At 62.6% G+C, this 47,500-nt stretch carries 47 protein-coding genes and 2 rRNA genes (2 of these 49 cut by a window edge); 29 read left to right on the plus strand and 20 right to left on the minus strand.

The window, feature by feature from the left end; translation table 11 throughout:
• Positions 1-2,118: ribosomal RNA gene (locus tag C2U40_RS23300) — 23S ribosomal RNA — on the plus strand (it extends 771 nt beyond the left edge of the window).
• 78 nt (positions 2,119-2,196) lie between these two features.
• A 5S ribosomal RNA gene (rrf, locus tag C2U40_RS23305) occupies positions 2,197-2,311 on the plus strand.
• Between the two features lie 90 nt (positions 2,312-2,401).
• On the opposite strand, the gene C2U40_RS23310 is transcribed toward rrf, so the two are convergent.
• Positions 2,402-4,978: a bifunctional acetate--CoA ligase family protein/GNAT family N-acetyltransferase gene (locus C2U40_RS23310; protein ID WP_103828633.1), complete on the minus strand. Its 2,577-nt coding sequence runs from the start codon at positions 4,976-4,978 to the stop codon at positions 2,402-2,404.
• Positions 4,979-5,050: 72 nt separating this feature from the next.
• Positions 5,051-5,242 (minus strand): hypothetical protein, encoded by a 192-nt coding sequence (locus tag C2U40_RS23315; protein WP_011704172.1) that lies wholly within the window; start codon positions 5,240-5,242, stop codon positions 5,051-5,053.
• A 169-nt stretch (positions 5,243-5,411) separates the two neighbouring features.
• Here C2U40_RS23315 and C2U40_RS23320 point away from each other — a divergent pair, with 169 nt between their 5' ends.
• Entirely contained in the window at positions 5,412-6,284 is an 873-nt protein-coding gene (locus tag C2U40_RS23320; RefSeq protein WP_103828634.1) for a substrate-binding periplasmic protein, read from the plus strand.
• On the opposite strand, the gene ilvY is transcribed toward C2U40_RS23320, so the two are convergent.
• A complete protein-coding gene (gene ilvY, locus C2U40_RS23325; protein ID WP_016349000.1) occupies positions 6,273-7,166 on the minus strand; it encodes an HTH-type transcriptional activator IlvY in 894 nt (297 codons plus the stop codon). The two genes, C2U40_RS23320 and ilvY, sit on opposite strands and share 12 nt — an antisense overlap.
• A 223-nt stretch (positions 7,167-7,389) precedes the next feature.
• Between ilvY and ilvC the strand changes: the two genes are divergently transcribed.
• Complete coding sequence (gene ilvC, locus C2U40_RS23330; RefSeq protein ID WP_029305272.1) at positions 7,390-8,871, plus strand: ketol-acid reductoisomerase; 1,482 nt, start codon at positions 7,390-7,392, stop codon at positions 8,869-8,871.
• 148 nt (positions 8,872-9,019) lie between these two features.
• On the opposite strand, the gene pgi is transcribed toward ilvC, so the two are convergent.
• On the minus strand, positions 9,020-10,669 hold the full coding sequence (gene pgi / locus C2U40_RS23335; RefSeq protein ID WP_103828635.1) for a glucose-6-phosphate isomerase: 1,650 nt from the start codon (positions 10,667-10,669) through the stop codon (positions 9,020-9,022).
• Between the two features lie 416 nt (positions 10,670-11,085).
• Between pgi and C2U40_RS23345 the strand changes: the two genes are divergently transcribed.
• Positions 11,086-11,274 carry a holin gene (locus tag C2U40_RS23345; protein WP_005323764.1) on the plus strand — a complete coding sequence of 63 codons (189 nt, stop codon included), beginning with the start codon at positions 11,086-11,088 and terminating at the stop codon, positions 11,272-11,274.
• A 124-nt stretch (positions 11,275-11,398) separates the two neighbouring features.
• Here C2U40_RS23345 and C2U40_RS23350 read toward each other — a convergent pair whose 3' ends face one another.
• The 4 genes from C2U40_RS23350 to coaBC form a co-directional block, all read right to left on the minus strand.
• Positions 11,399-12,235, minus strand: coding sequence for a mechanosensitive ion channel domain-containing protein (locus tag C2U40_RS23350; RefSeq protein WP_017411127.1), 837 nt, complete (start codon positions 12,233-12,235; stop codon positions 11,399-11,401).
• Positions 12,236-12,421: 186 nt separating this feature from the next.
• A complete protein-coding gene (gene slmA / locus C2U40_RS23355) occupies positions 12,422-13,018 on the minus strand; it encodes a nucleoid occlusion factor SlmA (RefSeq protein WP_011704178.1) in 597 nt (198 codons plus the stop codon).
• Between the two features lie 68 nt (positions 13,019-13,086).
• Positions 13,087-13,545, minus strand: coding sequence for a dUTP diphosphatase (dut, locus tag C2U40_RS23360; protein ID WP_016349004.1), 459 nt, complete (start codon positions 13,543-13,545; stop codon positions 13,087-13,089).
• A 40-nt stretch (positions 13,546-13,585) separates the two neighbouring features.
• Entirely contained in the window at positions 13,586-14,788 is a 1,203-nt protein-coding gene (coaBC, locus tag C2U40_RS23365) for a bifunctional phosphopantothenoylcysteine decarboxylase/phosphopantothenate--cysteine ligase CoaBC (protein ID WP_103828637.1), read from the minus strand.
• 147 nt (positions 14,789-14,935) lie between these two features.
• Between coaBC and radC the strand changes: the two genes are divergently transcribed.
• The 6 genes from radC to C2U40_RS23395 all read left to right on the plus strand — a co-directional run bounded on the left by radC (position 14,936) and on the right by C2U40_RS23395 (position 18,614).
• Entirely contained in the window at positions 14,936-15,610 is a 675-nt protein-coding gene (radC, locus tag C2U40_RS23370; RefSeq protein WP_011704181.1) for a RadC family protein, read from the plus strand.
• Between the two features lie 136 nt (positions 15,611-15,746).
• A complete protein-coding gene (gene rpmB, locus C2U40_RS23375; protein WP_005307492.1) occupies positions 15,747-15,983 on the plus strand; it encodes a 50S ribosomal protein L28 in 237 nt (78 codons plus the stop codon).
• Positions 15,984-15,994: 11 nt separating this feature from the next.
• Positions 15,995-16,162, plus strand: coding sequence for a 50S ribosomal protein L33 (gene rpmG, locus C2U40_RS23380; RefSeq protein WP_005307500.1), 168 nt, complete (start codon positions 15,995-15,997; stop codon positions 16,160-16,162).
• 93 nt (positions 16,163-16,255) lie between these two features.
• Entirely contained in the window at positions 16,256-16,711 is a 456-nt protein-coding gene (locus tag C2U40_RS23385; RefSeq protein WP_103828638.1) for a hypothetical protein, read from the plus strand.
• Between the two features lie 30 nt (positions 16,712-16,741).
• Positions 16,742-17,554, plus strand: coding sequence for a bifunctional DNA-formamidopyrimidine glycosylase/DNA-(apurinic or apyrimidinic site) lyase (gene mutM / locus C2U40_RS23390; RefSeq protein ID WP_011704183.1), 813 nt, complete (start codon positions 16,742-16,744; stop codon positions 17,552-17,554).
• Between the two features lie 178 nt (positions 17,555-17,732).
• On the plus strand, positions 17,733-18,614 hold the full coding sequence (locus C2U40_RS23395; protein ID WP_017411133.1) for a VirK/YbjX family protein: 882 nt from the start codon (positions 17,733-17,735) through the stop codon (positions 18,612-18,614).
• 54 nt (positions 18,615-18,668) lie between these two features.
• On the opposite strand, the gene coaD is transcribed toward C2U40_RS23395, so the two are convergent.
• Positions 18,669-19,151 carry a pantetheine-phosphate adenylyltransferase gene (gene coaD / locus C2U40_RS23400; RefSeq protein WP_011704185.1) on the minus strand — a complete coding sequence of 161 codons (483 nt, stop codon included), beginning with the start codon at positions 19,149-19,151 and terminating at the stop codon, positions 18,669-18,671.
• A gap of 223 nt (positions 19,152-19,374) precedes the next feature.
• Between coaD and C2U40_RS23405 the strand changes: the two genes are divergently transcribed.
• Positions 19,375-20,418, plus strand: coding sequence for a glycosyltransferase family 9 protein (locus C2U40_RS23405; RefSeq protein ID WP_029302645.1), 1,044 nt, complete (start codon positions 19,375-19,377; stop codon positions 20,416-20,418).
• A 69-nt stretch (positions 20,419-20,487) separates the two neighbouring features.
• Here the strand turns inward: C2U40_RS23405 and C2U40_RS23410 are convergent, their stop codons facing one another.
• Positions 20,488-21,276, minus strand: a complete 789-nt coding sequence (locus C2U40_RS23410) for a glycosyltransferase family 2 protein (protein ID WP_024946143.1) — start codon at positions 21,274-21,276, stop codon at positions 20,488-20,490.
• A 241-nt stretch (positions 21,277-21,517) separates the two neighbouring features.
• Between C2U40_RS23410 and waaF the strand changes: the two genes are divergently transcribed.
• Both waaF and waaA read left to right on the plus strand, forming a co-directional pair.
• Positions 21,518-22,633, plus strand: a complete 1,116-nt coding sequence (gene waaF, locus C2U40_RS23415) for a lipopolysaccharide heptosyltransferase II (RefSeq protein ID WP_103828639.1) — start codon at positions 21,518-21,520, stop codon at positions 22,631-22,633.
• 1 nt (position 22,634) lies between these two features.
• On the plus strand, positions 22,635-23,900 hold the full coding sequence (waaA, locus tag C2U40_RS23420) for a lipid IV(A) 3-deoxy-D-manno-octulosonic acid transferase (protein ID WP_103828640.1): 1,266 nt from the start codon (positions 22,635-22,637) through the stop codon (positions 23,898-23,900).
• Between the two features lie 68 nt (positions 23,901-23,968).
• Here the strand turns inward: waaA and C2U40_RS23425 are convergent, their stop codons facing one another.
• The 3 genes from C2U40_RS23425 to C2U40_RS23435 are packed head-to-tail and all read right to left on the minus strand — an operon-like array spanning position 23,969 to position 26,049.
• A complete protein-coding gene (locus tag C2U40_RS23425) occupies positions 23,969-25,225 on the minus strand; it encodes a PTS ascorbate transporter subunit IIC (RefSeq protein WP_011704190.1) in 1,257 nt (418 codons plus the stop codon).
• A 60-nt stretch (positions 25,226-25,285) separates the two neighbouring features.
• Positions 25,286-25,573, minus strand: coding sequence for a PTS sugar transporter subunit IIB (locus C2U40_RS23430; RefSeq protein WP_016349013.1), 288 nt, complete (start codon positions 25,571-25,573; stop codon positions 25,286-25,288).
• Positions 25,574-25,605: 32 nt separating this feature from the next.
• The gene (locus C2U40_RS23435; RefSeq protein ID WP_005307534.1) at positions 25,606-26,049 is read right to left on the minus strand and encodes a PTS sugar transporter subunit IIA; all 444 of its coding nucleotides are present in this window, start codon (positions 26,047-26,049) and stop codon (positions 25,606-25,608) included.
• 252 nt (positions 26,050-26,301) lie between these two features.
• On the opposite strand from C2U40_RS23435, the gene C2U40_RS23440 reads away from it, so the two are divergent.
• The 4 genes from C2U40_RS23440 (at position 26,302) to C2U40_RS23455 (ending at position 29,002) form a co-directional block, all read left to right on the plus strand.
• Positions 26,302-27,324, plus strand: coding sequence for a LacI family DNA-binding transcriptional regulator (locus tag C2U40_RS23440; RefSeq protein WP_024946139.1), 1,023 nt, complete (start codon positions 26,302-26,304; stop codon positions 27,322-27,324).
• 29 nt (positions 27,325-27,353) lie between these two features.
• A complete protein-coding gene (gene acuI, locus C2U40_RS23445) occupies positions 27,354-28,334 on the plus strand; it encodes an acrylyl-CoA reductase (NADPH) (RefSeq protein ID WP_103850993.1) in 981 nt (326 codons plus the stop codon).
• 74 nt (positions 28,335-28,408) lie between these two features.
• Positions 28,409-28,531 carry a hypothetical protein gene (locus C2U40_RS26860; RefSeq protein WP_016349017.1) on the plus strand — a complete coding sequence of 41 codons (123 nt, stop codon included), beginning with the start codon at positions 28,409-28,411 and terminating at the stop codon, positions 28,529-28,531.
• 129 nt (positions 28,532-28,660) lie between these two features.
• Positions 28,661-29,002 (plus strand): DUF2799 domain-containing protein, encoded by a 342-nt coding sequence (locus tag C2U40_RS23455; RefSeq protein ID WP_103828642.1) that lies wholly within the window; start codon positions 28,661-28,663, stop codon positions 29,000-29,002.
• Positions 29,003-29,015: 13 nt separating this feature from the next.
• Here the strand turns inward: C2U40_RS23455 and C2U40_RS23460 are convergent, their stop codons facing one another.
• Both C2U40_RS23460 and C2U40_RS23465 read right to left on the minus strand, forming a co-directional pair.
• Positions 29,016-29,186, minus strand: coding sequence for a hypothetical protein (locus C2U40_RS23460; RefSeq protein ID WP_005307551.1), 171 nt, complete (start codon positions 29,184-29,186; stop codon positions 29,016-29,018).
• A 105-nt stretch (positions 29,187-29,291) separates the two neighbouring features.
• Positions 29,292-29,726: a flagellar basal body-associated FliL family protein gene (locus tag C2U40_RS23465; RefSeq protein ID WP_011704197.1), complete on the minus strand. Its 435-nt coding sequence runs from the start codon at positions 29,724-29,726 to the stop codon at positions 29,292-29,294.
• A 145-nt stretch (positions 29,727-29,871) separates the two neighbouring features.
• On the opposite strand from C2U40_RS23465, the gene C2U40_RS23470 reads away from it, so the two are divergent.
• Positions 29,872-30,408 carry a chorismate--pyruvate lyase family protein gene (locus tag C2U40_RS23470; RefSeq protein WP_103828643.1) on the plus strand — a complete coding sequence of 179 codons (537 nt, stop codon included), beginning with the start codon at positions 29,872-29,874 and terminating at the stop codon, positions 30,406-30,408.
• Entirely contained in the window at positions 30,405-31,268 is an 864-nt protein-coding gene (gene ubiA / locus C2U40_RS23475; RefSeq protein ID WP_011704199.1) for a 4-hydroxybenzoate octaprenyltransferase, read from the plus strand. Before C2U40_RS23470 ends, ubiA begins: the two co-directional genes overlap by 4 nt.
• A 65-nt stretch (positions 31,269-31,333) precedes the next feature.
• Here the strand turns inward: ubiA and plsB are convergent, their stop codons facing one another.
• Positions 31,334-33,757, minus strand: coding sequence for a glycerol-3-phosphate 1-O-acyltransferase PlsB (gene plsB / locus C2U40_RS23480; RefSeq protein WP_011704200.1), 2,424 nt, complete (start codon positions 33,755-33,757; stop codon positions 31,334-31,336).
• A gap of 204 nt (positions 33,758-33,961) precedes the next feature.
• On the opposite strand from plsB, the gene lexA reads away from it, so the two are divergent.
• The 4 genes from lexA to dinF all read left to right on the plus strand — a co-directional run bounded on the left by lexA (position 33,962) and on the right by dinF (position 37,567).
• Positions 33,962-34,585 (plus strand): transcriptional repressor LexA, encoded by a 624-nt coding sequence (gene lexA / locus C2U40_RS23485; protein ID WP_011704201.1) that lies wholly within the window; start codon positions 33,962-33,964, stop codon positions 34,583-34,585.
• A 438-nt stretch (positions 34,586-35,023) separates the two neighbouring features.
• A complete protein-coding gene (locus tag C2U40_RS23495; RefSeq protein WP_011704202.1) occupies positions 35,024-35,311 on the plus strand; it encodes a hypothetical protein in 288 nt (95 codons plus the stop codon).
• A 221-nt stretch (positions 35,312-35,532) separates the two neighbouring features.
• Positions 35,533-36,159: an SCO family protein gene (locus C2U40_RS23505; protein WP_181014908.1), complete on the plus strand. Its 627-nt coding sequence runs from the start codon at positions 35,533-35,535 to the stop codon at positions 36,157-36,159.
• 22 nt (positions 36,160-36,181) lie between these two features.
• Positions 36,182-37,567, plus strand: coding sequence for an MATE family efflux transporter DinF (gene dinF / locus C2U40_RS23510; RefSeq protein ID WP_103828647.1), 1,386 nt, complete (start codon positions 36,182-36,184; stop codon positions 37,565-37,567).
• Between the two features lie 28 nt (positions 37,568-37,595).
• Here the strand turns inward: dinF and trmL are convergent, their stop codons facing one another.
• The 3 genes from trmL to C2U40_RS23525 all read right to left on the minus strand — a co-directional run bounded on the left by trmL (position 37,596) and on the right by C2U40_RS23525 (position 40,182).
• Positions 37,596-38,066 carry a tRNA (uridine(34)/cytosine(34)/5-carboxymethylaminomethyluridine(34)-2'-O)-methyltransferase TrmL gene (gene trmL, locus C2U40_RS23515; protein ID WP_181014909.1) on the minus strand — a complete coding sequence of 157 codons (471 nt, stop codon included), beginning with the start codon at positions 38,064-38,066 and terminating at the stop codon, positions 37,596-37,598.
• A gap of 68 nt (positions 38,067-38,134) precedes the next feature.
• Positions 38,135-39,490 carry an ATP-binding protein gene (locus C2U40_RS23520; RefSeq protein ID WP_060389796.1) on the minus strand — a complete coding sequence of 452 codons (1,356 nt, stop codon included), beginning with the start codon at positions 39,488-39,490 and terminating at the stop codon, positions 38,135-38,137.
• The gene (locus C2U40_RS23525; protein ID WP_016349025.1) at positions 39,487-40,182 is read right to left on the minus strand and encodes a response regulator; all 696 of its coding nucleotides are present in this window, start codon (positions 40,180-40,182) and stop codon (positions 39,487-39,489) included. Before C2U40_RS23525 ends, C2U40_RS23520 begins: the two co-directional genes overlap by 4 nt.
• Positions 40,183-40,268: 86 nt before the next feature.
• On the opposite strand from C2U40_RS23525, the gene fieF reads away from it, so the two are divergent.
• The 4 genes from fieF (at position 40,269) to C2U40_RS26610 (ending at position 43,726) form a co-directional block, all read left to right on the plus strand.
• Positions 40,269-41,180 (plus strand): cation efflux pump FieF, encoded by a 912-nt coding sequence (gene fieF / locus C2U40_RS23530; protein WP_016349026.1) that lies wholly within the window; start codon positions 40,269-40,271, stop codon positions 41,178-41,180.
• A gap of 8 nt (positions 41,181-41,188) precedes the next feature.
• Entirely contained in the window at positions 41,189-41,968 is a 780-nt protein-coding gene (gene cysE, locus C2U40_RS23535; RefSeq protein WP_011704210.1) for a serine O-acetyltransferase, read from the plus strand.
• A 21-nt stretch (positions 41,969-41,989) separates the two neighbouring features.
• Positions 41,990-43,270: a hypothetical protein gene (locus C2U40_RS23540; protein WP_103828649.1), complete on the plus strand. Its 1,281-nt coding sequence runs from the start codon at positions 41,990-41,992 to the stop codon at positions 43,268-43,270.
• A 246-nt stretch (positions 43,271-43,516) separates the two neighbouring features.
• Positions 43,517-43,726 (plus strand): cell division protein ZapB, encoded by a 210-nt coding sequence (locus C2U40_RS26610; protein ID WP_016349028.1) that lies wholly within the window; start codon positions 43,517-43,519, stop codon positions 43,724-43,726.
• Between the two features lie 72 nt (positions 43,727-43,798).
• On the opposite strand, the gene elbB is transcribed toward C2U40_RS26610, so the two are convergent.
• Entirely contained in the window at positions 43,799-44,449 is a 651-nt protein-coding gene (gene elbB / locus C2U40_RS23550; protein WP_024946128.1) for an isoprenoid biosynthesis glyoxalase ElbB, read from the minus strand.
• Positions 44,450-44,849: 400 nt separating this feature from the next.
• Here elbB and polA point away from each other — a divergent pair, with 400 nt between their 5' ends.
• Positions 44,850-47,500, plus strand: partial view of a DNA polymerase I gene (gene polA / locus C2U40_RS23560; protein ID WP_103828650.1) — the 5' portion only. 103 nt of this gene lie beyond the right edge of the window; only the first 2,651 of its 2,754 coding nucleotides appear in the window; the start codon lies at positions 44,850-44,852; its stop codon lies off the right edge, out of view.

Raw genomic sequence — 47,500 nt, forward strand, 5'->3', positions numbered from 1 at the left:
AGGCCAATCAAACTCGGAGATAGCTGGTTCTCCCCGAAAGCTATTTAGGTAGCGCCTCGGACGAATACTACTGGGGGTAGAGCACTGTTTGGGCTAGGGGGTCATCCCGACTTACCAACCCCATGCAAACTCCGAATACCAGTAAGTAATATCCGGGAGACACACGGCGGGTGCTAACGTCCGTCGTGAAGAGGGAAACAACCCAGACCGCCGGCTAAGGTCCCAAAGTTCTGGTTAAGTGGGAAACGATGTGGGAAGGCTCAGACAGCTAGGATGTTGGCTTAGAAGCAGCCATCATTTAAAGAAAGCGTAATAGCTCACTAGTCGAGTCGGCCTGCGCGGAAGATGTAACGGGGCTCAAACCAGGCACCGAAGCCGCGGATTTGCACTTAGTGCAAGTGGTAGGGGAGCGTTCTGTAAGTCTGCGAAGGTGTGTCGAGAGGCATGCTGGAGATATCAGAAGTGCGAATGCTGACGTAAGTAACGATAAAGGGGGTGAAAAGCCTCCTCGCCGGAAGACCAAGGGTTCCTGTCCAACGTTAATCGGGGCAGGGTGAGTCGACCCCTAAGGCGAGGCCGAAAGGCGTAGTCGATGGGAAGCAGGTTAATATTCCTGCACGACTTGTAATTGCGATGGGGGGACGGAGAAGGCTAGGTGGGCCAGGCGACGGTTGTCCTGGTGAAAGTGCGTAGGTGGTGTTTCTAGGCAAATCCGGAGACACAACACTGAGACACGAGACGAACGCACTACGGTGCGGAAGCCATTGATGCCCTGCTTCCAGGAAAAGCCTCTAAGCTTCAGATTACAAGTCATCGTACCCCAAACCGACACAGGTGGTCGGGTAGAGAATACCAAGGCGCTTGAGAGAACTCGGGTGAAGGAACTAGGCAAAATAGAACCGTAACTTCGGGAGAAGGTTCGCTCTTGACAGTGAAGTCCCTTGCGGATGGAGCAGTTGGGAGTCGCAGTGACCAGATGGCTGGGACTGTTTATCAAAAACACAGCACTCTGCAAACACGAAAGTGGACGTATAGGGTGTGACACCTGCCCGGTGCCGGAAGGTTAATTGATGGGGTTAGCGCAAGCGAAGCTCTTGATCGAAGCCCCGGTAAACGGCGGCCGTAACTATAACGGTCCTAAGGTAGCGAAATTCCTTGTCGGGTAAGTTCCGACCTGCACGAATGGTGTAACCATGGCCATGCTGTCTCCACCCGAGACTCAGTGAAATCGAATTCGCCGTGAAGATGCGGTGTACCCGCGGCTAGACGGAAAGACCCCGTGAACCTTTACTACAGCTTGGCACTGAACATTGAACCTACATGTGTAGGATAGGTGGGAGGCTTTGAAGGCGTGACGCCAGTTGCGCTGGAGCCGTCCTTGAAATACCACCCTTGTATGTTTGATGTTCTAACGCAGGCCCATGAATCTGGGTCGCGGACAGTGCCTGGTGGGTAGTTTGACTGGGGCGGTCTCCTCCCAAAGAGTAACGGAGGAGCACGAAGGTTGGCTAATCCTGGTCGGACATCAGGAGGTTAGTGCAATGGCATAAGCCAGCTTAACTGCGAGACGGACAGGTCGAGCAGGTACGAAAGTAGGTCATAGTGATCCGGTGGTTCTGAATGGAAGGGCCATCGCTCAACGGATAAAAGGTACTCCGGGGATAACAGGCTGATACCGCCCAAGAGTTCATATCGACGGCGGTGTTTGGCACCTCGATGTCGGCTCATCACATCCTGGGGCTGAAGTCGGTCCCAAGGGTATGGCTGTTCGCCATTTAAAGTGGTACGCGAGCTGGGTTCAGAACGTCGTGAGACAGTTCGGTCCCTATCTGCCGTGGGCGTTGGATGATTGAAGGGAGTTGCTCCTAGTACGAGAGGACCGGAGTGAACGAACCTCTGGTGTTCGGGTTGTCACGCCAGTGGCACTGCCCGGTAGCTAAGTTCGGAATCGATAACCGCTGAAAGCATCTAAGCGGGAAGCGAGCCCTGAGATGAGTCATCCCTGACCCCTTGAGGGTCCTAAAGGGCCGTTGGAGACCACAACGTTGATAGGTGGGGTGTGTAAGCGCGGCGACGTGTTGAGCTAACCCATACTAATTACCCGTGAGGCTTAACCATACAACACCCAAGAAGTGTTTCTGGCCTTGTGACAAATACGAAACTACTTATGTCAGCTTTCACAGATTGAAGAATTTGCCTGGCGGCCATAGCGCCGTGGAACCACCTGAACCCATGCCGAACTCAGAAGTGAAACGCGGTAGCGCCGATGGTAGTGTGGCATTCGCCATGCGAGAGTAGGACACTGCCAGGCACCCAACACGAGAAACCCCGCTCATCTGAGCGGGGTTTTTTATTGTCTAAAATCGGCAATTTATGGCTATAAACTGCAGATTTCTCTGCTTTATGCTTGCTCCTGACTGGCGTAGGGCAGCTCCATGTTGACCACCCCATCTTCCAGCTGGATATCGATCTTGAAGCCAAGCCGTTTAGCCAGGTTGATCATGCCGCGGTTGCTGGGCATGGTCATGCCCGACAGCTGGCCAATGCCGCGTTCTCTGGCATAGCGCACTATCTTCTCCATCATCAGCTTGCCAAGCCCCAGCCCTTTCAGGTCGGAACGCACCAGGATGGCAAACTCTGCATCAGACAGGTCCGGGTTGGAAATGGCTCGTACTACCCCCAGGATCTGCTGGTCGAACGGACCATCCTGCCCCACGGCGACAAACGCCATCTCCCGGTCGTAATCGATCTGGGTCATGCGGGCCAGCTCTTCATGTCCCAGCTCCCCCACATCGGCGAAGAAGCGCTTGTACCTGTCTTCGTCCGATACCTTGAGCACAAACTGCTTGTGAGCCGGTTCATCCTCCGGCCGGATCGGGCGCAGCAGCACATGGCTCTGATCCTTGAGCCAGGCCCCCTCTTCCAGTTCAGTGGGATAGGGACGGATAGCCAGTCTGCAGCGGCCTTCTTCAGCAGGTTGCAGAGTCAGGCTGGCATCCAGTACCACCATTTCGGCACCGCAGGCCTGCAGTGGGTGCAGATCCAGCTGCTGGATCTCGGGGAAGGCGAGCAGCAACTCCGACAATTGGCACAACACCTGGCCGAGGGCATCGATATCGAGTCGCTCCGGACTGGCCTGCTCGCGGATCTTGCGGCTCTTGAGCGCTCCAATGATCTGGTAGCGTGCCAGCGCCTGGTTCAGCGGCGGCAGGGCCGCCATCATCTCCTGCGGTTCGGCGCCTGATTCACCGAGCAGGATGACGGGGCCGAATACGGGGTCTTGTTGCAGCCGGATCCGCAGCTCCAATCCGCCGCTGCGGCGCGCCATGCGCTGTACCAGCAGGCCTTCGATACGGGCGCCGGGATCGTGCTGCCTGACCCGATCCAGAATGGCGTCCGCAGCCTGGGCGACTTCGGCCGAGGTCCGCAGGTTGAGCATGACGCCGTGTACCGCCGACTTGTGAAGGATGTCCGGCGAGCGCAGCTTGACCGCGACTGGATAGCCGATTTGCTCCGCGGTCAGGGTTGCCTCGATGGCATCGGAGACGATCCAGGTCGGCAGAGTGGAGAGCCCAGCGGCCTGCAGAATGGGGTGTGCCAGATGGGTGTCGAGGGTGAGCTGCTTGCGTTCCAGCGCCTGTCGGATCAACTGCTGGCACAGTTTGAGGTTGAGCCTGTCACCCTGCAGGGAGGCGGGGGTCTCCATCAGCTGCTTCTGGTTGCGCCGGTATTCCACCATGTGCATGAAGGCGGCGACCGCGCTCTCCGGGGTGCGATAGGTGGGGAAGCCTGCCTCACTGAACAGACGACGCCCCTCCTGGGCGGAATATTCCCCCGCCCAGTTGGTCAGGATATTGAAGCGTCTGGCCCTGGGGTGCTGTTTGACGTAGTCGATCAGGCTGCGCGCCAGGGCGGCGCCACGGGCGGTGAGTGACGGGGCATGGATGAGCAGGATGGCGTCCGCCTCGTCCCCTTGCAGCAGGTCGTCGAGAGCCTGCTGATAGTCATTGATGTCGGCATCGCTGCCGATGTCGCGAGGCGGCATCGCCAGCTTGCCGCCCCGCTCCAGCAACTTGTCGATCGCCATGTTGGCCAAGCCACGGCCATTGGAGATGATGGCAAGCCGCTCTCCCTTGAGGGTAAGAGAGTGACTCAGGGTCTCGACGGCGGCAAACAGCTCGTGGGTATCTCGCACCCGCAGCATCCCTGCTCGCCGAATGGCGGCGTCATAGACGTTGTCGAGCCCGTTGTCCGGCTCATGGCGGCCGCTCTTGAGCACCAGGATGGGTTTGTTGCGGGCTGCGGCGCGGGCGGCCGAGAGAAAATGGCGGGCGTCCTGCAGCTTGTCCATGTAGAGCAGGATGGCGCGAGTCACGCTGTCGCGGGAGAGCTGATCCAGCAGCTGGCCGAAGTTGATGTCGCAGTGATCGCCAAGGGAGATGAAGGCCGAGAAGCCGAGCTCATGCTGTTTGGCCCAATCCAGGATGGTGGTGCTGACGGCGGCCGACTGGGAGAGAAAGGCAACCTGACCGGGCTTGGCGGCAATCGGCGAGAAACTGGCATTGATGCCCTGACCCGGCAGCAGCATCCCCATGCTGTTGGGGCCGAGCAGGCGGATGCCGTATTGCTGGCTGAGCTGTTGCAGCTGCTCCCGCTCCGGCGCAGTGAAGTCTGCCGCCAGTATGATGGCGGCGCCCGTTCCCCGCTTACCAAGCGCTTCGATGAGGGTTAGCACCCGTTCCCGACGGGTACAGACGATGGCGAGATCCGGGGCCAGCGGCAGGCTGTCAATATCGGCATAGGCCAGCACACCGGCAATGGCCTTGCTGTGCGGGCTGACTGGCAGGATGGGGCCCTTGAACTGGCCGGCGAGCAGGTGTCTTATCACCACGTGACCCGCCTTCTGCGGGTCGGTCGAGGCACCGATGACGGCGATTGACTGGGGTTTGAAGAGCCGATCCAGGCCGCTTGGTTTCATGGGCACTCCCGTGGGTGGCGGATGGTGCCAGTGTAATACGCTTTCAGCGCCGGTTCTGTGACCGGTTGCGGATCACTGCCTGGTCAGGGCACTGGCTCGCAGGTAAAACTTCAGCTCACCCTGGATCTGGCGTACTGCTGCCAGGTGGCGCTCCTGCAGATAGATATCCTGCTCCTGATCGAGCTGTGTTTGCGGTACTCCCAGGCTCTGCAGGTACTCATCGAACAGCAGCGAGCTGTTGATTTCGATCAGATGGGGCATCATGGCGCGGCTCCTTGTTCCATTCAGGCTGAACATCCAGTCTAGTCGGTGAATTGATCCTCAGACTGACCATTGTCAGATTTGACACGAAGTGGCTCACACATCTGTGGCGTCCTGCATCAAGGGGGCCAGGCCTGAGGTTATAGTGAATGGAGGGCGGGGGAGGTGCGCGATGATCAGGAGCTGGTTGTGTTGCGTCATGTTGTTTGCCGGCAGCGTGTCGGCGGCAGAGGTATCCATCAGGGCCTGGAACCTGCTGCTGGACCATCCCAATCCCGCCGTGGCCGGTCTGCTGCGACTCTCGCTCGATCTGACCGTGCCGGAATACGGCCCCTATCGGCTGATTGCCAGCCCGCCGATGGAGCAGGGACGGGCGGTCAAGGAGTTGCAAAGCGGCGAGCTGGTGCAGATCGGGGTGTTTGCCCCCGACGAGGAGCGCGAGCGTACCCTGCTGGCCATCCATGTTCCGCTGGCAAAAGGGTTGCTGGGCTGGCGGGTGTGCCTCATTCGGCAGGGGGACGAGGGGCGGTTCGCCAACATACGCTCGCTGACCGACTGGCAGCTGTCCGGGCTTCGCATCGGCCAGCACAGATCCTGGCCTGATACCCGTCTGCTCAAGGAGAACGGCCTCAACGTGGTGGTGGGCAGCCTCTACGACGCTCTGTTCAACATGCTGCGCAAGCAGCGCTTCGACTGCTTCCTGCGCTCGGTCATCGAGATCGAGGAGGAGCTCAAGCAGCACCCTGAGCTGGCCATCGAGCCGCACCTGGTGTTTCGCTATCCGCTGGCGCTGCTGTTCTTCGTCTCCCCCAAGTTCCCGGAACTGGCCAAGCGCATCGAGCTCGGCCTGCAGCGAGCCCGTCAGTCCGGTGACTATGAGCGGGTTTTCGAGGCGGGCTTTGGCAGCACCATCCGGCGGCTGCAGCTCGATCGGCGGGTGATGCTGGAGCTGAGCAATCCCGATCTGCCGGCTGGCAGCCGGGCCATGATGCAGGATCCCTCGCTCATTTATGCTCCGGCGTTGCCCGCCGTGTCAGCGCAGTGAGCCCTGGCCCCGCGCGGTATCCCAGAAGGCACGGATCAGTGGCTCTTCCAGCCGCTTCTTGAGCACGGCGATGCCGACATCGAACGGTTTGAGTGCCGGTTTGGGCTCGACGATGCGCACCTTTTCACCCATGGGACTGTGGTCGATTACCGCTGCCGGCACCAGCCCCACTCCGAAGCCGAGCGCCACCATGGCGACAATCCCCTCGTTGCCCGCCACCTCCGCATAGATGTTGGGGGCGATTCCCTTGTTGCGCAGCCACTGATCGCAGCGTTTGCGGGCCAGCCCCTGCTCCGAGAGGATCAGCGGCAGCCGTTCCCAGTCAGGCTCTCCCTGGGAAAACCACTGGCTCTGCTGCGGTGCGGTGCGGGGGGCGATAAACACCAGCGGCACCTGCTGCAGGCTGGCAAACTCCAGCTTGGAGGAGAGGGCATCCGGGCGGGCGGCGATGGCCAGATCGGCCTCGTCGGCCAGGATCTTGTCCACCGCCAGCGCCGGGTCGCCGGTCTCCAGCTTTATCTCCAGCTGCGGATAGCGGCGGCGAAAGCGCTCCAGCACCTCGGGCAGCAGAAAATAGCTGGCGGTGACCGAGCAGAATACCCGCAGCCGACCCTGCAGCGGCTCGTCGCTGCGCTTGAGCTCCTGCTTGAGCTGGCGCCACTCCTGCAGCAGGGCGCCGCCAAACTCGCGCAGCTTCTCGCCCGCCGGGGTGAGCCGTACCGAGCGGTTGTCCCGCTCGAACAGCACGCAGCCGGTCTCTTGCTCCAGTCGCTGAATGGCGCGGCTCAGGGTGGAGGGGCTGACCGCCATGGCATCGGCGCTCTTGCCGAAGTGAAGGGAGTCGGCGAGGTGGAGAAACAGCTCGAGATTGCGAAGGTCCATCTTTCAGCTCCTGGTGCGGCATCGCTGCCCGAGACCCATGTTCTGGGCAGCTTCAATCTACCGTCTGGAGGTAGGTCTTGCCTGCGATGATGAAGGGTTAACGTTTCAATTATTGCAACGTACTGTTTCGAATATATCAGTTCAGGCAATAAGTGTCCCGCGCTATAGTGGTTTCGACAACGCCGCCATACCGGCATGGAATCAATCGAACGGAGCAATCACCATGGCTAACTATTTCAACACCTTGAACCTGCGTCAGCAGTTGGCCCAACTGGGCAAGTGTCGTTTCATGCAGCGCGAAGAGTTCGCGGACGGCTGCAACGTGCTGAAGGGCAAGAAGGTGGTGATTGTGGGCTGTGGTGCCCAGGGCCTGAACCAGGGCCTGAACATGCGCGACTCCGGGCTGGATATCTCCTATGCCCTGCGCAAGGCTGCCATCACCGAGAAGCGTGCCTCCTGGCAGAAGGCCACCGACAACGGCTTCGCGGTCGGCACCTATGAAGAGCTGATCCCGACCGCCGATCTGGTGCTGAACCTGACCCCGGACAAGCAGCACTCCGACGTCGTCAAAACCGTGATGCCGCTGATGAAGCAGGGCGCCGCGCTGGGCTACTCCCACGGCTTCAACGTGGTGGAAGAGGGTCAGCAGATCCGCTCCGACATCACGGTCGTGATGGTGGCGCCGAAATGCCCTGGCACCGAGGTGCGTGAAGAGTACAAGCGTGGCTTCGGTGTACCGACCCTGATCGCTGTTCACCCGGAGAACGATCCCAAGGGTGAAGGCATGGCCATCGCCAAGGCGTGGGCCTCTGCCACCGGCGGCGACCGTGCCGGGGTGCTGGAATCCTCCTTCGTGGCGGAAGTGAAATCTGACCTGATGGGCGAGCAGACCATCCTCTGCGGCATGCTGCAGGCCGGCTCCCTGCTCTGCTACGACAAGCTGGTTGCCGAAGGGACCGACAAGGCCTATGCCGGCAAGCTGATCCAGTTCGGCTGGGAGACCATCACCGAAGCCCTGAAGCAGGGTGGCATCAGCCTGATGATGGACCGTCTGTCCAACCCGGCCAAGCTGCGCGCCTTCGAGCTCTCCGAGCAGCTCAAGACCCTGATGCGCCCGCTGTTCGAGAAGCACATGGACGACATCATCGCCGGTGAGTTCTCCCGCGGCATGATGGCCGACTGGGCCGAAGACGACGCCAAGCTGTTCGGCTGGCGCGAAGAGACCGGCAAGTCCGCCTTCGAAAACGCGCCGGCGTTTGCAGGCAAGATTGCCGAGCAGGAGTACTTCGACAATGGCGTGGTGATGGTGGCCATGGTCAAGGCGGGTGTCGAACTGGCGTTCGAAACCATGGTGGCCTCCGGCATCTATGAAGAGTCTGCCTACTACGAATCCCTGCACGAGCTGCCGCTGATCGCCAACACAGTTGCCCGCAAGCGTCTGTATGAGATGAACGTGGTCATCTCCGACACCGCCGAGTACGGCAACTACCTGTTCGCCAACGCCGCCGTGCCCTTGCTGCGCGAGCACTTCATGCCGACCCTGAAAGCGGGCGACCTGGGTGCCAGCAAGGCGGATGAGCAGAGCGTCGATAACCTGGCGCTGCTGGCGGCCAACGAAGCGACCCGCAACCACCCCATCGAAGCGATCGGTCAGGTACTGCGCGGTTACATGAAAGACATGAAGCGCATCGCCGTCGGCGGTTAAGCCGGCATCGGGCAGGATGATGAAGGGGCGGGGATGACGATCTTCGTCGCCGGTCGGGCTGGACACCCGACCGGCCAGCCAGAAAACCCGGCCACAAAAAAGCCCCGCTCATCGAGCGGGGCTTTTGCATTCAGAAAGGCCGGCTAAATCAGGCTTTCCACGCTTTCCAGGTGTTGATCAGACCGTTGGTGGAGCAGTCGTGGCTGGTGACAGCCGCATCGGTGTTGAGCTCCGGCAGGATCTTGTTGGCCAGCTGTTTGCCCAGCTCCACGCCCCACTGGTCGAAGCTGAAGATGTTCCAGATTGCACCCTGTACGAAGATCTTGTGCTCGTACATGGCAATCAAAGAGCCAAGCGTTTTCGGGGTCAGGCTCTTGAACAGGATGGAGTTGGTCGGGCGGTTGCCTTCGAACACCTTGAACGGCACCAGATCCTTGACCTGCTCCAGGGTTTTGCCAGCCGCCAGGAACTCGGCTTCGACCTGTTCCTTGCTCTTGCCGAAGGCCAGCGCCTCGGTCTGGGCGAAGAAGTTGGCCAGCAGTTTCGGGTGGTGGTCGCCGATCGGGTTGTGGCTGATGGCCGGTGCCAGGAAGTCACAGGGGATCAGCTTGGTGCCCTGGTGGATCAGCTGGTAGAAGGCGTGCTGGCCGTTGGTACCCGGCTCACCCCAGATGATGGGGCCAGTCTGGTAGTCAACCGGATTACCGTTGCGATCCACGTACTTGCCGTTGGATTCCATGTTGCCCTGCTGGAAGTAAGCAGGGAAGCGGTGCATGTACTGGTCGTACGGCAGAATGGCTTCGGACTCGGCACCGTAGAAGTTGTTGTACCACAGGCCAATCAGCGCCAGCAGCACCGGCACGTTCTGCTCATAGGAGGCAGTGGCGAAGTGCATGTCCATCTCGAAGGCGCCTTGCAGCAGGGCTTCGAAGTTCTCGAAACCGACGGAGAGGGCGATGGGCATGCCGATGGCAGACCAGGAGGAGTAGCGGCCGCCAACCCAGTCCCAGAACTCGAACATATTGTTGGTGTCGATGCCGAATTCGGCCACGGCCTTGCCGTTGGTGGAGAGCGCAGCGAAGTGCTTGGCAACGTGGGCCTTGTCACCGGCGATCTTGATGAACCAGTCGCGGGCGGTCAGGGCGTTGGTCATGGTCTCCTGAGTGGTGAAGGTCTTGGAGGCCACCAGGAACAGGGTGGTTTCCGCATCGATCTTCTTCAGGGTCTCGGCGATGTGGGTGCCATCGACGTTGGAGACGAAGTGCATCTGCAGGTGATTTTTGTAAGGGCGCAGTGCCTCGGTGATCATCACCGGGCCGAGATCAGAGCCACCGATACCGATGTTGACCACGTGCTGGATCGCCTTGCCGGTGTAGCCTTTCCACTCGCCGGAGATGATCTTCTCGCAGAAGCCTTTCATCTTGGCCAGTACGGCGTTCACTTCCGGCATCACATCCTTGCCGTCGCTCTCGATGGGGCGGTCGGAGCGGTTGCGCAGAGCCACGTGCAGCACCGAGCGGCCTTCGGTCATGTTGATCTTGTCGCCATTGAACATGGCGTCGATCGCGCTGCGAAGATCGGTCTCTTTGGCCAGATCAACTAGCAAATTGAGGGTTTCTTCGGTGATCAGGTTCTTCGAGTAATCGACCAGGATGTCGCCGCCGAAGGTGAGGGAGAATTTGTCGAAACGCTGGGGATCCTGGGCAAACAGATCCTTGAGCCGGGTCTCTTTGTTCGCTGCAAAGTGGGCTTCCAGTGCCTGCCAGGCCTGGGTCTGGGTTGGATTGATGTTTTTCATAGGATTATCAGTCTTCCAAGTTGTGTATGAACCTTGCAGGCAAGGCTCCCGCCAAACCTTATTATTCGAGCATTATACCGGGCCAGCTGCGCCGCCCGTGTAACAGAGCTTTACCAATTGTCTGCCATCGACCGAGTTTACAACCAAAACGCTGCGATTATGAGTCACTGATGGCGGCCGGATCTTGCGTTTGCGCATACTTGGTCGGGCTTGCCGCCGCTGAAAGGGCTTTCAGGGCGAGGGCCTGCTGTGAGTGGGGTGGCAGTTTGGCCTGGCAGCCAAAAGAGTATTCGACGGACGCCTTTTCGCTCGTTTCATGCGCAGGCGCAAGTTGTTGGTAGTGGAGGCTGGCTAGCATATGAGCGAATGGACGAGATCTCCCAGGGATGGCCACTGTCTGGAATGAGGAGATCGCTATGAAAGCTGTGTTGTCCCTGTTTGCTCTGAGCCTGATCGCCACCGGCCTCATCGGCCTGCTGACCATGGTACTGACCAGTGCGGCACCGACCTTGCCGTTACGGGTGCTGGCGGTGATCGGTGCCGTGCTGGGAGGCTATGTGCTGGTGCAACCGCTGCTCAACCGGGTGGCTCGTCGGCTGGTGTGAGTCGACGCCGCGACATGCTGAAAACAAAGTCCGGCCCAGGGTGGCCGGATTTTTTATGCTCGTCAGAGGGCCGGAAACGACAATGCCAGCCCGGAGGCTGGCATTGTGTCATTCAGGAAAAGGCTCAGGCCTGCGGCTTTTGCATGTGCATGACCATCTGCGGGAAGGGGATCTCGATGCCTTCGGCATCGAAGGTGAGCTTCACCTTCTCGTGGAAGTCGAACCAGACTCCCCAGTAGTCGCCGGTCTTGACCCAGGGGCGCACCACTATGTTGACCGAGGAGTCGGCCAGTGCGGCGACGGCGATGGTGGCGGCCGGTTCCTTGAGGATGCGCGGCTCTTCGCTGACCAGCCGCTCCAGGATCTGCTTGGCCTTGCGCAGATCCGAGCCATAGCCGATGCCGAAGGTCATGTCGACCCGGCGGGTATCCATGCGCGAGTAGTTGACGATGGTGCCGTTGAGGATGGCGGAGTTCGGTACCACCACCATCTTGTTGTCACCGGAGGTGAGGGTGGTGGTGAACAGCTGAACGGATTGCACCACGCCATTGGTGCCTGCCACCTCGATGAACTCACCTGCCTTGATGGGGCGGAAGATGATGAGTAGGAAGCCGGCGGCGAAGTTGGAGAGCGAGCCCTGCAGCGCCAGACCGATGGCCAGACCGGCGGCACCGATAATGGCGACGAAGGAGGCGGTCTGCACCCCGACCCGGCCCAGCGCGGCGATCACCACGAACACCAGGATGGCGTACTTGAGGATGCTGCCGACGAAGTGGGTGACAGTGGTGTCCAGCTTGCGGGCCTGCATCACCTTGACCACGGCGCTGCTGAGGAGGTTGGCGGCGATATAGCCGACCAGCAGGGTGATCAGGGCGGCCGCGATGTTGACGGCATACTCGATCAGCAGGCCCTGGTTGTTGACCAGCCAGGTCTGCGCTTCGGTGATGATTTCGGGTTCCATAGGATGTCCTGTCAGGCGATAAAAGGTTTATGACGCATGAATCTAACACTGGAATGCGACAATCCGGGTCGCATCTGGTGCTCATCGCCTCTTTTGTGCCACAAAAAACAAGGGAGGCCAAGGCCCCCCTCTTTACTGCAACCCGTCTGGAGCGGCGTTGCTGCTGCTGATTGCAAATTGAGCTTGTCAGCTCTGCAGCAGCTGGCTGCGGATAAATTGCCACTGATCTTCAAAGCCGGCAGTAGGTTTGATTTTGAACTCGGAGCGGACGAACTGGCTGATCCGCCCCTCGGTGTAGGCCAGCAGCAGGTTGGCCAACATGGTCTCGTCGAGTTGGAAGCCCTGGCCTTCGCGCAGCCGCTTCTCGCGCAGTACCTGCTTGATCTGGGTCTCCAGCTTGTCGAACAGGACGCTGATGCGATCCCGCAGCCGGTCGTGCTCACCCAGCAGGGCATCGCCATTGAGGATGCGGGTGATGCCGGGATTGCGCTCGGCGAACACCAGCAACAGCTGCAGTATGTGGTGGCAGCGGGCCATGGTGTCCTTCTCTTCGGCCATGATCAGGTTGACCCGTGACAGCAGGGAATCCTCGATAAAGTCGATCAGCCCCTCGAACATTCGCGCCTTGCTGGGAAAATGTCGATAGAGCGCGGCCTCGGATACCCCCACCTCGGCCGCCAGACGGGCCGTGGTGATGCGCTGGCCAGGGCTGGTCTCCAGCATGTGGGCGAGCGCCTGCAGGATCTGATCGCGCCGACTCTGTTTCTGATTACTGCTTGCCATGGATTCCCCTAAAAAAACAATGGCCTGATTCTGTTATTAGGCACCGCCGCGCGGGCAGGTGTGGTCTGTTATTGGCGACCAGAAGAACCAAAACCGCCTTCACCCCGTTCGCTCTGATTGAACTCATCGACCAGTTGGAAGCTGGCCTGAACGACCGGCATGATCACCAGCTGGGCGATGCGCTCGCCGGGCTGCATGGTGAAGCTGTCATTGCCACGGTTCCACACCGAGACCATCAGCTGGCCCTGGTAGTCGGAATCGATGAGGCCGACCAGGTTGCCCAGCACGATGCCGTGCTTATGGCCGAGGCCGGAGCGGGGCAGGATGGTGGCACACAGGCCCGGATCCTGAATGTGGATGGCCAGCCCGGTCGGTACCAGGGTGGTATCACCCGGGGCCAGGGTCAGCGGGGCATCCAGCAGGGCGCGCAGATCCATGCCGGCGGAGCCCGGTGTGGCATAGGCGGGCAGCGGGTACTCGGTGCCGATGCGGGCATCCAGAATCTTCAGTTCAATTTGTGTTGTCATAAATCGTTTTTAATGGAGTGGAGGTGGTCGATTGACTGGCTCAGTGCCGGTAGTGGTCTGCAATCAGGGCGATGAGATGACGAGCCAGCGTCAGCTTATCGGCCAGGGGCAGGGGTGCTTGACCCCCTTGCCAGAACACGGTTAGGGCGTTGTCATCGGCGTTGAAGCCCTGGCCCGCACGAGATACGTCGTTGGCGGCGATCATGTCCAGCCGCTTACGCTGCAGTTTGTCGAGGGCGTATTGTTCCACATCCACGGTTTCTGCGGCAAATCCGACGGTGAAGGGCTTGTCTGACAAAGCCCCCACGGCGGCGATGATGTCGGGGTTTTTGACCAGGGTCAGCTGCATCTGGTCGTTGTCACCGGTCTTCTTGATCTTCTGGCTGGCTACCTGCGCGGGGCGGTAGTCGGCGACGGCGGCGCAGCCGATGAAAAGGTCGCACTGGCCTACCCGGCTCATCACCGCCTGATGCATCTGCTCGGCACTTTCCACGTCGACACGGGTGACGCCCGCCGGGGTGGCCAGTGCCACCGGGCCGCTCACCAGGGTCACCTCGGCGCCCGCTTCACGGGCGGCGCGGGCGATGGCGTAGCCCATCTTGCCTGAGCTGTGGTTGCTGATGTAGCGCACCGGATCCAGCGCCTCGCGGGTCGGCCCGGCAGTGAGCAGCAGCCTGACCCCGGCCAGCAGCGGCTCGGCGGCGAGTTGCTGGCAGCAGCGTTCAACCAGCTCGAGGGGATCCAGCATCCGGCCCGGTCCTACGTCACCGCACGCCTGGCTGCCGGAATCTGGCCCCCACAGCAGGATGCCGCGGCTGGCCAGGGTCTTGAGGTTGGCCTGGGTGGCGGCGTTGAGGTACATCTGCTGGTTCATGGCGGGTGCCAGCGCCACCGGTGCCGGCGTGGCCAGGCAGAGGGTGGTCAGCAGTTCGTCGGCCATGCCGGCGGCCATGCGGGCCATCAGGTTGGCGCTGGCCGGGGCGATCAGCACCAGATCGGCCCACTTGGCCAGCTCGATGTGACCCATGCCCGCCTCGGCGGCGGGATCCAGCAGACTGTCGGCCACCGGGTGGCCGGAGACGGCCTGCAGGGTCAGCGGGGTGATGAACTCCTTGGCGGAACGGGTCATCACCACCCGTACCTCGGCCCCCTGATCTTTCAGGCGGCGTACCAGTTCGGCACTCTTGTAGGCGGCGATCCCACCGCTGACACCCAACAGGATGCGTTTATCGGCCAATCTCATCTGCTGCTTCTCTTCCGGCTCACTCTGACTGGTCGGCTAAGATACCACAGGCAGCGGACGACGACAGAGGCTGACATGGGGGACTTGTGGTCGGGCTCCCGCGATTTTTTGCTATGTTTTCTCTCAATAGGCATGAGGGAGAGACAAATGAGCATCAAGGAGTGGCCGGAAGATGAACGCCCGCGTGAGAAGCTGTTGCGTCAGGGGCCTGGCGGCTTGTCCGACGCCGAGCTGCTGGCGATCTTCCTGCGCACCGGGGTCAGCGGCCTGAGTGCGGTCGATCTCTCCCGCCATCTGTTGCAGCAATTTGGTTCGCTGCGGGCGCTGCTTGGCGCCGAACAGCGGGCCTTTTGCGCGGCGCACGGTCTTGGGCCGGCCAAATATGCCCAGTTGCAGGCCGTGCTGGAGATGGGCAAGCGCCATCTGGCCGAGCAGTTGCAAAGAGGCGATCCGCTCACTTCGCCCCAGTTGACCCGGGACTATCTGCAGGCCCAGCTGCGGGATCGACCGCGGGAGGTGTTTGCCCTGCTGCTGCTCGACAACCAGCATCGAGTGATTCAATTCGTTGAACTTTTTTACGGCACCCTCGACTCGGCGAGCGTCTGGCCCAGAGAAATCGTGCAGATCGCACTCAAACATAATGCAGCCGCCGTGATTCTGGCGCATAATCACCCGTCCGGCGTCGCCGAGCCCAGTCGGGCCGACCGCCAGATCACGGATCGGATCACGGCCGCCTTGGCCCTGATCGATATCAGAGTGCTGGATCACTTGGTGATCGGTGACGGCATCACGGTTTCTTTCGCCGAGCGCGGTTGGTTATGACTGTGCTCTGGCGCCGTATTAGTTGATCTTTGATCACGGATGCTGTATAAAATGCCGCCTTCTGTTTGCCCCGCAATCGAAGGCCAGCGGGGCAGATATTTGCTCGAGCAATGAAGTAAGATTTGGAGAGACTGACATGTCTAGAGTATGCCAAGTAACCGGCAAGCGCCCGGCAGTTGGTAACAACCGTTCGCACGCTAACAACGCTACCAAGCGTCGTTTCCTGCCGAACCTGCACACTCACCGTTTTTGGGTTGAGAGTGAAAAACGCTTCGTAAGCCTGCGCGTATCCGCAAAAGGCATGCGTATCATCGACAAGCGTGGCGTTGAAGTGGTTCTGGCTGAACTGCGCGCCAGCGGTGTTAAGGTATAAGGAATTAGATCATGGCTAAAGGTATTCGCGAGAAAATTCGCCTGAACTCCAGCGCCGGTACTGGTCACTTCTATACCACTACCAAGAACAAGCGCACCATGCCCGAAAAAATGGAGATCAAAAAGTTTGATCCCGTTGTTCGTCAGCATGTGATCTACAAGGAAGGCAAAATCAAGTAATTACTTGATGCTGCATTCCCAAAAACCCGGCCTAGTGCCGGGTTTTTTTATGGCCGAAATTCAGTACACTGCCGGTTCTAAGGGAGGCTTGCCATGTTCAAACTGAGCCGCAAAGGCTGGAACAACGTGATCATAGTGGTGGTGCTGATCGTGATCACCCTGTTGCACCGGCTGGAGCTGGCTCAGCAGGAGAACAGCGCCAAGCGGGCGCGTCCGCTGCTGCCCGAGAGTGCCGTGGTGCTCACCTGGCAGGGTCCTAGCTGGCAGATCGAACGGATCGGGCAGGGCTGGCGCAGCGGGCCGGATCTGGGGCTCAGCAGTGCCCAGCTGGCGGCGCACATCGAGGCCTGGCAGGGCTGGTTGCTGCCGCCCGGCGAATCCGTGCGTGGCAACCCGGTTACCCTCAAGATCTGGGTCGCCGGCCAGAGCGATCCCATCGAGGTGGGCCTCTATCAGGACAGCGGCAAGTTTGCCGCCCTGCTGCCCCCCTTGACCTGGCTCAGCCTGAGCCAGGAGCAGTACCACAGCCTGCTGCGTCCCGCTCCCTAACCCCTTTTTCAGCGTCAGCACGAGGATCCCATGCCTGAATTACCGGAAGTCGAAGTCAGCCGCCAGGGTATCTCGCCCTGGCTTACCGGCATCAAGGTCACCCGAGTGGTGGTGCGGGACGGCCGTCTGCGCTGGCCGGTGCCGGGGGAAATCCAGGAGCTGGTGGATCTCACCATCCACCGGGTCAGCCGCCGCGCCAAGTACCTGCTGCTGGAGACCGACTTCGGCACCGCCATCCTCCATCTGGGCATGTCGGGCAGCCTGCGGGTGCTGGACATCGGCACCCCGGCGGAGAAGCACGATCACGTGGATATCGAGCTGGCCAACGGCAAGCTGCTGCGGCTCAACGATCCGCGCCGCTTCGGCGCCCTGCTGTGGACCCGCGAGCCGGCCGAGGCGCACGCACTGCTGGCCAAGCTGGGGCCGGAGCCGCTCACCGATGCGTTCAATGCCGATTACCTGCGTGAGCGCGCCAAGGGGCGCAGCACCGCCATCAAGACCTTCCTGATGGACAACCAAGTGGTGGTCGGGGTGGGCAACATCTACGCCAACGAGGCGCTCTACGCGGCCGGCATTCACCCCAAGCGGGCGGCGGGCAACATCAGCGCCGAGCGATTGGGCACCCTGGTGGCCGAGATCAAGCGGGTGCTGGCCGAAGCCATCCGGCAGGGCGGCACCACCCTCAAGGATTTCACCAGCGCAGACGGCAAGCCGGGCTATTTCGTGCAGCAGCTGCAGGTGTACGGGCGGGGCGGCCAGCCCTGTTTTCACTGCCACACCCTGCTCAGTGAAATCCGGCTGGGACAGCGTACCACCGTGTTCTGTTCCCACTGCCAGCGCTGAATCGCGGTTTTTTTGGCCTGAAATGGCCAAGTTGTAAGAGAGTATTTCCAGTCTGTTGAAGATTTGCTCGCCTGTTACTACTATCTCGACCGTTCAGGCGGTTTGAGAAAATAAAATGACAGCTAAATCAATAGACTGGGACCATTTGTCCCGGCAGGGGCACTATTGTGCCCAAAAAATGGCGCGCTTCCTCTATCCCGACGACAGCGCCCGCAAAACCTTCAATCGCGCCAAGTTCGTGCTGCGCAGCCTGCTCTATCGGCAGCAGCTGAGCCGGGTGTTCGAGCTGTTTCAGGCCGAACCGCTCAAGGCCCTGCCTGCCCACTATCCCGAGCTGCTCGACAAGCCGATGCGGCCCTATCGCTTTGCCGGCTCCACCGCGACCGAGCGGGCCGAGATGCTGGAAAATCACTACCGACTGATGCTGGCCCGCTACCCGGATCTGATCGACCCGCTCTATCTGGGGGATGGCATCGAGCTCGGCCGTTATCCCGAAAGCGGCTGCCGCATCGTGCTGCGCCACGACGGCACCTTCCGCCGCGAGGCGGAGCTGGCCCTCTCCATCGTCGACCCGCAGGGCAAGCGGCTCTACAGCTGCGCCTTCTCGCTGGCCGGTACCCCCAACCGGCTGGCAGTGGTGATCGGTTCGGTACAGGGCCCGGAGCCCTGCATCGAGCAGGCACAGGACAAGGTGCGTGCGCTGACCAAGGAGGGCCACGGTCTGCGGCCCAAGTCGCTGGTGGTGATGCTGGTGATGCAGCTGGCCGAGGCGATGCAGGCCGAGCATATCTCGGCGGTGCGGATGAAGGCCCACATCTATCAGGCCCGGCGTTACAGCAAGAAGAAGAAAGCCTGTCTGCAGGCGGACTATGACGAGCTGTGGCAGGAGTTTGGCGCCATCGATCTGGACAGCAACTTCGTACGGCTACAGCCCGCTCAGCGCAAGCCGCTGGAGGAGATCGCCTCCAAGAAGCGGGCCATGTACCGGCGCCGTTACGAGTGGCTCGATCAGCTGACCCTGGCGAGTCAGCAACTGCTGGGCCCGCGTCTGGCGGGCTGAGCCGCGCAGGCTCCTTGCAGCAAACAGGCTACCCTCGGGTAGCCTGTTTCGTTGTTACTTGGTCTGTTTGGCCTTGATGGCGGCGGCCACGGCAGGGTCGACGAACTGGCGGATGTCGCCGCCGTGCAGGGCGACCTCCTTCACCAGGGTGGAGGAGATGAAAGAGTTCTCTTCGGCCGGGGTGAGGAACACGCTCTCCAGCTCCGGCATCAGGCGACGGTTCATGTTGGCCAGCTGGAATTCGTACTCGAAGTCGGAGACGGCGCGCAGACCGCGGATCAGCACGTTGGCCTGCTGCTCCCTAGCGAAGTCCACCAGCAGGCCGGAGAAACCGACCACCTTGACGTTGGGCAGGTGGGCGGTCACCTGGCGAGCCAGCTGCACCCGCTCGTCCAGATCGAACAGCGGCCGCTTGCTCGGACTGTTGGCTACCCCGACCACTACTTCATCAAACAGTTTGGCGGCCCGACCGATGAGGTCGGTGTGGCCGTTGGTGACGGGATCGAAGGTGCCGGGATAGATTACCTTGTTGGTCATGCTGCTGATTCCTGCAACCGGGAAATTTGGTCGCATTATAGGGTCTGTTGGGGGATTGGCGCGACCGCCTTGGGGCGAGTTTTGGCGCCCCGAGGCCGGCTTTGCCGATCCAAATCGGGGTCACCGGGTCTCTTCGCTTGAGAATAGCGATACATCAGGCAAGAATACCCGCACCGCGCATCAAGCCTCCTTGCATTGGTGACAGGGAGCAAAGGGATTTTTTATGAAACGTATTCTGGTAGTCCGCAATGACAAGATTGGTGACTTCATGCTGGCCTGGCCGAGCTTTGCCATGCTCAAGCGCTCCATGGAGTGTCATGTGACTGCCCTGGTTCCTGCCTACACGGCGCCGTTGGCCCGCCTCTGCCCCTGGATTGACGAGATCATCCTGGATCCGGGCTCACGGGCCGACAAGGAACAGCAACGCGCCTTGCAAGCGCGCATCAAGGCCGCCGCCTTCGATGCCTCCATCTGCCTTTTCTCCAACTCCCGCAACGCCATGCTGGTGTGGAAGGCGCACATTCCCTACCGGTTGGCGCCGGCCACCAAGCTGGCCCAGGTGCTCTACAACCAGCGCCTGATCCAGCGCCGCTCCCGCTCCCAGAAGCCGGAGTACGAATACAACCTGGATCTGGTGCGCCGTTTCCTTGCCGACCAGCAGGTGAGCGCGGTGGAGCCGCAGGGCCCCTACCTCAGCTTCGATGCGGAGAGTCTGCAACAGGTGCGCGAGCAGGTCGCCGCCCGCCTGCGGCTCGATGCCGGTCGCCCCTGGCTGATGGTGCATGCCGGCAGCGGTGGCTCGGCCAACAACCTCTCCATCGAGCAGTACGCCCGCCTCATCATCAAGCTCAACCAGGCCTGTCCCGAGCTGCAGTGCATCCTGACCGCGGGGCCGGGGGAGGAGAAGATCGCCGAACAGCTGGCGGCCGAGCTGCTGGCCCACGGCGGCAACGGCTGGATCTACCGCTCCGACGAGGGGTTGCCCAAGTTTTGCCAGGTGATGGCCAACGCCGCCCTGTTCGTGGCGGGCAGCACCGGGCCGCTGCACATCGCTGCGGCGCTGGATGTGCCCACCATCGGCTTCTTCCCGGCGCACCGCTCGGCGACGCCGCTGCGCTGGCGTCCGCTCAACAGCGAAGGGCGCCACCTGGCGTTCAGCCCGCCGGAAGACAGCGATCACCCGGAAGACATGAGCCAGCTCGATCCCAAGACCATGGCGGCGGCGATCGCCCGCTGGGCGCCGCCGTTCTGGCGCGCTGAACACTGATACCAAATGATGTGAATGCAGACAGGGCCCTTGAAGGGCCCTGTCTCGTATGAGGGGAAGTGCTGCGGCTTACTGGTCAGCCTGATCCGGCGCCTGCGGCTGCTGGCGGATCCAGAGGTCGGCGTACTTCACGAAAGTGGAGTGGGCCGACAGGATGGCCAGCAAGAGCCCCTGCTTGCCATCGAGGAAGCCAGCCTTGAGCAGGTACATCTTGAGGAAGCAGCCCAGCGCGTGCACCAACCCCTGGCCGAGGGAGCCCTTCTTGCCGCGGGCGGTGCGCTGATCGGCCCAGGCGCGAGCATAGCCGGCGGATTTGACCAGGTAGTGCTCCAGATCCCGATAGGTGAAGTGGAGCAGGTCGCCGTGCAGGTTGACGATCTTCATGTTGGCGCGCACTTCCACCTTCTCGTGCACCAGCACCTCGTTGTAGCTGGTGAGCGCCTTGGGATAGAGGCGCAGCACCCGGTCCGGATACCAGCCGCTGTGGCGGATGAAGCGGCCGAACACCCAGGAGAGGCGCGGGATCGAGTAGATGGTGTCGCTGGCCGGGTTGGCCATGACGGCGGCGATGGCGGCTTTCAGCTCGGGGGTGAGCCGCTCGTCCGCATCCAGCCACAGTACCCAGTCGGATTGCACGTGGGACTGGGCGAGGCGGCGCTGGCGGCCGAAGCCGGGCCATACCGGATTGACGAAGAAGCGGGCGCCGAATTCGGCGGCGATGGCCGGGGTCTCGTCCTGGCTGCCGGAGTCCATGATGACGATCTCGTCGACCAGCCCGTCGAGGGAGGCGAGGCAGGGGCGCAGGTTTTCGGCTTCATTCTTGACGATAAGGACAGCCGCCAGAGTCGGTTTGTTCACGGATTAAAGGCTCTTGTTGGCGCCCGGCTGGCGGGCCATGCTCAAATTGGCGCCCATTCTAGCCTAAAACGGCAGGCGGAGCATGGTTCCGGCTGCCGGGGCTGTGTCAGTTTCAAATGGGATTCTTTTTGGCATGAGAGCGGGTGGTGCGGGGATCTTCTGTTATTTCTCGGGCCATTCTTGGGGCATAATCTCGGCCAGCAACGATTAACCGCAGGGCTTGGCCCAAGAGACGCGCGAGATGAAGATATTGGTGATCGGCCCCTCCTGGGTCGGCGACATGGTGATGTCCCAGAGCCTCTACAAGGCGATCAAGGCCAATCACCCCGACAGCGAGCTGCACGTGATGGCGCCCGCCTGGTGTGGTGCCCTGCTGGAGCGGATGCCGGAGGTGGACAAAGCCATCCCGATGCCGCTCGGCCACGGCGACTTCAAGCTGGGGGCCCGCCGCCGGCTCGGCAAGCAGCTGGCGGCCGAAAAGTACGATCAGGCCATCATCCAGCCCAACTCCATGAAGTCGGCGCTGATCCCCTGGTTTGCCCGCATCCCGGTGCGCACCGGCTGGAAGGGTGAGCACCGCTTCGGTCTGCTCAACGACATGCGCAGCAACAAGTCCGCCTTTCCGCTGATGGTGGAAGCCTACCTGGCGCTGGCCTATCCCAAGGCGCAGATGAAGAGCCGGGCCGACATCCCGACCATTCCCCAGCCGGCCCTCAACGTCGATCTCATCAACCAGGAGAAGGCGCTGGAGCGGCTCGGACTGGATCGCGCCCGCCCGGTGCTGGTGCTCTGCCCGGGGGCCGAGTTCGGCCCGGCCAAGCGCTGGCCGGAGGGCCACTACGCCGTGGTGGCGCAAAAACACCTCGACGAGGGTTGGCAGGTGTGGATCTTCGGCTCCGCCAAGGACGCGGCGGTGGCCAACACCATCCGCGACCGGATCAACCCGCTGTCGCGCCCCAACTGCCACGTGCTGGCGGGCAAGACCAATCTGTACGAGGCGATCGACCTGATGGCGCTGGCCGGGCGGGTGATCGCCAACGACTCCGGCCTGATGCACGTCGCCGCCGCCCTCAACCGGCCGCTGATCGGGGTCTATGGCTCCACTTCGCCGCTCTATACCCCGCCGCTGGCGGACCGGGTCGAGATCGTCCACACCGACATCGAGTGCCGCCCCTGCTTCAAGCGCACCTGCAAGTTCGGCCACCTCAAGTGCCTGATCGAGCTGATGCCGGAGCAGGTCATCGAGGCTGGCCGCCGGCTGGAGTGCAGTGAGACACCGGCCCCGCCGCTGGCGCTGCCGCCCGGCGAACCGCCCCGTTTTGTCGCCGAGCCGGGCAAGCGCAGGGAGCCGCACTAGCATGGGCTATCGGCTGCTCTACAACCTGCTGATCCACCTGGGGTTGCCGCTAGCATTGCTGGCGCTCTACAAGCCGAAGAAGGGCAAGCCCGGCTTTGGCAAGCGCTGGGCCGAGCACCTGGGGCTGACGCCCGCCACCGGGCAGGAGGCGCCGCTCTGGATCCATGCGGTGAGTGTGGGGGAGACGCTGGCCATCAGCCCTTTCATCCGCGCCCTCAAGGCCGAGCGGCCCGATCTGCCGATCCTGCTCACCACCACCACCCGCACCGGTGCCGAGCAGGCCGCCAGGCTGGGGGATCTGGTGGAGCACCGCTACGCACCGCTCGACTACCCCTGGGCGGTGGCGGCGTTTCTCAATGCCGTCAAACCGCGCGCGCTCTGGGTAATGGAAACCGAACTGTGGCCGAACTGGCTGGCCGCCTGCGAGGCGCGCCACCTGCCGGTAACCATCATCAATGCCCGCCTCTCGGAGCGATCCTGCCGGCGTTATGGCCATTTTCAGGGGGCGTTCGATGCCCTCAGCCGGCCGCTGACCCACCTGCTCTGCCAGCACCAGGACGACGCGGATCGCTTCCATCGGCTGGGGCTGGGGCGCGAGCGGCTGGCGGTGACCGGTTCCATCAAGTTCGACATCCAGCTCGATGAGCAGGTGCAGGCCAGGGGCCGCGCCCTGCGCCAACTGCTGGGGGCGGAGCGGCCGGTCTGGATCGCCGCCAGCACCCATCAGGGTGAGGACGAGCAGGTGCTGGCCGCCTTCGATCGGGTGCTCGCGGTGCAGCCGTCGGCCCTGCTGATCCTGGTACCGCGTCACCCCGAGCGATTCGAGCGGGTGGCTGCGTTGTGTGCCCCCTACGGCTGCGTGCGGCGTACGGCGGGCGGTGCGGTCGGCGAGCGCGACAAGATCTACCTGGGCGATACGATGGGCGAGCTGCCGCTGATGCTGGCGGCGGCCGACGTGGCCTTCGTCGGCGGCAGCCTGGTCAAGGTGGGCGGCCATAACCTGCTGGAACCGGCTGCGCTCGGCAAACCCTGCCTGAGCGGCCCCGCCTACTTCAACTTCAGCGACATCACCCGCCAGCTGGTGGCTCAGGGTGGCGCCGCCGTGGTAGCCGATGCTGCCGAGCTGGGGGAGCAGGTGAGTGCGCTGCTGGCCGACGAGAGCCGACGCCGGGAGATGGGCGAGCAGGCCCGCGCCGTGGTGCTGCGCAACCAGGGGGCGCTGGCTCGCACCCTTTCCCACTGCCTCGCCAGCCTGGAGAACGACTGAAGCCGCAGACGGATATAAAAAAACGGAGCGCATGGCGCTCCGTTTTTGTTTGTCGTGTGGGCTGAGGGTTAGCGCACGATCAGGCCGAGCAGGATCCCTACCACGCCGAAGTCGGCATCGCTGAAGGTGGTGTTGGCAAAGCCGAGATCCCCCAGCACCGGCAGCAGGAACACCGGCAGGAAGGTGATCAGCAGGCCGTTGGCGAAGGCACCCAGCAGGGCACCACGGCGACCCCCGGTGGCGTTGCCGAACACCCCGGCTGCCGCGCCGACGAAGAAGTGTGGCACCACGCCCGGAATGATGACGGTGAGCCCCAGCAGGTAGAGCAGCACCATGCCCACCAGACCGGCGGCAAAGCTCGACAGGAAGCCGATCAGCACCGCATTGGGGGCGTAGGGGAAGACGATGGGGCAGTCCAGCGCCGGCTTGGCGTTGGGCACCAGCTTGTCGGAGATCCCCTTGAAGGCCGGCACGATTTCGGCGATGACCATCCGCACCCCCTGCAGGATCACGTAGACCCCGGCGGCGAAGGTGATGGACTGCATCAGGGAGAACATGAACCAGTGCTTGCCCTTGGCGACGCTGGCGACGAACTCGGGCCCGGCGAAGGCGGAGGTGATGAGGAAGATGATGCCCATGGTGAAGGAGATGGCCACCGGGGTATCGCGCAGGAACAGCAGGCTCTTGGGCACCTGCACCTCTTCGCTGCTGTGGGCCTTGTTGCCGAACTTGGCGCCGATCCAGCCGGCCAGCACGTAGGAGCAGGTGGAGAAGTGGCCGAGAGCCACGTCATCGGAGCCGGTGATCTGCTTCATGTAGGGGTGGGCGAGGGCCGGGAACAGCACCATGGTCACGCCGACCACCAGGCTGCCCACCGCGATGAGCGGAATGCCGCTCATGCCGCCGGCGGAGAGGATGGCTGCCACCATCATCGACATGAACAGGGTGTGGTGACCGGTCAGGAAGATGAATTTCCACGGGGTGAGCCGGGCGATCAGGATGTTCACCAGCATGGCGAAGAACATGATCATCGCCATCTCCTTGCCGAACGACTGCTGGGCGATGGAGACGATGGCCTCGTTGTTGGGGACCACCCCCTTGATACCGAAGGCGTGCTGGAAGATGGTGGCGAAGTCGCCGAGGGAGTTCACCACCAGGGTGGCGCCGGCCCCCAGGATGACGAAGCCCATGATGGTCTTGACCGTGCCCTTGATGCACTCGGTCACCGGTTTCTTCTGGGCGATCAGGCCGATGAGGGCGATCAGGCCAACCAGCACGGCCGGCTCCGACAGCACGTCAAACATCAGAAAATTGAAAAATTCCATGGTCAGCTCCAAGCAGATGGAAGCGGCGGCTCACCGGCCGCCCAGACAGTCGCAAAAGGGTTAGAGTGCGCCCAGCTCGCGCAGGGCGATGGCGAGTTTTTCTTTCATGGCGGCCTTGTCGACCATGTTGTCCAGCGATACCAGCCGGCCGTCGACCCCCATGCTGACCAGCTGTTCGGCGATGTCGCGGGTGGCGACAAAGATCTCGGCGCTCTCACTGCCAGCGGAGGCGAGATCCCGGTGATCCACCTCGGCCGTCACGGCCAGCTCCTTGAGAATGCTCTTGATGCTCATCTCCATCATCAGGCTGGTACCCAGGCCGTGTCCGCATACAACCAGAATCTTCATGTTCTCTTCCTCTGTCGGGCGCAGGGCGCCACTCAATAACGCGCCAGGATGCGCAGGATGTCGTCTTTGCTGGTGGCCGCCATGATGGCCGCCACGTCTTCTTCATTCATGAACAGTTCGGCCAGCTGGGCGATGGTCTCCACGTGGGAGTTGCTGTCGCTGGCGGCCAGGGTGACCAGCAGCCGGACCGGGTCGTTGCCCTCGGAACCGAAGTTGACCCCCTCCTTCAGCACGGTCAGCGCCAGTCCCAGCCGGTTGACGCCGTCTTCCGGGCGGGCGTGGGGCATGGCGAGGCCGGGGCCCAGCACGTAGTAGGGGCCGAGCTCCTCGTGGGAGCGATACAGCGCCGCCACATAGGAGGGCTCTATGGTGCCGTTGGCCAGCAGGGGGGCGGTGGCCAGCTCGATGGCGTGACGCCAGTCGCGGGCGCCCGCTTCGATGGAAATGACCTCCTCGGTCAGCAATTGGGTCAGCATGGCAATGTCCGGGCTGGATAAGATGGCGCCAATCTAGCGATCTTGCCGGCTGATAACTGTGAGCCTGATCGCGAAAGTTAGCGCTACCAGATAGCGCTAACATCGATCTGTGATAGCGCTATCATTTCTCCCATAGAAGGGATTCATCTTGCCCCTTCTCTGGCTCAAAGGAGGTAAAATCCGGTTTGAGCAAATAGTCAGTGCCCCGCTTTTGCCTTAAAGTGAGCACCCGTATGCCGAGGAAGGGAAAGGATGTCAGAAGCGAAGAAACGCCGTAGCACGGGTCGGGTGACCCTCAACGATGTGGCCCAGCTGGCCGGCGTGGGGGCCATGACGGTGTCGCGTGCCCTGCGCACCCCCGAGCTGGTGTCCGACAAGATGCGCGAGCGCATCGAGGCGGCGGTGGACGAACTCGGCTATATCCCCAATCGGGCGGCGGGGGCGCTGGCGTCCGCCACTTCCCAGACCATAGTGGTGATCGTGCCCAGCCTGACCGAGTGCGGTTGCGGCGAGGTGATCGCCGGGCTGCAGCAGACGCTGCGGGGCGAGGGCTACCAGATCATGCTGGGGGATGCCCAGCACCTCAAGCAGCAGGAAGAGAGCCTGCTGACCAGCTTTCTGCAGCACAATCCGGCGGCCGTGGTGCTGTTTGGCAGCGATCCCGGCGAGACCATCCGCCAGCGGCTGCAGGCGGCTCGCCTGCCGGTGGTGGAGGTGGGGGCGATGGCGCGCAGCCCCATCGACATGAACGTCGGGGTCTCCAACTTCGATGCCGGCTACCAGCTGACCCGCCACCTGATCGAGCGCGGCTACCGCAATATCGGTTTTCTCTGTGCCCGCCAGGAGCAGTGGATGCTGCAGCAGCGCATGCAGGGCTGGCAGAAGGCGCTGCTGGACAACTACCTCTCCCCCGACGCCATCATCAACACCTCGGAGCGGCCCAGCTTCAGCACGGGGGCGGCCATGCTGGGGGAGTTCCTGCTGCGCTGGCCCGAACTGGATGCGCTGGTCTGCGTCAACGACGAGCTGGCGGCCGGGGTGCTGTTCGAATGCCAGCGTCGCCACCTGAACGTGCCGGGCAAACTCGCCATCGCCGGTTTCGACGATCTGGACGTGGCGCGGGCCTGCTATCCGGCACTCACCTCGGTCCGCATCCCCTATCAGCGGATGGGGCAGGAGGCCGCCGATCTCATCTTGCGTCAGCTGGCCGGTGAACCCGTCATGGGCTCGGCGCTGACCCTCGATTTCCAGCTGCAGAAGCGGCAAAGCAGCTGACCCCTTTCACACTCATCAAAGAGGCAACCATGTTCAAGGCTCTGTTACTGGAAAACCAAGACGGCAAGACGGTGCCGACCCTGACCCGGCTGGACGAGAGCCAGCTGCCGGCCGGCGAGGTGCGGGTGGCGGTGAGCTACAGCTCCCTCAACTACAAAGACGGGCTGGCCATCACCGGCAAGGGCAAGATAGTGCGCCAGTGGCCGCTGGTGCCCGGCATCGACTTCGCCGGTACCGTGCTCGAGTCTGCCGACGAGCGTTATCAGCCGGGCGACAAGGTAGTGTTGACCGGCTGGGGCGTGGGGGAAGGGCACTGGGGCGGCATGGCCGAACAGGCACGGGTCAAGGCCGACTGGCTGGTACCGCTGCCGGCCGGGCTGGATGAGCGCCAGGCCATGTGCATCGGTACTGCCGGTCTGACCGCCATGCTCTGCGTGCTGGCGCTGGAAGAGGCGGGAGTGACCCCGCAGAGCGGCGAGATCCTGGTGACCGGCGCCGCCGGCGGGGTTGGCTCCACCGCCGTCGCCTTGCTGGCCGCACTGGGTTATCAGGTGGCGGCCCTGACCGGCCGTCCCGCGGAGCAGGGCGAGCTGCTGACTGCGCTCGGCGCCAGTCGCATCGTGCCGCGCAGCGCGCTGCTGGAGCCCGCCAAGCCGCTGGAGAAGCAGCTGTGGGCCGGGGCGGTCGATACCGTCGGCAGTCAGGTGCTGGCCAAGCTGCTGGCCCAGATGAACTACGGCGGCGCCGTGGCGGCCTGCGGGCTGGCGGGTGGCTTCGATCTGCCCACCAGCGTGATGCCCTTCATCCTGCGCAACGTGCGGTTGCAGGGGGTCGATTCGGTGATGTGCCCGCTGGCGCGCCGCCAACTGGCGTGGCAGCGACTGGCTCTGGATCTGCCCGCCAGCTTCTTTGCGCAGGCGGTCACCGAGATCGGGCTGGAGCAGGTGACGGAGGCCGCCGAAGCCATCACCCAAGGGCAAATCGCGGGGCGCACCCTGGTCAAACTTTGATCCAGCCCTGACTGGCGAGCCCCATTTTTCTGGATAGACTTTGAGTGCGGGTGCACTATCCAAGGAGAATGAGCATGGGTGGACACAAGCCGGATTACGATCTCGATGACGATTGGGAGCCGGAATCCTGGGAAGAAGAGCTGGACGAATGGGAAGACGAGAGCTGGCAGGATGATGACCCTCTCGACGACCAGTAATCCGCGCATTGAATACACAGGCGGGCCTCGGGCCCGCCTGTTTTTTTGGGCGGCTCACAGGAATGGGGAGAGGTGCTTGGAGGGGGCTGCGGCTCTGGCTAGAATGAACTGCCCAAACGACACTCAAGGATGATTATGCGACTCTCGGTGATAGTGTTTGCCGTTCTGCTCGGGGGCTGCGTCTCCCATTCGGACGATCCGTGCGAGAAGGTGTGGAGCGAGGTGGGGGAGGCCGATGGCAAGCTGGGCTTTACTGTCGAGCGGGTCGAGTTTCATCAGGCCCAGTGCGGCGAGAAGGTGGATGCCGAGCTGTGGAAACAGGGGCATCAGAAGGGACTGGCCTGGTATTGCCGGCCGGAGCACCTCTATCTGGCGGGCCGTTCCGGTGGCGAGTATCGCGGGGTCTGTCCCAATGACGTCCAGGCGCGCCGGCTGTTCGAGCAGGGCCGCCAAGGCTGGACCGATCAGTAGCCGGGCTGGCGGCTCAGGCTTCTTTCTCTTTCAACCGCAGCGGCTGACACAGATAGCTCTTGTCGTTGGCGCTGCGGGCACACTTGCCGCAGACGAACTTGGGTTTGCGCACGATTTTGCGCAGGGTCTTGAGATCGGCCGGGATCTCGCTGCGACGCCATTCACACAGGGTCTTGTTGCCCATCTCGACTACCTCGACAACTCGGTGAGCCCTAGTGTAATCAATTTTCATTTCTAAAACAGCGAGCGGGCCCGGATGATCTCGCGGCCCGCTCGTGGTGACGGGAGATTACTGATAGAGGAACTTGGTAAAGATCAGCTCGCGCACCGCCTTCTTGCCGGTTTCCTTCACCAGCAGCTCGTTGGCCCGGGTCTGGCACTCCTTGCGCAGGTCTTCGCGGCTGACCAGAGACTTGATCTGGTCGGCACTCTTGCTGCCCATCAGGCGGATGATGGCGTCACGGATGAGGGGGTCATGCTGCTCCAGCAGCTTGAGGTCGGCCTCGTTCTCGGCCATCAGCTCCACCGTCACCCGGACGTAGCCGAGGGTTTTGCCATCGCTCAGGTAGTTGGTGATGATGTCGGGATCCAGCAGGTGATAGAAGAAACCCGGCTTGGCGGCGGCAGCTTCCCCTTCTGCGGGGGCTTCCCCCCCTTCGGAGGCATAGGCCTGAAGTGCACCGCAGCTTAGCAACAACACCAGCAGAAATTTGAATAGCTTCATAGGGATGGCTCATCAGCAAGAGATACCCCATTTTTGATGCTGCCATCGGGGCCGTCAAGCACGGATGTTCTTACAATTCTCGATTGATTTACGGATAATAAACCGGATTTTAACCTGATAACGGAAATCTCCGGATGGTGAAGCTGTGAAGTCCGAGTTGACTGTTCCCCTTGCCCGGCTCGTGCCCTGGCAGACGCCCGCGCAGTGCGAGCCGCCCGAGGCCTTGCTGCCCTGGTTGCTGGAGGCCGATTCCATGACCCGGCGCCTGCGCCGCCACAATCGCCACTTCTCGGTACAACTGTTCGGCAATCGCAGCGTCGCCCTCGACGCCGACGAGCAGCAGCTGGTGGTCGCCGAGCAGCCCATGGGGCTGTGTCGCGAGGTGATCCTGCACGGCGATCATGGGCCGGCCGTACTGGGCTGGACCCTGTTTGCCGAAGCCGCGCTGCAAGAGAGAGGCTTGCGCGAGCTGGGTGAGCAACCTCTGGGTGAACGTATCTTTGGTGACGAGCCTGCCCGGCGCGATCATCTGCAACTGGCCTGTTTCGAGATTGCGAGCAATCCCTGGTGTCCGGCCGGCATCGTCTGGGGACGTCGTTCCCGTCTGTTTCTGGGGCAATGGCCACTGCTGGTCCATGAACTCTTCTTGCCCTCTCTGTCATGCAACAAGGAGCTGGAGTGAATCTGTTAACCAAGGAGCGGGGACTGGCCTACGTGCAGTTGGCCCGCATCGACAAGCCCATCGGTACCCTGCTGCTGCTGTGGCCGACCCTGTGGGCGCTGTGGCTGGCGGCTGACGGTCTGCCGGATCTCTGGACCCTGCTAGTGTTCGTGGTGGGGGTGTTTCTGATGCGCTCCGCCGGTTGCGTCATCAACGACTATGCGGATCGCAACTTCGATGGTCACGTGAAGCGCACCGCCGGTCGGCCGCTGCCCATGGGCAAGGTCAAGCCGCGGGAGGTGCTGGCGCTGTTTGCGGTGCTGGCGCTCATCTCGTTCGCCCTGGTGCTGACCATGAACCCGCTCACCATCGGCCTGTCGTTCGCGGCCCTGCTGCTGGCGGTCTGCTACCCCTTCATGAAGCGCTACATCCCGATCCCCCAGCTGGTGCTCGGCATGGCCTTCTCCTGGTCGATTCCCATGGCCTATGCGGCCCAGGCCAATGCCTTGCCGGCGGTGGCCTGGCTGGTGTTTCTCGCCAACCTGCTGTGGACCATCGCCTATGACACCCAGTACGCCATGGTGGACCGGGACGACGACCTCAAGCTCGGTCTCAAGTCGAGCGCCATCCTGTTCGGCCGCCACGACAAGCGGATCATCGGCGCGCTGCAGTTGCTGACCCTGCTGATCCTGCTGCTGGTGGGACAGCTGAGCGAGCTGGGCTCCAGCTACTACTGGTCGCTGCTGGCGGCGGCGGCGCTGTTCGTCTATCAGCAGCGGCTGATCCGCGAGCGGCAGCGGGAGGCCTGCTTCCAGGCGTTTCTCAACAACAACTACGTGGGGGCGCTGATCTTTGCCGGGGTAGTGATCAACTACCTGTGAGTCAGCTCCTGTCATGAAAAAAGGCCGCATGTTGCGGCCTTTTTTATGGTGTCGTGCGAGCGGGGTCAGAGCCGGTTGCCGGCCTGAATGGTGCGGCGGATCTTGGTGCTCAGCAGCGGCACTATGTTGTCGGCCAGCGCCTGGAAGCGGCCCAGATCCGGCTTGCAGCCCGGGTCGAGGTAGCCTTCGCTGCGCAGGGTGTGGATCAGGGTGCTGAACAGCTTCTGGTCGAAGAACTCGGGGGCGTTGATGCCGTGCAGGGTGCCGAGGCGTTCTGCCATCATCAGGCCGTCCGCCTCCAGCTGCTCGGCCTCGATGCGGGGCTGGGCCAGCACCCGGGTCAGCACGATGGCGTAGCGCTGCAGGGTCTCCTGGATGCTCTCGGCCAAGAGCAGCAGGCGGGTCTGGTTGACCGGATTGACCCAGAAGCCGCCGTCGCGGGCCTCAATCAGCTGCTGGCGCTGCAGTTCTGCCAGCAGGGCGTCGACCAGCTCCGGCAGCTCGTCTTCTTCATAGCGCAGGAACAGTTCGGTCTTGAGCAGCGGGTAGATGTCGATGCAGCGGGCAACGATCTCGCTGCGGGAGATCCCCTCGCAGCGCTCGATCAGGGCCGCCACCAGGGAGGGCATGGCGAACAGATGGAGGATGTTGTTGCGGTAGTAGGTCAGCAGGATCGCCTGATAGCGGTCCAGGCTGACGATCTGGCCCAGCTTGTCCTCGCTCACCTCGAACTTGTTGAGCTCCATCGCCTGATCCAGCAGGGTCTTGGCATCCTCGTCCGGGATGGTGCTGTGCGGGCTGTAGGGCACCTGCTTGAGCAGATCCAGATAGGTGTTGAGCTGGGCCTGCAGTTCGTCGCGGGTCAGCGCATGGCGCTCGGCGGCCAGCAGCGCCAGCGCGCTCAGGGTCAGGCCGTTGACGGCGGCAGCCCCGTTGATGCGGGTCATCAGCAGCTCGGCCAGCTGGTTGACGGTGGGCGCCATCCACTCGGGACGCTCCTCCTCGCCGATGTGCTCCTTCCAGCTGGGCACGTGCTCGTTGAGGTAATTGTTGAGGGTCAGCGGCTCACCGAAGTTGACGAAGCCGCGGCCGTAGTTGCGCAGCTTGCGCAGGATGCCGAGCACCTGCAGGAAGCTCTCCTTCTCCTTGCGGCTGCCCTTGAGCTCGTTGTGGTAGGTATTCACCTCCATCACGTGCTCGTAGCCCAGATAGACGGGCACCAGAGTTACCGGTCTGTCCAGCCCGCGCATCATGGCCTGCAGGGTCATCGCCAGCATGCCGGTCTTGGGCGGCAGCAGGCGGCCGGTACGCGAACGCCCGCCTTCGGTGAAGAACTCAACCGAATAACCCTTGGCAAACAGCAGGTTGAGGTACTCCCGGAATACCGTGCTGTAGAGCGGGTTGCCCTTGAAGGTGCGACGAATGAAGAAGGCGCCGCCGTGGCGGAAGATCGGGCCCGCCGGCCAGAAGTTGAGGTTGATGCCCGCCGCGATATGGGGCGGCACCATGCCCTGGTGGTAGATGACGTAGGAGAGCAGCAGATAGTCCATGTGGCTGCGATGGCAGGGCACATAGACGATCTCGTGCCCTTCCTGGGCCAGCTGGCGCACCTTCTCGGCCCCGTTGACCGAGAGGCCGCGGTAGAGCTTGTTCCACAGCCAGCCGAGGAAGCTCTCGCCGAGCCGGATCAGCCGGTAGGAGAAGTCGGAGGCGATCTCGTCCATATAGCCGTGGGCCCGTTTCTGGGCTTTCTCTAGGCTGATCCCCTCGCGCTGGGCCTCTTCCTCGATGGCCTGCTGAATGACGTTCGAATCGAGCAGTTGTTTGAACAGCAGGTTGCGGTTGGGCAGCTTGGGGCCGGTAGCGGCCAGCTGCTGGCGGCTGAAGTGGGTACGGGCGACCCGCGCCAGCTTGTGGGCGATGGCTTCGTCGGTGCCGTGCTTGTCCGCCATGTGACGCAGGGAAAGCGGCGGGGAGAAGCGCACCAGGTTCTCGCGCCCTTTGAGGATCACGATCAACGCCTTCTTGAGGCGGTTTGGCGCCAGGCTGCTGATGATGTTCCAGCCGGAGGCCTCCTCGCCTTCCCGGCCGGGGGCACGGCCCCAGAACAGGGTGACGGGCACTACCTGGATATCCAGCGCCGGATCCTGCTTGTGCAGATCCAGCAGCTGGTGGAACTCCTGCAGGAAGGGCAGCGGCTTGCTGCGCTTGCCAAACAGGGGAGGCGGACGGTCCAGACAGACATAACGGGGCAGCAACTGGCCGTTCAGCTCCAGCGGGGTGAAGGGGCCGGGCAGGCCGAGATCCTCGCAGCACTGTTGCAGGGTCATCAGGTCGGTGATCGAGCTGGTCTTCAGGGCGTAGACGATGGGTCTGGCCGGATCCAGCTTGAGCTCGGTGATGGGATTTTCCGGCAGGCTCTTGTGATTGACCAAGCCGCTGACCGGCCATTGCAAGATGGCTCTGGAAATGTTCTGTCCAAGGGACATGTGCGTCTGCTCTCCAAAAAAATGCGGCGTGAGCATAGCAAATCACCGACTGCTTGTCGCCGAGAGGTACGATGAGTCGGCTGCGCGGGATCAAATCTGCAGCAAATGAGCGCCGGGTCGCGACAAATGTCAGCTGCGCCTTGCCTTGGCCACTGCACTGTATATACTGCCAGTGTGCTGTATAAAAAGACAGGTGCCCATGCTATGAAACCCCTTACTCCCCGCCAGGCCGAAGTGCTGGAGTTGATCAAGGCGAACATGAACGAAACCGGCATGCCGCCGACTCGCGCCGAGATAGCCCAGAAGCTTGGTTTCAAGTCGGCCAATGCGGCCGAGGAACATCTGAAGGCCCTGGCCAAAAAGGGGGTCATCGAGATCATGCCGGGCACGTCCCGCGGCATCCGCCTGTTGCTCGAAGAGGAGGAGCCGCTGGAAGAGAGCGGTCTGCCGCTGATTGGCAAGGTAGCCGCCGGCGAGCCCATCCTGGCGCAGGAACATATCGAGAGCCACTACCAGGTGGATCCGGCCCTGTTCCACCCGCGGGCAGACTTCCTGCTGCGGGTGCAGGGTATGAGCATGAAGAACATCGGCATTCTGGATGGCGACCTGCTGGCGGTGCACAAGACCCAGGAGGTGCGCAACGGCCAGGTGGTGGTGGCACGGCTCGACGAGGATGTCACCGTCAAGCGCTTCCAGCGCAAGGGCAGCCAGGTGTGGCTGCTGCCGGAGAACGAAGAGCTCTCCCCCATCGAGGTGGATCTCTCCTGCCAGCAGCTCACCATCGAGGGGCTGGCAGTCGGCGTCATTCGCAACGCCGACTGGATGTAATCCTTGCCACGAAACGGCCTCCTGCGGAGGCCGTTTCGTTTCTGTACTCCTTTCCCCATGATTTCAATCAGATCCTGATACCCGCCACTTTTGTCTGCTGGCGGCGACCGCAGGCGATTCATTTCAGATATATCATTTGGTAGGGCGGACTCGTTGGCTTGAGTCGCCCCCGCTGCTCGCCATGACACGCGTTATCCAGATCGCTGATAGCAGGAACCCGGAGGGCAGCCGGAAAAAACAACAGCCTCGAGCGGTGTGCAGCGCACACCTGGCAAAGAGGCGCTTGCGGGATAGAAGGGAGAGTGGTCAGCAGGGCGCCGGCAGTCGGCACCGCAGCGGCACACTCGCGCAGTCGACACGCGGCAGTCATCGACTCATTCACCCCGGCGGTGATGGGCGGTGCCGGTTGGCGTGACCTGTTGATCGAGGAGGACAGGTATGGCTTCAAGCTCGCCATGGGATCCGGGTCTGGCATCGCCCGTTTCTTCCATCACCCGTTTCATCAAGGGTAACCGGATGACCCGTTTCTATGCCCTCTGGGTACACCACAAGGGCGCCTGCTGGACCATCTGGCTGGGGTGCCCCAAGGACAAGATTGTCCGGCTGGTGCGCCTGTTTCACAGCCATCATGACGGCGGGCTGGCCGACGCCCCCTGGACTGCACCCGTTATCCCACTGCGGGCCCAGTCCAGACGCCCGCATGAGCGGCGTCGACAGCAGCCCTGAGCATCACTGCTTCTTGTGCAGCCCCACCTCATGGTGGGGCTGCTGTTTTGGGCGGGTTCGGGCCGGCATCACCGGCCCTTGAGTCATCTTCTGACGGAAGTTGGCCAGCGAACGGGCATCCGGTACAAGGGGGTGACTGGTGCGGGGCCGGCTGGGTTACAATGGCTCTTCCATTCGGGCCCGGTTGGCGGGTATGTCGAAGTGAAAGGGTCTGTTCTCTTATGGTTAAACCGCGTTACCCCTTGCTGTTTCTGCTGCTGGTCGGGGGCATGATGGCCGGATTTTACTGGAACCAGCCCTCCCTGCCCGAGCATGCCGACTACTACCCGGCGGGGCGGGACATCAATCCGTTCGCCTTCACCGATCAGGATGGGCAGCCGTTCGTCCCCGCCAGCCTGACCGGCCACTGGACCTTTCTGTTCGTCGGCTACACCTTCTGCCCCGACATCTGCCCGACCACCCTGGCGGATCTGCGTTCCGTCTATCCCGAGCTGAAAAAGATCGCCCCGAGCAGCCAGGTGGTGTTCATTTCGGCGGATCCGCAGCGGGACGACGTGGCCCGCCTCAAGACCTATACCGCCTTCTTCAATCCGGAGTTCAAGGCGGCGACCGGCCCCCACGACAAGCTGTTCCCGTTCGTGCGCAATCTGGGACTCATCTACTCCATTGCCGACCAGGGTGAGAAGGACTACCTGATCGACCACTCCGCCTCCATCGTGCTGATCAATCCGGCCGGCAAGCTGGAGGCCGTGTTTCGCCCCCGTCTGAGCGAGGGTAATGTGCCCAGGGTCGTCATGGCGAGCATGGTGTCGGACTTTGCCAAGATAGTGCGGCTGGACGACGCATGATGAGAAGCGGACTCCCTCCGACATGCTGACCCCCGTCTGGTGGCGGGACGGGCGGCGCCACCGCGCCGTGTTTGCCCTGGCCCTGCCCATGGTGTTTTCCAATGTCACCACTCCGCTGCTGGGGCTGGTGGATACCTGGGTGATCGGTCATCTCGGTCAGGCCTGGTTCCTAGGCGGCGTGTCGGTCGGCGCCACCCTCATCAACCTGCTGTTCTGGCTGCTCGGCTTCCTGCGGATGTCCACTACTGGGCTGACTGCCCAGGCTCATGGCGCCAGCAGCCCGGCCGGCCAGCTCGACACCCTGGCCCGTGCGCTGGGGCTCGCCGTCGGGCTGGGAGTGGTGTTGCTGATGCTGTTGCTGCCGTTGATCCCCACTCTTATCGCCCTCAGCGGTGGCTCCGCCGAGGTGCAGCACTATGCCGCCGAGTATGTCTCGGTGCGGGTCTGGAGCGCCCCGGCGGCGCTCTGCAACCTGGTGATCATGGGCTGGCTGCTGGGCATGCAGGATGCGCGCAGCCCCATGCTGCTGCTGATCTTCACCAATCTGGTCAACATGGGGCTCGATGCCTGGTTCGTGCTGGGACTGGGTTGGCAGGTGAAGGGGGTCGCCGCCGCCTCGTTGCTGGCGGACTACAGCGCGCTCGGGTTGGGGCTCTGGCTGGTGAGCCGTCACCTGCGCCGGCTGGCCGCGTCGGCGTGGCAGGGGGCCTGGCAGCGCTGGCGCCAGTGGCCCGCGCTGCTGCGGCTGCTGGCCCTGAACCGGGACATCTTCATCCGCTCCCTCTGCCTGCAACTCTGTTTCGCCTTCATGACCCTGCAGGGTGCCAGGCTGGGGGATGTGGCGGTGGCGGCCAATGCGGTGCTGCTCAACTTCCTGATGTTGATCTCCTATGGGCTGGACGGCTTCGCCTACGCGGTGGAGGCCATGGTGGGCCGCGCCATCGGGCGGCGGGATCGGCAGGGGCTGCGGGAGGCCATCGTCCTCAATCTCGGCTGGGCGCTGCTGATTGCCCTGACGTTCAGCCTGCTGTTCGCGGTGGGCGGCAGCCGGCTGATCGCGCACATCACCGATCTGCCGGCGGTGATCGCCGCAGCCAACGCGCAGCTGCCCTGGCTCATCGCCATGCCGCTGCTGGCGGTCTGGTGCTTCCTGCTGGACGGGGTCTTCATCGGGGCGACCCGAGCCAGGGAGATGCGCAACAGCATGCTGGTGGCGGCACTGTGCGGCTTCTTCCCGGTCTGGTGGCTCTGTCAGGGTTGGGGCGTGGCGGCCTTGTGGGCCGCGATGGCGGCCCTGATGGCGGGGCGGGGGCTGACGCTGGGCTGGCTTTGCTGGCAGCTGGAGCGCGATGGCCGGCTGCTGCACTCAGCCCACGGGGTGGGAGAGGCGCAGCAGGTCTCCTCCTGATATCAGCGCCTGCCTGGATCTGTCGGGGTTACTCCTGCAGCGAGCCCGCGTAGCCCAGCTGGCGCCAGCTTTCGTAGACGAACACCGCCACCGCATTGGCGAGGTTCATGCTGCGGCTCTGGGGCAGCATGGGGATGCGCAGCCGCTGCTCGAACGGCAGGCTCTCGATGATCTCGATGGGCAGGCCGCGGCTCTCGGGCCCGAACAGCAGGGCATCGCCCACGGCAAACTGCACCGCCGAATGGGCGGTGCGCCCCTTGGTGGTACAGGCTAATACCCGCGTCGGTGCCACCGTCTCCAGAAAGGCCTCGAAGTTCGGCCAGCGTTTCACCTCGGCAAACTCGTGGTAGTCGAGCCCCGCCCGCTTCACCCGCTTGTCATCCCACTCAAACCCCAGCGGCTCTATCAGATGGAGCCGATAGCCGGTGTTGGCGCAGAGGCGGATGATGTTGCCGGTGTTGGGCGGAATTTCCGGTTGGTAGAGCACGATGTCGAGCATGACGGCGTCCTGATGGGGCGAAAAGGGCGCCAGCATACCCAGCGCCCGTACGGATGAAAAGAGTCTGCTCAGCCGATGGGCAGGCGGATGGTGATGGTCAGCCCGGCCGGTTGGTTGCTGCTGGCGCGGATGGTGCCGCCGTGGCGCGCAATGGCCTCGGCGGCGATGGCCAGCCCCAGCCCGGTGCCGCCGGTCTTGGCGTTGCGGGCATCGTCCACCCGAAAGAAGGGCAGGAACAGCTGGGCCTGCTGCGCCACCGGCACGCCGGGACCGTCGTCGCGGATGGTCATCACCCACTCCAGTCCCTCCCGATACCAGTCCACCTTGATGAACTCGCGGGCGTATTTGAGCGCGTTGCGCAGCGGATTCTCCAGTGCCCGGGCCAGCAGATCGGGCCACATCCGCAGCGATTCAGCCGGCAGCGGTGGCAGCCTGAGCTGCTTGCCGCTCTGGTTCGCCTCGAACATGGCGTCGTCCAGAATGGGCTCCAGCAGCTCGGCCAGCGGCATCACCACCGGCGCTTCTACATGCTGCTGTACCCGCGACAGATCGAGCAGGTCACCGATCAGCTTGTCGAGCCGGCCGATCTCCGATTCGATCCGTGCCAGCTCGTTGCTGTCCCCCTGTTTGCGGCGGATCAGCGCCTGCGCCAGCTGGATGCGGGTGAGCGGGCTGCGCAGCTCGTGGGAAATGTCGGAGAGCAGCTGCTTCTGCTTCTGGATCATGTTCTTGAGGGTATCGACCATGTGGCTGACGTGATCCGCCAGTTGGCCGATCTCGTCCCGCCGCCCCAGGTTGGGGATCTGCGCCTCCAGATTGCCCTCCGCCAGCTGGGAGACCGACTGCTGCAACTGCAGGATGGGGCGGGTCAGCCGCCAGGCCAGCAACAGACAGAGCGGGGTGCTGACCAGCATGGCGATGCCGAGGATCTGGATCGGGTGATCCAGGATCTGGATGAACAGGAACAGATAGGAGTTCTCGACGTTGAGGCCGAAGTAGATGTGATAGACCTGGCCGTGATGCGTCATCTGGAAGGGGCCGGCGATGGCCCGCTTGTGTTCGCTGCCCAGCATGGGCTTGGCCGGGTTGTCCGAGTCGAGCATGAAACGGATCACGAACTTGCTCAGGCGGGTGCTGGACTGCATCTGTCCCTTGGCATCGCGCAAATAGATGTTGTCGACCGGCAGCAGGCCGGCGGCATCGATGGCCTGGGCCAGATCAAAATCCTGATTGGGGTCGGCCCCCTTTTGCAGCGCCTTCAGGTTGTTGTTGAGGCGGGTGATCTCGTGGGCCGGCAGCGGAATGATGTTGCGAGGATCCAGGGTCGGCAGGATCACCACGGCGGCCACCACCAGCAACAGCATGAACCAGAACCAGAGGAAGATCTGGGTGGAGAGACCGTTGAAGGTGCGGGCGGTTCTCATGCCTGTTCCAGCCACAGATAGCCCCTGCCGCGCACCGTCTTGAAGCGGGGCTGGCCATCGGTACGCTCAGGCAGCTTCTTGCGCAGGTTGCTCAGGTGCATGTCGATGGCGCGATCGAAGGGCTCGAGCTTCTTGCCGAGCACCAGCTCGGAGAGCTGGCTCTTGCTGACGATCTGGCCCGGGTTGCGCAGCAGGCACTCCAGCAGGCCGAATTCGGTGGCGGTCAGCTCCAGCAGTTCGCCGTGGCAGCTGGCCTGCTGCAGGCCGGGTTGCAGCACCAGATCCATGAAGCGCACCTCTTCCGAACTGCCGCCGCGCTGGGGCTGGGTGCCCTGGGTACGGCGCAGGATGGCGCGCACCCGGGCCAGCAGCTCCCGATCGTCGAACGGCTTGGCGAGGTAGTCGTCAGCCCCGGCCTCGAGCCCGTTGACCCGGTCCTGGCTGTCGCCACGGGCGGTCAGCATCAGCACTGGGGTATCGTGGGTCTTGCGTAGTCGGGCCAGCATGGCGAAGCCGTTGAGCTTGGGCATCATCACGTCCAGCAGCACCAGGTTGAAGTGCTGTTCAGCCAGCCGTTGCAAGCCCTCTTCGCCATCCTCGGCGACGGTCACCTGGAAGCCTTCCAGGGTCAGAATTTCGGTGAGCAACTGGGTCAGCTCGAGATCGTCGTCGACCAGGAGTATTTTGTGCATCTGAAGTCATTCCGCTGATTTTTCGCGCCAATCCGGCGTCGGGGTCAGGGTATAATAGATTTTTAACCGCAAGAGGAAAGCCGGTTTTGAGCCATCAACAATATTCCCGCTGGGTGACGCTGGCCAGCATGGCCGCCGTCACGACCGCCACCCTGCTGATCACCGGCAAGCTGATCGCCTGGCTGATGACCGACTCCTCGAGCCTGCTGGCCTCCCTCACCGACTCCTTCATGGACGTGAGCGCCTCCATCATCAACCTGCTGGCGATCCGTTATGCCTTGTCACCGGCCGATGACGAACACCGCTTCGGCCACGGCAAGGCGGAGTCGCTGGCCGGGCTGATCCAGGCGGCCTTTATCTCCGGTTCCGCCCTGCTGCTGGTGATGCACGGCATCTCCTCCCTGCTCAAGCAGGCGCCGCTGGAGCGGCTCGAGGCGGGACTGTGGGTTAGCGGTGGCTCCATCGTGCTGACCCTGCTGCTGGTCAGTTTCCAGAGCCTGGTGATCCGCAAGACCAACAGCGTGGCCATCAAGGCCGACATGCTGCACTACCGCTCCGACCTGCTGCTCAACGGCGGCGTGCTGCTGGCACTGGTGCTGGCGGGGCAGGGCTGGTACTGGGCCGACGGCCTGTTTGCCATCCTGATTGGGCTGTTCCTGCTGTGGGGGGCGCTGCACATCGGCTATGAATCGGTGCAGGCGCTGCTCGATCGTCAGTTGCCAGCCGAGGAACAAGCGAGAATAATGGCCCTCTGCTGTGACGTCGAAGGTGTACACGGGGTGCATGATCTGCGCACCCGCCAATCCGGTCCGACCCGTTTCGTGCAGTTGCATCTGGAACTGGACGATCAGCTCCCTCTGGTCAAGGCCCATCAGATTGCCGATGAAGCCGAACTGGCGGTTCGTCAGGCGTTCGAGCGCATGGATGTCATCATTCATATGGACCCCATCTCCGTGGTGCACAAGGAACAGCAAGGCACTCCCTCAGAACAACAGTAGGCTGCAACATGGATGATCTGGTTGCCAGAACCTGGCAAAAAATTCAGCAAGAAGCGGCGAGCATGGCGACCGAAGAGCCCATGCTGGCCAGCTTCTTCCACTCCACCATTCTCAATCACAAGAACCTGCGTTCGGCCCTCAGCTTCCAGCTGGCCAACAAGCTCGACAGCGCCACCATGCCCGCTATCGCCCTGCGCGAGGTGATCGAGCTGGCTCTGCGCAGCGAGCCCGAGCTGCTGGCGGTCGTGGCGGCCGACATCTGTGCGGTGCAGGAGCGCGACCCGGCGGTCGATCTCTTCTCCACCCCGCTGCTCTACCTCAAGGGCTTCCATGCCCTGCAGGGCTACCGGGTCGCCAACTGGCTGTGGCGCCAGGGGCGCCGTTCGCTGGCGCTCTACCTGCAGAACCAGATCTCGGTGGTGTTCGGGGTGGACGTGCACCCGGCCGCCCGCATCGGCAAGGGCATCATGTTTGACCATGCCACCGGCATCGTGGTCGGCGAGACGGCGGTGATCGAGGACGATGTCTCCATCCTGCAGAGCGTCACCCTGGGTGGTACCGGCAAGGAGAGCGGCGATCGCCATCCCAAGATCCGGGAAGGGGTGATGATAGGGGCGGGCGCCAAGGTGCTCGGCAACATCGAGGTGGGCATGGGAGCCAAGATCGGCGCCGGCAGCGTGGTGATCAACCCGGTGCCGCCGCACACCACGGTGGCGGGCGTGCCCGCCAAGATCGTGGGTCGTCCGGAGTGCGACAAGCCTTCGCTGGACATGGATCAGTGTCTCTGATCCCCTGACCGAGGTGCATCGATGGCCAAGCGCTGGTCGGGTTATCTGATCCTGGGGATGTGGCTGCTCAATCTGCTGCACCTCTATCTGGGATTCTCCCCCTGGCCGGCGGCCATTGCGGCCTGGGGGGCCTCGCTGCTCACCTGGCCCTGGCTGGTGGGGGCGGCACAGCGCCAGGCGCTGGCCCTGTACGGGGCGGCGCTGGCACTGCTGCTCTTCTCTTGCTGGCGGGGGGCAAGCCTCACCGCTGGTGACTGGTTGCTGCCCAACATCAACATGCTCACCATGTTTGCGGCGGTGAGCACCCTCAATCTCGCCACCTCGGGTCTCTTGACCGGCACCACCTCATGGCAAGGGCGCAAGGGGCTGTGGAGCACCATGGCCAGCCTCAACCTGCTGGGGGCCGTCATCAACCTCTCGGTGCTGTTCATCATCGGCGATCGGCTGGAACGGGGCGGCACCCTTGAGCGGCGTCAGGTGCTGGTGCTGAGCCGGATCTTCTGCGCGGCGGCCTTCTGGTCCCCCTTCTTCGTCGCCATGGCGGTGGCGCTCACCTATGCGCCCGGCTTGCAGCTGTCGCGCATCCTGCCGTTCGGGGTGGTGGCGACCCTGCTGGCGATGGGGCTGACCGCCTGGCAGGTGGAACGGCTGGGGGTGGCGGACTTTGCCGGCTATCCGTTGCGGCTGCAGACTCTGGGATTGCCGGTGGCACTGGCGCTGCTGGTGCTGCTGATCAAGCAGATCTGGCCGGATCTCGGCATCCTGGCGGTGATCGCCCTGGTGGCACCGCTGCTGGCCTTTGCCTTCATGCCGAGCGCGGGGCGCGGCCCGGCCCTCAAGCGGCAGGTGGTGGAACGCTTCCCCGCCATCGGCGGCCAACTGGTGCTGTTTCTGGGGGCTGGCCTGCTGGCCGCCGGCATCAACAGTGCATTGTCGGTGCTCGAGCTGGGTGGCGGTCACGGTTTGCCCTTCTTCCATCACTTCGGCTGGCTGGAGTCTTCGCTCACCTTGTTGCTGATCCTGCTGGTAGCCATCGTCGGGGTGCACCCGCTCATCAGCATCTCAGGATTGGCGCCGCTGTTGTGGCCGCTCTCGCCGGATCCCAGCCTGCTCGGCATGTGCTTCCTGCTGGGTTGGGGGCTGGCCACCGGTACCAGCCCGCTCTCCGGCTCCAACCTGGCGCTGGCCTCCCGCTACAACCTGAGTGCCGGGGCGATTCTGCGCGGCAACCTGCTCTACGGCTTGCTGATGTACGGAGTTGCCTGTCTGCTGCTGGGGGCCTATATCGCCCTGCACGCCTGATGATGCGGGCTTGCGGCAAGGGCGTGCAGGGCGGTTGCGCAGGGGCGGGGTGGCGACTTGTGCGGGGCCGGCCGTGGCCCGGGCGCAGGATGCGAGAAAAATAGACGCATATTTAGGCAATACATCCATGGAAGGCGCATTTTACAGCGCACCGGCTTGTTTGTGCCGATAGGCTCGGGGTATGCTGGCTTCACGCGCTTGAATCGCCCTCTGTGGGGCATCGCAATTGAACATACAGGTATGCATATGTCACTAGAAGTCCTTGAGCAACTCGAATCCAAAGTACAATCCGCCGTCGACAACATCTCCCTGCTGAAGATGGAACTGGACGAGCTGAAAGAGCAGAACAACAAGCTGCAAGACGAGAACCATCAGCTGCGCAACGAGCACGTCGCCTGGCAAGAACGTCTGCGTGCCCTGCTGGGCAAGATGGACCAGATGGGCGAAAGCATCTGAGTCGTCGCCATCCGCGAGAATTGAAAACGGGCCGCTCCATGAGCGGCCCGTTTGTTTGGGTCAGTCTGGCAATCAGAGGGCCAGCAACTGTTTGACGGTCTTCTCGATGCCGTCCGCCGCCTCCACTATGTTGTTGGCCAGCATGTAGGCGGGGGTGGAGATCACCTTGCGCTCCTGATCCACCACGAACTCGTTGACCGGGCAGTTGAGGTGGCTGCCCCCCATTGCCTCGATAGCGTTGGCGGTACCCTCGTCGTGGCCTATGGTGGCCAGGGTGCCGGCGCCATAGATGAGCGGGATCATGGCCGGTGCGATGCAGATGTAGGCGGCCGGCTTGCCGGCCCTGGCGAAGCTCTGGCACGCCTTCAATACATCCGGCTGGATTTGGCACTCGGCCCCCTTGATGGCGAAGTCGCACAGGTTCTTGGCGGCGCCAAAGCCACCCGGCACCAGCAGGGCATCGTAGTCGGCCGCATCCAGCTCGGCCACGTCCCTTATCTGGCCGCGGCAGAGGCGGGCCGCTTCGACTAGCACGTTGCGGCGCTCGCCTTCACTCACTTCCCCGGTCAGGTGGTTGATGACATGGAGCTGTGGAACATTGGGAGCGAAGCACTGGACTGCTGCGCCCTGCCTGGCCAGCGCCAGCAGACTGATGACGGCCTCGTGGATTTCGGCCCCGTCAAAGACGCCACAGCCACTCAAGATCACGGCCACTTTTTTCATGACAGACTCCTCGTTGTTGAAAATGTGAGCCAGAATGGATTGTTGTACTTTTGTATGGTTATCGTTCGTCCTCAGCTGGTCAAGTCATCTTGCTGTGCTAGGATTGTTTCGTTTTGGATCCTGCCGTACTTACTCCCTTAAATTTTTTTCCACATTGATCGAGATCATTCAAGTCGTCTCGCGATCGGTTTTTACATGTGCAACCAATTGTTATTTATTGGTTTTTATATTTTTGTGCACAGTTTTATCACTGTGGTTCATACTGCCCCCCATTTTTGAGCACAGAGTTATCCACAGATTGATGGCCTGTGAGGATCCGCCGACAGGGTCTTTGCCCCTCTTGGTGTGAGGGGGGCCCTGTGGCATCCTAGCGGCTGTTTATCTCTGGCAGGACGATTTCATGGCCCCTAGCAATCCCCTTATTCTGGTCGACGGCTCTTCATATCTTTACCGCGCCTTCTTTGCCTCCCAGCAGGCCGATCTGCGCACCTCGACCGGTTTGCCGAGCGGCGCCGTCCGTGTCATGGCCAACATGATGCGCAGCCTGCGCAAGCAGTACCCCGACTGCCACGTGGCCGTGGTGTTCGATGCCAAGGGCAAGACCTTCCGCGACGACATCTATCCCGAATACAAGGCCAACCGGGCCAGCATGCCGGACGATCTGCGTAGCCAGGTTGCCCCCATCCACCAGATGATCAAGGCGATGGGTTTCCCCTTCCTGATGGTGGAAGGCGTTGAAGCCGACGATGTGATCGGCACTCTGGCCCGTCAGGCGACCGAGAAGCAGCTGCCGGTGCTGATCAGTACCGGTGACAAGGACATGGCGCAGCTGGTCTCCGACCATGTCACCCTGATCGACACCATGAAGGACGTGAAGACCGATCGGGAAGGGGTGATCGAGAAGTTCGGCGTACCGCCCGAGCTCATCATCGACTACCTGGCCCTGATGGGGGACAAGGTGGACAACATTCCCGGCATGACCGGCGTCGGCGAGAAGACCGCGCTGGCCCTGCTGCAGGGGATCGGCAGCATCGACGAGATCGCCGCCAACCTCGACAAGGTGGCTGCGCTCGGTTTCCGCGGCTCCAAGGCGTTCGCCGACAAGTTCCGCGAGCAGGAAGAGCAGGTGCGCCTCTCCTACGTGCTGGCCACCATCAAGACCGACGTGGCGCTTGAACAGAGCCTGGAAGAGCTGCAGCTCGGCCCCATCGACAAGGAGGCTCTGCTGGCGGTCTATCGCGAGTACGAGCTGCGCAACCTGATCAAAGAGTTGGAGTCCGGCGGCGCGGAGGAGAGCGAAGCAGAGGGTGATGATGAAGGCGCCGCCCCGGTAGCCGCCATCGAAACCGACTATCGCTGTATCCTAGACGAGGCCGAATTCGACGAGTGGCTGGCCCGTTTGCAGGCGGCGCCGCTGTTTGCCTTCGATACCGAAACCACCAGTCTCGACTATATGGAAGCGCGCGTCGTTGGCGTCTCCTTTGCCATCGAGCCGGGCAAGGCGGCCTACGTGCCCTTCGGCCACGATTATCTGGGGGCGCCGGTGCAGCTGACCGAGGCCGTGGTGCTCGGCAAGCTCAAACCGCTGCTGGAAGATCCAGCCTGCCTCAAGGTGGGGCAGAACCTCAAGTACGACCGCAACGTACTGCTCAACCACGGCATCGAGCTGCAGGGTATCGCCTACGACACCATGCTCGAGTCCTACGTGCTCAACTCCACCGCCAGCCGCCACGACATGGATTCGCTGGCCCGCAGGTATCTGAACGCCGAGACCATCTCGTTCGAGGATATCGCCGGCAAGGGGGTCAAGCAGCTTACCTTCAACCAGATTGAACTGGAGCAGGCGGCTCCTTACGCGGCGGAAGATGCCGACATCACCCTGCGTCTGCATCAGACGCTGTGGGGCAAGCTCTCTGCCGAGCCGGGTCTCGCCAAGGTGTTCAGCGAGATCGAACTGCCGCTGCTGCCGGTGCTGGCGCGGATGGAGCGACTCGGTACCACCATCGAGCCCAAACTGCTGCACCAGCAGAGCCAGGAGATCGAAGTGCGTCTGGCAGAGTTGGAGAAACAGGCTCACGAGCTGGCCGGGCAGGAGTTCAATCTCTCCTCGCCAAAGCAGCTGGGGGAGATCCTCTTCACCAAGCTGGGGCTGCCGATCATCAAAAAGACCCCCAAAGGCGCCCCATCCACTGCGGAAGAGGTGCTAACCGAGCTGGCGGAGACCTATGAGCTGCCGCAACTGCTGATGGAGCACCGTGGGCTGGCCAAGCTCAAGTCCACCTACACCGACAAGCTGCCGCTGATGATCAAGCCGCAGACCGGGCGGGTGCACACCTCCTATCATCAGGCGGTGGCGGCGACCGGCCGGCTCTCGTCCACCGATCCCAACCTGCAGAACATCCCGGTGCGCAACGAACAGGGGCGCCGCATCCGGCAGGCCTTCATTCCGTGCGCCGGTTACAAGCTGGTGGCGGCGGACTACTCCCAGATCGAACTGCGCATCATGGCGCATCTCTCCGGCGACAAGGGGTTGCTGACCGCCTTCGCCGAGGGCAAGGACATCCACAAGGCGACCGCCGCCGAGGTGTTCGGGGTCGCGCTCGAGGCGGTGACCAGCGACATGCGCCGCAGCGCCAAGGCGATCAACTTTGGCCTCATCTATGGCATGAGTGCCTTCGGTCTGGCCAAGCAACTGGGGATCGGCCGTGCTGAAGCGCAGAAGTACATGGATCTCTACTTCGAGCGCTACCCGGGTGTGCTGGAGTACATGGAGCGTACCCGCCAGCAGGCGGATGCTCAGGGCTATGTTGAAACCCTGTTTGGCCGTCGCCTCTATCTGCCGGATATCAAGTCCCGCAACGCCGGTCTGCGCAAGGCGGCCGAACGGGCCGCCATCAACGCACCCATGCAGGGTACGGCCGCCGACATCATCAAGCGCGCCATGATCAATGTGGATGGCTGGATCCGCGGGATTGAAGACCAGTCGATCCGCATGCTGATGCAGGTACACGATGAACTGGTGTTCGAGATCCGCGAAGAGAAGCTGGAGGA

It is taken from the genome of Aeromonas sp. ASNIH4 (assembly GCF_002934425.1).
Taxonomy (GTDB): Bacteria; Pseudomonadota; Gammaproteobacteria; order Enterobacterales; family Aeromonadaceae; genus Aeromonas; species Aeromonas hydrophila.

Coding starts and splice junctions, on each gene's coding strand:
- pgi (WP_103828635.1), bottom strand. CDS start 10,669: ATGAAAAACATCAATCCAACCCAGACCCAGGCCTGGCAGGCACTGGAA.
- C2U40_RS23320 (WP_103828634.1), top strand. CDS start 5,412: ATGATCAGGAGCTGGTTGTGTTGCGTCATGTTGTTTGCCGGCAGCGTG.
- C2U40_RS23465 (WP_011704197.1), bottom strand. CDS start 29,726: ATGAAGCTATTCAAATTTCTGCTGGTGTTGTTGCTAAGCTGCGGTGCA.
- dut (WP_016349004.1), bottom strand. CDS start 13,545: ATGACAACACAAATTGAACTGAAGATTCTGGATGCCCGCATCGGCACC.
- waaA (WP_103828640.1), top strand. CDS start 22,635: ATGGGCTATCGGCTGCTCTACAACCTGCTGATCCACCTGGGGTTGCCG.
- C2U40_RS23440 (WP_024946139.1), top strand. CDS start 26,302: ATGTCAGAAGCGAAGAAACGCCGTAGCACGGGTCGGGTGACCCTCAAC.
- C2U40_RS23425 (WP_011704190.1), bottom strand. CDS start 25,225: ATGGAATTTTTCAATTTTCTGATGTTTGACGTGCTGTCGGAGCCGGCC.
- C2U40_RS23460 (WP_005307551.1), bottom strand. CDS start 29,186: ATGGGCAACAAGACCCTGTGTGAATGGCGTCGCAGCGAGATCCCGGCC.
- C2U40_RS23495 (WP_011704202.1), top strand. CDS start 35,024: ATGGCTTCAAGCTCGCCATGGGATCCGGGTCTGGCATCGCCCGTTTCT.
- C2U40_RS26610 (WP_016349028.1), top strand. CDS start 43,517: ATGTCACTAGAAGTCCTTGAGCAACTCGAATCCAAAGTACAATCCGCC.
- C2U40_RS23435 (WP_005307534.1), bottom strand. CDS start 26,049: ATGCTGACCCAATTGCTGACCGAGGAGGTCATTTCCATCGAAGCGGGC.
- dinF (WP_103828647.1), top strand. CDS start 36,182: ATGCTGACCCCCGTCTGGTGGCGGGACGGGCGGCGCCACCGCGCCGTG.
- elbB (WP_024946128.1), bottom strand. CDS start 44,449: ATGAAAAAAGTGGCCGTGATCTTGAGTGGCTGTGGCGTCTTTGACGGG.
- cysE (WP_011704210.1), top strand. CDS start 41,189: ATGGATGATCTGGTTGCCAGAACCTGGCAAAAAATTCAGCAAGAAGCG.
- trmL (WP_181014909.1), bottom strand. CDS start 38,066: ATGCTCGACATCGTGCTCTACCAACCGGAAATTCCGCCCAACACCGGC.
- C2U40_RS23395 (WP_017411133.1), top strand. CDS start 17,733: ATGGCGCGCTTCCTCTATCCCGACGACAGCGCCCGCAAAACCTTCAAT.
- lexA (WP_011704201.1), top strand. CDS start 33,962: ATGAAACCCCTTACTCCCCGCCAGGCCGAAGTGCTGGAGTTGATCAAG.
- C2U40_RS23405 (WP_029302645.1), top strand. CDS start 19,375: ATGAAACGTATTCTGGTAGTCCGCAATGACAAGATTGGTGACTTCATG.
- C2U40_RS23310 (WP_103828633.1), bottom strand. CDS start 4,978: ATGAAACCAAGCGGCCTGGATCGGCTCTTCAAACCCCAGTCAATCGCC.
- C2U40_RS23385 (WP_103828638.1), top strand. CDS start 16,256: ATGTTCAAACTGAGCCGCAAAGGCTGGAACAACGTGATCATAGTGGTG.
- coaBC (WP_103828637.1), bottom strand. CDS start 14,788: ATGAGATTGGCCGATAAACGCATCCTGTTGGGTGTCAGCGGTGGGATC.
- C2U40_RS23540 (WP_103828649.1), top strand. CDS start 41,990: ATGGCCAAGCGCTGGTCGGGTTATCTGATCCTGGGGATGTGGCTGCTC.
- rpmB (WP_005307492.1), top strand. CDS start 15,747: ATGTCTAGAGTATGCCAAGTAACCGGCAAGCGCCCGGCAGTTGGTAAC.
- C2U40_RS23345 (WP_005323764.1), top strand. CDS start 11,086: ATGAAAGCTGTGTTGTCCCTGTTTGCTCTGAGCCTGATCGCCACCGGC.
- plsB (WP_011704200.1), bottom strand. CDS start 33,757: ATGTCCCTTGGACAGAACATTTCCAGAGCCATCTTGCAATGGCCGGTC.
- waaF (WP_103828639.1), top strand. CDS start 21,518: ATGAAGATATTGGTGATCGGCCCCTCCTGGGTCGGCGACATGGTGATG.
- C2U40_RS26860 (WP_016349017.1), top strand. CDS start 28,409: ATGGGTGGACACAAGCCGGATTACGATCTCGATGACGATTGGGAGCCG.
- ilvC (WP_029305272.1), top strand. CDS start 7,390: ATGGCTAACTATTTCAACACCTTGAACCTGCGTCAGCAGTTGGCCCAA.
- radC (WP_011704181.1), top strand. CDS start 14,936: ATGAGCATCAAGGAGTGGCCGGAAGATGAACGCCCGCGTGAGAAGCTG.
- mutM (WP_011704183.1), top strand. CDS start 16,742: ATGCCTGAATTACCGGAAGTCGAAGTCAGCCGCCAGGGTATCTCGCCC.
- rpmG (WP_005307500.1), top strand. CDS start 15,995: ATGGCTAAAGGTATTCGCGAGAAAATTCGCCTGAACTCCAGCGCCGGT.
- C2U40_RS23315 (WP_011704172.1), bottom strand. CDS start 5,242: ATGATGCCCCATCTGATCGAAATCAACAGCTCGCTGCTGTTCGATGAG.
- C2U40_RS23430 (WP_016349013.1), bottom strand. CDS start 25,573: ATGAAGATTCTGGTTGTATGCGGACACGGCCTGGGTACCAGCCTGATG.
- C2U40_RS23350 (WP_017411127.1), bottom strand. CDS start 12,235: ATGGAACCCGAAATCATCACCGAAGCGCAGACCTGGCTGGTCAACAAC.
- C2U40_RS23505 (WP_181014908.1), top strand. CDS start 35,533: ATGGTTAAACCGCGTTACCCCTTGCTGTTTCTGCTGCTGGTCGGGGGC.
- C2U40_RS23520 (WP_060389796.1), bottom strand. CDS start 39,490: ATGAGAACCGCCCGCACCTTCAACGGTCTCTCCACCCAGATCTTCCTC.
- slmA (WP_011704178.1), bottom strand. CDS start 13,018: ATGGCAAGCAGTAATCAGAAACAGAGTCGGCGCGATCAGATCCTGCAG.
- ilvY (WP_016349000.1), bottom strand. CDS start 7,166: ATGGACCTTCGCAATCTCGAGCTGTTTCTCCACCTCGCCGACTCCCTT.
- C2U40_RS23525 (WP_016349025.1), bottom strand. CDS start 40,182: ATGCACAAAATACTCCTGGTCGACGACGATCTCGAGCTGACCCAGTTG.
- C2U40_RS23455 (WP_103828642.1), top strand. CDS start 28,661: ATGATTATGCGACTCTCGGTGATAGTGTTTGCCGTTCTGCTCGGGGGC.
- acuI (WP_103850993.1), top strand. CDS start 27,354: ATGTTCAAGGCTCTGTTACTGGAAAACCAAGACGGCAAGACGGTGCCG.
- coaD (WP_011704185.1), bottom strand. CDS start 19,151: ATGACCAACAAGGTAATCTATCCCGGCACCTTCGATCCCGTCACCAAC.